Raw genomic sequence first — 57,671 nt, 5'->3', positions numbered from 1 at the left:
CGAGCACGGCGAGGGTGCGCGCCCAGTCGATCGTCTCGGAGATACTCGGCGCCTTGCGCAGATCGAGATCCCTGAGCCCGCGGACGATCTCGACGAGTTTGGCCGCGAGGACGTCGGCGAGGCCGGTGTCCTTGGATTTGATGATGTCGAGTTCGCGCGCGGCGTCGGGATAGTCGAGCGACAGGTGCAGGCAGCGTCGTTTGAGAGCGGCGGACAGATCGCGAGTGTTGTTGGAGGTCAACACAATCATCGGCTGGTGCGTGGCCACGAAGGTACCGATCTCGGGAACCGACACCTGGTATTCGGCGAGGAGTTCGAGCAGCACAGCCTCGAGCGCCTCGTCGGCGCGGTCGACCTCGTCGATCAGCAGCACGACGGGCTTCTCGGATCGCACCGCCTCCAACAGCGGGCGGGGAGCGAGGAATCGCTCGGAGAAGAAGACGCTCTCCTCGGCGCCGATACGGTCGACAGCCTCCGACAACGACGCGGCGTCGGCGACCACCTGACTGATCTTCTCCCGCAGCACCTGCGTGTAGAGCAGTTGCTTGCCGTAGTCCCACTCGTAGAGCGCTGTGGTCTCGTCCTGGCCCTCGTAACACTGCAGGCGCAACAGTTCTCGTCCCGTGACGTCCGCGAGAGTCTTGGCGAGCTGCGTCTTCCCCACTCCCGCAGGCCCTTCGAGCAGCACCGGTTTGCCCAATCTGCTCTGCAGGAAAACCGTTGTCGCCAGGCGTTGGTCGGCGAGGTAGCCGGCATCGGCGAATCGGGTCACCACGTCGTCGACATCGGTGAAGTGTGAACGGTCAGCGGGGTCGGCCCCCGCGGCGGATGTGCTGTCGTCGGTTGCGGCGAAGTGCACGGACATCGGCGTCTCCTGTGCTCGGAAGGGAGGTGGTGCGGTGACGGGCTTGCGTAGGGGGTGGAGCCGGATGACGGATTCCGCTTTGGGGCAGCGGAATCCGTCATCCGGGGCCGTGCCCGCACGGTCGAGCCGTGCGGAGTTCTTCCCGACCTACGGCAGAAGCTCGTCGAGGTCGCCGTTGACGCAGTGCTCGACGACCGGCCGGACCGTCTCGAACGTGCACTCCTTGGGGTTGCCGGGCGTGCACGCGTCACCGAGGACGTGGTTGGTCAGTGCGTCGATGGTCGCGGCGTCGGTGGTGATGTCGGGACGACCTTCGTAGAACTTCGTCGGGCCCTGGCCGAGTCGGTTCTTCGGGTACGAGTCCTGCTTGACGTCGGCGAAACGCTCGACGATGCCCACGTCACGGAGCAGGCGAATCGCGGCGCCGAGAGCGGCATCGGCAGCCTGCACCTTGGTCATGCCGTGGGTATCGACACCCATCGCCTCAGCCATGTCGGCGTAGCGCTCGTACATCGCCGGCATGTTGAACGCCCAGACGCGGGGCAGGGCGATGGCGTTGTTCAGACCGTGGTGGGTGTCGAAGAAGGCCGACACCGCGTGACTGATCGAGTGGATGATGCCGAGGCCGCCGGAATTGAACGCCTGTGCAGCGATGTACTGCGCGTACATCATTCCCTCGCGACCCTTGAGGTCAACACCGTTCCACGTGGCCTCGCGCAGGTTCTCGGCCGTCATCTTCACCGCGTAGAGGGCGTTGCCCATCGACGGCGGGAAGTTGAGCCGCGAGACGTACGGCTCGGAAGCGTGTGCGAGCACGTCGAAACCACACTGTGCGGTGAAGGCGACCGGGCAATCGTAGTAGAGGACCGGATCGTCGATGGCTAGTGTCGTGACAGCCGCGTCATCGAACGCAACGTACTTATGCGGCTTGTCGGGATCTGTCGTGGTGTCGGTGATGACGTATGCCCACGAAGTCTCCGAACCCGTTCCGGCAGTCGTGGATACGGCGATGTGCGGCGGATTCTTGGGATTCTCGCTCTTGTTGAAACCCTCGAACTCGTTGACATTTCGTCCATCATGGGCGACGGAGATACGGGCACCCTTACAGGCATCGTGCGCGGAGCCGCCACCGATCGAGATGAACGAATCGCACTGCTCGGAGTTGTAGAGCGACACCGCGTCCATGACGTTGTAGTCCTTGGGGTTGGACTCGACCTTGTCGTAGAGCACGACCTCGAGTCCGTGGTACTTGCACGACTCGACGATCTTGTGGACCGTGTCGCTGCCACGCAGGCCGGTCGTCATGATGAGCGTCTTCTTGAAGCCGAGCTTGAGCGCCTCCGGCCCGATCATCTCGTGCGCGCCGGGGCCCATCATGGCGCGCGGAAACGGATGAAATTCCTTGATGGGGAACGGCTTGAGTAGTTCGTCTACCTGCATTTCTGACCTGACCTTCTCGATGCTGCCGACACACGTGGCGTCGGGAGTGGGTGAGCGATCGAGACGTTACGCGCGTCACACCCGGCCTCAGAAGTGCTTTGCGACCGAACCGTCCGATACTGCCGCCAGTACTGACCCCCGGCCGGGTCGGCACCTGACCTTCCGGACAGGTACCCACCTCAGCGTTGACCGGCCCTCGCGCGCCGCAACGTCTCCGCGTCGAAACCCCACGGCAGTTCGAGCCGATGCGCGGCCAACAGTGTGGTGTCGGCAAGGATCGCGTCGACGGAATCGTCGGCGACGACGCGCCCGTCGTCGACGATCACCGCTCGGTCGCACAACTGTGCCGCATACGGCAGGTCGTGGGTGACGACGAGCATCGTCGTGTCGAGCGTGAGCAGGGTGTCCGCGAGTTCACGCCGTGCCACCGGGTCGAGGTTCGCCGAGGGCTCGTCGAGCACCAAGATGTCTGGGCGACAAGCCAATACGGTCGCGAGGGCGCCTCGTCGACGCTGTCCGCCCGACAGGTGGTGGGGACTGGCGTCCGCGTGCCGCGTCATCGACACCGCCTCGAGCGCCTCGGCGACCCGCCGCGCGAGTTCGGGTCCTTCGACGCCGAAGTTCGCGGGACCGAAGGCGACGTCCTCGGCGAGCGTCGGCATGAACAGTTGATCGTCGGGGTCCTGGAACACCAGACCGACGCGCCGTCGCACCTCGCGCAGCGTCGACTTCCCCACCGGTGAGCCATAGATCGACACCGAACCCGACGTCGGCAGGAGCACGCCGTTGAGCGCAAGCATCAGGGTGGTCTTTCCCGCTCCGTTGGGGCCGAGAACTGCCACCCGCTCGCCCTCGGCGACCGACAGGTCGATGCCGTCGAGCGCGAGATGTCCATCGGGATAAGCGAATCGGAGGGCGCGGATGTCGATCGCGTTCATGCCAGACTCCACGCTGTGGCCGCCACCACGACGGCTGCTACCGCGGGAAGCAACACCAGCGTCCACTGCGCAGACGTCGCGCGCGGCGACGTCGCCACGCCGGGCATGTCGGGGATCGCTCCGGTGAACCCCCTCGACATCATCGCGAGGTGTACTCGCTCGCCACGTTCGTAGGAGCGCAGAAATACCGATCCGATGCTCACGGCAACAGCCTTGGCCTGATGCAGTGCGCGCGGAGAATCACCTCGGGCGGTGCGCGCGATCTGCATGCGCTTGACCTCCGCGGACAGCAGATCCACGTACCGCAGCATCATGACGAAGATCGGCGTGATCGTGCGCGGAACCCCGAGCCTGCTCAGCGCGACGGGCAGCTCGCGAGCAGGGGTCGTCGCAGCGAAGGTCAACGACGCCGCGACACCGAGCGTGCCCTTGACGACGATTCCCCAAGCCGCGTAAAGCCCTGCCACGGAAAGGGATACGCCGACGACATCGACGCGACGCCCACCTTCGGCGAACGGCAGAAGCACGGCGAGGACGACAAACGGAACCTCGATCAGCATCCGTGGAAGGATCCACCGGATCGGAACGCGGGCGAGCTGCCACACGACGAGCACGATGGCCGCGAAGCCCAGATAGGGCCAGAACATTTCGCGCGGCGTCGCGACCACGGCGAACACGAACACCACGAGGCAGACCAGTTTGACTTCGGTCGGCGCGCGGTGCACACGCGAGGTGACGTCGCGGTAGAGCGGATGTGCGTGCCCGGCGCCCATCGTCAGTCGTTTGCCTGCGCTGGCGCGACGCTCGTTCGACGGGCGCGGGCGATCAGCCAGAACGCGCCGACCGCCACCGCGAGAGTGACGAGCACCCCGATGATCCCGGCGATGCCGTTGGTGTACTGAGCACCCTTCACCGCATATTCGGCGAGCGGCGACGTCGACATCGCGTGATCGGTGGCGTGCTGTGCGATGCAGGTCCCCTTCAGCTCCTCGACGCCGTTGACCGTGACGGTCTGACAACCCTGCAGAGTGGCCGAATCGAGACCGTCTGGCGAGCTGCTCGCAAAGTAGGACAGCAGTCCCGCGATCAGCAGCGCAACCACGGCGAACAGGATGAGGAAGTGTCGACGCCGCACTCGTGGCGGGCGCGACTCTGACGCGGCGATACTCATGCCGCCACCTCGATTCGCTCGGAGGCATCGCGTTCGCGCCGCAGCAGGTAGACGAGGTCGGGACGCGCTTTGGCGACGGCGACGACAGTCACCGCGGTGATCAGCCCCTCACCGATTCCGATCAGGATATGGGTGCCCCACATGTAGCCCGCGACAGTCGTCAGGGACGTCATCGCGGCACCGCCGATCGCGTACTCGATGACGAATCCTGTTGCAGCGGAGACGGTTCCACACAACGCCGCAATGAACGCGATCGCGCCGAGCCGCGACACCCCGTGGCGTCGGAAACGCAGGAGTCGCGACAACCCGACTGCGACGCCGTACCCGACGAACGTCGAGATCAGGGCCATGTTGGTGATGTTGGCTCCGAGCGCGGTGACGCCGCCGTCGGCGAACAGCAGACACTGCACCACGAGGACGATCGCGATGCACAGTGCACCGGTGTACGGCCCGACCAGAATGGCAGCGAGCGTGCCACCCAGCAGGTGCCCGCTGACGCCGGGCAGGATAGGGAAATTGATCATCTGGACGGCGAAGATGAACGCGGCGACGAGTCCGGCCATCGGTACGGCCTTCTCGTCCAGATCGGTCCGTGCGCGCCACGCACAGAATGCGAGTCCCGCGGCGGCGACGACACCAAACAGAATCGACGTCTGCGCATTGATGATTCCGTCGCTCATGTGCATGGCGACGACGGTGGTGGACATTGAGCGGTGTCCCTTCAACGGGTGAACACGAGTGTGCCGTCAGACCCGTTGGCGTGCAGTCCGAACGAACACGATGCGTCAGACGTTAGGTCCGGCACCGACATCTGTCCACTTATTCAGATGTTGAAGCGGGCAGACTATCCGAACGGCCAGGTGTGACACTGGCCACACGACGCTCCTCGACGACCGACCTGCCTGTTGCCTAGGAGGGCGGGTTGTGGCCAGCACCGATCCAGTGCAGAAGATCGTGGACCGTCTCGTCGTCGAGCCGATAGCTCACCGATCGTCCGACGCGTGTCGACGTGACCCAGCCCTGATGGCGCAGCACGCGCAGCGCCTGCGAGACCGCCGTCTCGGTGCGCCCGACCTCGGTGGCGATGTCGCCGACGATGATGCCCGGATGCCGGTGCAGCAGCAGCAGGATCTCCAGTCGGTGCGGGTCCGACAACAGGTCGAACCTGGTGGACCACTCCGCGATGTCGACGCCGCGAGCGTGCTCAGTGTCGGCCATGTACTTACCCGGTGACGCGTTCGATCTCGCCGCCGAGGCTCCGCAGATTCTCGACGAAGTGCGGATACCCCCGGTCGATGTGCTCGACGTCGTGCACCTCGGTCACCCCGTCTGCGACCAGGCCGGCGAGGACGAGACCTGCACCCGCGCGAATATCCGAACACCACACGGGCGCGCTGGAGAGCCTCTCGATGCCACGAATGACCGCGTGATGGCCGTCCGTACGTGCATCCGCACCGAGGCGAACCATCTCCTCGACGAAGCGGAATCGCGCCTCGAAGACGTTCTCGGTGATCACCGACATCCCCTCGGCGATCGACGCCCAGCCGATCGCCATCGGCTGCAGGTCCGTCGGGAAGCCGGGGAACGGCAGCGTCGAGACGTTGACGGCGGTTGGCCTCCGGTCATGGCTGACACGGAACCCATTCGGATGCGTCTCGACGCGGGCCCCGGTGTCGACGAGCTTGTTCAACACCAGCTGCAGGTGGTGGGGATTGACGCCGTTGACCGTGACGTCGCCGCGGGTCATCACCGCGGCGATACCCCACGTCGCGCCGACGATCCTGTCGCCGACCACCCGGTGGGTGGTGGGATGCAGCCGCTCGACGCCGGTGACCGTCAACGTCGACGTCCCCGCGCCCTCGATCCGCGCACCCATCTGTTGCAGCATCACGCACAGATCGACGATCTCGGGCTCACGGGCAGCATTGTCGATGACCGTCTCACCCTCGGCGAGCACCGCGGCCATCAGGATGTTCTCCGTGGCGCCGACCGAAGGGAATTCGAGTGCGATCGGGGCGCCGACGAGCGCGTCGGCCTCGGCGACCACACAGCCGTGTTCAATCGAGCTGTGCGCGCCCAGCGCGCGCAACCCCGCCTGATGCATGTCGAGTGGTCGGGAACCGATCGCATCGCCACCGGGGAGAGCGACGACGGCGCGTCGACACCGAGCCATCAACGGTCCCAGCACGCACACCGACGCACGGAACTGCTTCACCGCGTCGAAGTCTGCGTGGTACTTGGGTTCTGCGGGCGCTTCGATCGTGACCGTCTCACCGTCGATCTCAACGACAGCACCAAGACCGCGCAGAACGTCGGCCATGAGCGGGACGTCGGCGATCTCGGGCGAATTGGTCAACGTGGTCGTGCCCTCGGCGAGCAACGACGCAGCCATCAGCTTGAGGACACTGTTCTTGGCCCCACCGACCGACACCTCGCCATGCAGGCGTGCTCCCCCGGACACCAGAAACCGATCACTCACGTCAGATACCTTATCCGCCTCACGCCAGTGCTCGACGCACAGCACTGGACCTGCGGTTACATTTGGATTCATGGCCGTGCACTTGACTCGTATCTACACCCGCACCGGCGACGACGGCACCACCGGGCTCAGCGACTTCTCGCGCGTACCCAAGACCGATGCGCGCGTTGTCGCCTACGCCGACTGCGACGAGGCCAACACCGTTATCGGCGCGGCCCTCGCACTGGGTGGGCAGATCCCAGAAGCGATCGCCGGCGTGCTCACGACGGTCCAGAACGACCTCTTCGACGCCGGGGCCGACCTCTCGACACCGGTCGTCGAGGACCCCAAATATCCGCCGCTACGCATCGAACAGAGCTATATCGATGCCCTCGAATCGTGGTGTGACGACTTCGGCGCCGACCTACCCGCCCTGAATTCGTTCGTCCTGCCCGGTGGCACCCCGTTCGCCGCGCTTCTACACCAGGCGCGCGCAGTCACTCGTCGAGCCGAACGTTCGGCGTGGGCTGCGGTCGACGCCGACCCCGAGCACACGTCCGTCCTGCCCGCCCGGTACCTGAATCGGTTGTCGGATCTGCTGTTCATCCTGTCCCGAGTCGCCAACCGCGGATCGGGCGGAGAGGGCGACGTGACCTGGATTCCCGGCGGGGATCGTCACCGCCCCTGAGTGCCGCGCTCGGGCATTACGGCTCAGAGTTACGGGTCAGGCGCTTCGACGCCGCTGTGACCGCTGCGGAGCCCCCGCCTCCAGCCACGCCTGGAAGGCCGTGACCCCGTCGGGGGTCAGCGCGAGTTCGTACTCGCTGGGCTCGTCGTCGTCGTGGTACTCACGCACGTGCAGAATGGTCATCCCGTCGAGAATGACGCCCTCGCTGCCTGCGGCACACCGCCGACCAACGATCTCGATGCTGTGGCGAGGGAAGCGGCGTGACGGACCGGGCCGCAGCGAGCTGAGCCGGAAGTACCGCAGCGATTCGTCCCCATAGTGGACGCTGCCGTGCCGCCAGCCCTCGTCGAGCTCGGCAGGCAGATCGCGCAACAGCGCGGGGGTTCCCGCGCTGCGCAATTGTTGTAGTCGGTATGCAAGCAGGCCGCAGACAACCAGCGCCACCAAAAGCAGAATCAGCAGGACGACCACAACGGTCACGCGGCAAACCTCCCTCGCGCGGGTTGCATCACCGAGATGTCGGCGGGCTGTCGACGGGCTGTTTCGGTGATGACTCCCCCAGCATGCCAGTAGACCGTATGACGCAGCCAGCCACCCGCGACGCGCGGGTGGCTGGCAGACGACTAGCGAGTCATCGTGATGACTCGTATTCAGTAGTGAGGCAACAGTTTTCGTCCAGATCAGGACTCCACCGCACGCATCAGCTCGTTCTCGATCAGGCGATCTGCTCCGCGGCGCGCAACCGTGCATGAGCGCGGTTGTACTCCGGCGTACCGGGCTCCGCGGACTCGAGCGCGGACTTCTCGGCGTTGACGTCGACGCCGTCGGCCCATTCTGCGGCCTCGGCGAGAATCGTCACCGACTCGCCCGTCACCGAGATGAATCCGCCTTCGACGGCGGCCGCCTTGCGGGTGCCGCTCTCCTCGACGATCACCACGAACCCGCCGGGGACGAGTTGTCCGAGTAGCGGTTCGTGATTGGCCAGCACACCCATCTCGCCGACCGTGGTCTGCGCGATGACGAATGTGGCCTCACCCGAGTACAGCTCGGCGTCGGCGGATACGACCTCGACGTGGAAGGACTTCTCAGCCATGGCGTACCGCTACTTTCCGGCGAGCTTGGCGGCGGCTGCCTCCACGTCGTCGAGGCCACCGCAGCTGTTGAACGCCTGCTCCGGGTAGGCGTCGAACTCACCCTTGCAGATGCGATCGAATGCCTCGATGGTGTCGGCGAGCGGCACGACCGATCCGGGCTGGCCGGTGAACTTCTCGGCGACGAGGAAGTTCTGACCGAGGAACTTCTGGATACGACGGGCACGCTGGACGGTCACCTTGTCCTCTTCGGACAGCTCGTCCATACCGAGGATCGCGATGATGTCCTGGAGCTCCTTGTACTTCTGCAGGATGCTCTTGACCTCGTTGGCGACGCGGAAGTGCTCGTCACCGACGATCGAGGCCTCGAGGATGCGCGAGGTCGAGGTCAGCGGGTCCACAGCCGGGTAGATACCGAGCTGCGAGATCGGGCGCGAGAGCTCGGTCGTTGCATCGAGGTGCGCGAACGTCGTGGCAGGCGCGGGGTCGGTGTAGTCGTCCGCTGGCACGTAGATCGCCTGCAGCGAGGTGATCGAGCGACCCTTGGTCGAGGTGATGCGCTCCTGCAGCTCACCCATCTCGTCGGCCAGCGTCGGCTGGTATCCCACGGCAGACGGCATACGACCGAGCAGCGTCGAGACCTCGGAGCCCGCCTGGGTGAATCGGAAGATGTTGTCGATGAACAGAAGCACGTCCTGGTGCTTCACGTCGCGGAAGTACTCGGCCATGGTGAGGGCCGAGAGAGCGACGCGCATACGCGTGCCCGGCGGCTCATCCATCTGACCGAAGACGAGGGCCGTGTCCTGGAGGACACCCATCTCTTCCATTTCCATGATGAGGTCGGTTCCCTCACGGGTCCGCTCACCCACGCCCGCGAACACCGAGGTACCGGAGAACTCACGGGCGATACGGGTGATCATCTCCTGGATGAGCACGGTCTTGCCCACGCCGGCGCCGCCGAACAGGCCGATCTTGCCGCCCTTGACGTACGGGGTCAGCAGGTCGATGACCTTGATGCCGGTCTCGAGGATCTCGGTCTTGCCCTCGAGCTCGTCGAAGGCCGGCGGCTTGCGGTGGATACCCCACTGCTCGCCATCGCGACCGAGGCCCGGGCTGTCGAGGCAGTCGCCGAGGGCGTTGAACACGTGGCCCTTGACCTGGTCACCGACCGGGACACGGATCGGGTAGCCCGAGTCGGTCACGATCGCACCGCGGACGAGGCCGTCGGTGGGCTGCATCGAGATGGTGCGGACCAGGTTGTCGCCGAGGTGCTGTGCGACCTCGAGGGTCAGCGTCTTGGCGACGGCCTCGAGTGTCACCTCGGTGTGCAGGGCGTTGAACAGGCCTGGGATCGAGCCGCGGGGGAACTCGACGTCGACGACGGGGCCGATGATGCGGACAACGCGGCCCTCGGTGGTCCCCGCCGACTGCGACGAGGGTGTCTCTACAGTTGCGGTCATGATGCTTGGGTCACTTCCTTTTGATCGAAGTTTGGGTGGGATCGGCGTCAGTTGGCGAGGGCGCTCGATCCGCCGACGATCTCGCTGATTTCCTGGGTGATCTGGGCCTGGCGGAGCTGGTTGGCCTCACGCGACAACGTCTTGGACAGTTCCTCGGCGTTGTCTGTCGCTGCCTTCATCGCCGTGCGACGTGCGGCCGACTCGGATGCGGCCGAGTCCAGTAGCGCCGCGTAGACGCGCGTGGCGACATACTTCGGCAACAGTGCCTCGAGGAGGGTCTCTGCGCTCGGCTCGAAGCTGTAGTTGCGCGACTCGTCGTCGACCTCGACCTCCCCGTGATCCGGGTTGTCGTTCTCGGTCACCACCAGTGGCGCCATGCGACGGACCTCGGGCGTCTGGGTGAGCATCGTGACGAACCGGGTGTAGACGATGTGCAATTCGTCGACGCCCTCGATGGTTCCCTCGCCGTCCGGCAGATCGATGCTCTCCCCCGACCCCGCCACGAAGAGGTCGACAAGGAAGTTGCTCGCCTGCGCCGCGTCCGCGTACTCCGGCGACTGCGAGAATCCGGTCCACGACGTCGCGACATCCATACCGCGGAAGGTGAAGTAGTTCACGCCCTTGGTGCCCATCACGAAGAGGACCGGCTCCTTGCCCTCCTCACGGATGAGCGAGATGAGCTCGCGCGATGACCGCAGCACGTTCGCGTTGTAACCGCCGGCCATGCCGCGGTCGCTGGTGATCACCAGAATCGCGGCGCGTTTGGGATTCTCGCGCTCCTTGAGCAGCGGATGGTCGAGCGACCCGGCGCTGCTGGCCAGTTCGGAGAGCACCTTGGTCATCTCTTCCGAGTAGGGCTTCGCTGCCGCCACCCGGGCCTGAGCCTTGGTGATACGCGACGTCGCGATCAGCTCCTGCGCCTTGGTGATCTTCTTCGTCGATTGGACCGACCGGATGCGTGAGCGCAGCTCACGAATGCTGGCCATGAGCCCTCACCCCTTCTTCCTTGGCACGGATACGCCCGATGCGGGCACGGACGGACACGCGATCACTTCCGGATCTTGATCTGTTCTTGCTCGACGTCGTCGGCGTCCATCGCGGCTGCCTCTGCCTCGTTGACGACGCGCTTGCCGTCGTGGGTGAGGTAGCTGTTCTTGAACTTGTTGGTCTCGGCGACGAGTGCCTCTGCCTGGTCGTCGGTGAGCACCTGGCCGCCCGCGATCGAGTCGTAGACGCCGGTCGCGTTGTGATGCAGGTGGCTCAGCAGCTGGGTCTCGAAGTTCCGGACATCGTCGACCGGGACCGAGTCGTAGTGGCCCTCACCACAGAGGTAGATCGAAACGATCTCGTCCTCGACCGAGTAGGGGCTGTACTGATCCTGCTTGAGCATCTCGACCCACCGGGCACCGCGCTCGAGCTGCGCCTTCGACGCTGCGTCGAGGTCGGAGGCGAAGGCAGCGAAGGCTTCGAGTTCGCGGAACTGCGCGAGCTCGAGACGCAGCGAGCCGGACACCTTCTTGAGGCCCTTCGTCTGAGCGGCACCACCAACGCGCGAGACCGAGGTACCGACGTTGATCGCAGGACGAACGCCCTTGTTGAACAGGTCGGACTCGAGGAAGACCTGACCGTCGGTGATCGAGATGACGTTGGTCGGAATGAACGCCGACACGTCGTTGGCCTTGGTCTCGATGATCGGCAGCGCGGTCATCGAGCCGCCACCGAGCTCGTCGGAGAGCTTCGCCGCGCGCTCGAGCAGACGCGAGTGCAGGTAGAAGACGTCACCGGGGTAAGCCTCGCGGCCCGGCGGACGACGCAGCAGCAGCGAGATGGCGCGGTAGGCCTCGGCCTGCTTGGTGAGGTCGTCGAAGACCACGAGAACGTGCTTGCCCTGGTACATCCAGTGCTGGCCGAGGGCCGAACCGGTGTACGGGGCCAGCCACTTGAAGCCTGCCGAGTCGGAAGCGGGTGCGGCGACGATGGTGGTGTACTCCATTGCGCCGGCCTCTTCGAGTGCCGTCTTCACACCCGCGATGGTCGAGCCCTTCTGACCGATCGCGACGTAGATGCACCGGACCTGCTTACTCGGGTCGCCGGTTGCCCAGTTGTCCTTCTGGTTCAGGATCGCATCGACACACACAGCGGTCTTACCGGTCTTGCGGTCGCCGATGATGAGCTGACGCTGTCCGCGACCGATCGCGGTCATGGCGTCGATGGCCTTGATGCCGGTAGCCAGCGACTCCTCGACCGGCTGACGCTCGAGCACGGTGGCAGCCTGGAGTTCGAGGACACGATTGTCCTCGGCCTCGATGTCGCCGAGTCCATCGATCGGAGCGCCCAGCGGGTCGACAACGCGACCGAGGAACTTGTCGCCGACGGGCACCGAGAGCACCTCGCCGGTGCGGCTGACCTGGCCGCCTTCTTCGAGATCCTCGTAGTCACCGAGGATGACCGCGCCGATCTCGTCCTCGTCGAGGTTCAGTGCCACACCCTGGATGCCGCCGGGGAACTGCAACAGCTCGTTGGCCATTGCGCCCGGAAGGCCGCTGACGTGGGCGATGCCGTCAGCCGTGTCGGTGATCGTGCCGACCTCGTCGCGCGAGGCTTCGGCTTCGAACGACGAGACGTACTGCTCGATCGCTCCCTTAATCTCGTCTGCTGAGATCGTCAACTCCGCCATGGGTTCTCGTCTTTCTTGATGTCGGTCGGTGTGAGTGAGTCGTGGTGGTGAGGTGTCGTTCGCGACTGCGAGACGCGGCTACCTCGGCAGTGTCTCCGCTGCTTTTGCCAGGCGTGTCGCGATGTCGGCCTCGATGACCTCGTCTCCGACACCGATACGCAGTCCGCCGATGATCGACGGGTCGATCTCGGTCTGCACCGAGATCTTGCGGTGGTAGATCTCGGCGAGCACGTCACCGAGACGTTGCTTCTGAGCATCGCTCAATTCGGCTGCAGACACCACATGGGCGACTGTTTCGCCACGCATGGCCGCGGCCAATTGCGCGAGCTGGTCGACAGCGGACTCCGCGGGCTGCCCGTTGAGGAGGCTGATCGTCTGGGTGAGCAGGTGCGCGGTGTAATTGCCGATCTGGCTCCCCAGCAGCCCGGTGAGCAGGCCGTTGCGCTTCTCCGCGGGCTTGGTGAAGTCGGTCAGCAATGAGGCGAGCGTGGGATTCGCCTCGAGTAGACGGCTCACCCGGAACAGTTCGTCCTCGACCTGTTCGATCTGACCGTCACGCTCAGCCGCAGTGAGTACCACCAGCGCGTTCTGTCTGCGCAGCGCGACCAGGATGTCGTTGGGCTGCGACCAGTGCTGAGCAACGGCGGACGCAACGACCTCGACCGCGATCGGCGATGCCTTGCCGTCGAACAGACTGTGCACCAACTGCTTCTTGAGGGCCGGGAAATCCTCGTCCTCGGTGAACTTCTTCCGCAGCACCGGGTTGTGCTGGAGGAAGTCGATGATCTGCGTGAGATCCTCGCTGGCCGCGAGCAACTCCTGCGGAGACTTACCCTCGGTGTTGGAGCTGAACTCGCGCGCGACCGCACGTGCCGCGTCACGGCTGGCGGCGTGCATCGAGTGCAACCCGATCAGTTCACTCGAACTCGGCACCCCGGTCGAGGGCTGTCCGCCCCGCGACATGGCCGCGAGCTCGTCGATGACCCGATCGACGGTCTCCGACTGGTTGGCCGGGTCGGCGAGGTGATCGCGCACGATATTGCCTGCGCCATCGACCGCGGTGAGTCCGAGCTCGCTACGCAACTGGCGGACCATCGACGTGCGAATGAGTTCGCCCTGCGCCTTGCCGTGCTCGGAGATGCGCTTGACCTCGACGTCGGCCTGCTTGTGCAGGTCGTCGGCGATGCCCTTGGCATCCTCGATCGCACCCTCGTGTAGTTGTTTGGCCTCGACCTTGGCCTGCTCGATCGAGCGCTCGTATGCGACCTTGGCGTCTTCGAGGCGCGCCTTGGCCGCATCGCTCTCGGCCACCTGCTGGTCGACGACGTCCTGTGCGCTCTTCACGGTCTTCCGCAAGAACGGCACGACGAACTTCCACAACAGCGCAATGATGAGCAGAAAGCCGACAAGCTGTCCGATAAATACGTCCACTGCTACTTCACCGTCTCAGTCTCTGGCGAGGCGGTCGTCGCCCCTGAACTTTGCACGCCGGCACCCTGTGTGCCGAGAACACGGTCAGCAAGCGTCCGCGACAGTGAGTCGACGTCGCGCTTGGCCTCGGTCACGGCGTTGTCGGCCTCAACCTTGAGGTCTGCGGAGATCTTCGCGAGAGCGGCGTCGGCCTCATCCGTCGCACGCCGCTTCGCATCCGACAACTCCTCGTTCCCCTTGGCCCGCGCTTCGTCCCGGATTCGGGTCGCGTCGGCGCGGGCTTCCTTCATTCGGGCCTGATACTCCCGGTCGGCGTCCTCGTAGCTCGCCGCAGCGGCATTGTTGTCCTCAGCAGTCTTCGCGACCCGTGCCTGCCGTTCGTCGAGCACCTTGACAATCGGTTGCACGATCCACGCGCGGATCACGATCAGCACGACGACGAAGATCAGCAGACACGCGAAGAACGTGCCATTGGGGATCAAGAAGTTCTCTGCGGCGAGATTCATGGTTCAGATGTCCCTTGTTGTTCGAGGAACCCGACTAAAACCGGGAAGATCAGGACTGGCCGGAAATCGGGGTGGCGAACACGAACAGCGCCATGAACGCGAGGTTGATGAAGTACGCGGCCTCGACCAGACCGACGGTGATGAAGAACGGAGTGAACAGACGGCCCTGTGCCTCCGGCTGACGTGCGATGCCGGAGATCAAGGCGGAACCGGCGATACCGTCACCGACGCCGGCACCGATTGCGCCGCCACCCATGATGAGGCCGCCACCGATCAACGCGCCCAGACCAATCAGATTCGGATCCATTGAGAACTTTCCTTTCGGGTGATACTGGCAATCGGATTGCCAGGTCTAAGGTCCGACCGACGCGGTGCCGGCCGGGGTCGGACTAGCTAGTGGTCTTCGTCCGTCTCCATGGCCTGGCTGAAGTACAGCACGGTCAGCAGGGAGAAGATGAATGCCTGGATGAGGCCGACGAACAGGTCGAACGACTTCCAGATCGCGTTCGGCGCCCACATGATGTAGGCGGGGAACAGCGCGATCAGCGCGACCATGATGCTGCCTGCGAACATGTTGCCGAAAAGACGGAGGGAGAGCGAAACAGGCTTCGCGATCTCTTCGATGATGTTGATCGGGGCCAGGAATGCGACGTGACCCTTGACCAGACGCTTGAAGTGACCGATCGGTCCGCGGCGTCGGATTCCGGCAGCCATGTACCAGACGAAGACGAACAACGCGAGGGCGTAACAGAAGTTGACATCGCTGGCCGCGGGCGCGAACACCTCGGCGCTCTTGCCCTCGGAGTCGGCGTACTGCAATGGCAGCACCGACAGCCAGTTCGCGATGAGGATGAACGTGAAGAGGGTGACGGCAAGGGGTAGGACGAAGCCGCCGACCTTCATGCCCATCGAGTTCTCGATCTGGCTGCGCATCTGTGTGGTGACGGCCTCGAAGAACAACTGCACCGAATTGGGACGCTTGGAGGTCATCCGCGAGCGCACGAAGAACGCGAGCGCGATCACGATCACTGCCGCGATGGCGGTGGCGATGATCGTGTCGATGTTCCACGTCATGCCCAGCCATTCCACCTGCTTGTGGTGGCCGACCTCGATCTGGGCCTCGGCCAGCACGAGGGTATCGGCGCCGTAAGTCGATGCGATCATAGCTGCTTACGAAGTCCTTTCATCACCGGAATCACCGTGTTCAGCACCAGGACAACCTGGCCGAGAGCGAGTCCGAACATCACGCCCAGCCCTTCGGGCCGGAACAGGAACGCCGCCGCCAGCGCGAGCACAGTGATGGCTCCGAGGCGTGCGGCAGAGTTGACGGCGAGCAGTTTCTTGCGAGGATTCTCTTCTGCCGCAACACGTTCGACGGACATGATGACCATCTTGGTGTTGATGAAGACGGCGACCACACCGATTGCGAAGAACAGCGGGAACAACCAGCTCCCGAGGAACACCGCAATGATCGCGACGATGACGGTCAGTACGGCGGCGATGATCGCCGGTCGTCGGAGGCCGGTCGGCGCGGGCGGGTAATACACGGGAGCCGAGTCAGGGGCGGACGTCGCCATTGCCTCTCCTCACGTGAACGCCTCAATGCCAAGGGCATCAGGCTATGAGCGTCCGTCTTCGCGGCAGGTGCCGCCGAGCGTACGCTCTGCATTTGCAGTGACCTTATCAACACGGCTTGCCGTGGTCACCGGGGGGTGGCCTCGCAGAATGTGTTGGCTTCCCGAGGTGGGGGCACGTCGCGCCCGTGGCGCGTCATACGCTTCCCCCTCAAGTACTACAGCTGATAGTACACGATTTTACTGTCCGGTTACCTAACCGGTCGGCCGACCGTCCCCCACCCTGCCGAATCGGCCCCTACCTGGCCTTTCGATCATTCACTGCTGCCACTGAGGACGTGTGGTCAACGTAGGGCCCGCGCGGTCCGCAGCTCCGCGATGCGCCGCTGAAGCCGAGGTGCCATTGTCGCCAACATCGCGACCACGAGACCGGCTGCAAACGCAGGCACGACCACCGACATCGGGAAGATCGTGCTCGCAGCCACCGAGAACGCCAGGATGCCCACCCAGAGGTAGATGATCAGCGCAACGCGACGCTGTGAATGCCCCAGTTCGAGCAGGCGGTGATGCAGGTGCAGCTTGTCGGGCGTATAGAACCCGACGCCTGCCCTGGTGCGTCGCACCACCGCCATCAGCATGTCGAGCATCGGAATGAAGACAACCGCCGCAACCAGGATCAGGGGCGAGAGCAGTGTGAACACGTCGGCAGGACCGTACGCATTCACCGCGATACGGCCCGACGCACTCGTCGACGCCGCCGCGAGCATCAAGCCGATGAGCATCGCACCCGAGTCCCCCATGAAGATCCTCGCAGGCGAGAAGTTGTGCGGAAGGAACCCGAGGCAGGCGCCCGCGAGTGCGACCGAGATCAGCGCGGGTGGGTAGTAGCTGACGTCGCCCCCCTGATCGCGAAGCAGCCCGAGCGAGAACATGCAGATGGCCGACGCGGAGATGAGTCCGAGTCCCGCGGCGAGACCGTCGAGTCCGTCGATGAAGTTGACGGCGTTGATGGTGGCGACGGTGATCACGACTGTCAGGAGTCCTGACTGGAACGGGTCGAGGACGATGGTCCCGATGTTTCCGAACGGGACGGGCACCTGCAGCCAGCTCACTCCCATCACCACCATGACGCCCGCCGCGGTCAGCTGACCGACGAACTTCGTCAGTGCGTCGAGTCCCCACCGGTCGTCGATGATCCCGACGATGACGATGACCGCCCCTGCGGTCACCACCGCCCCCATGTCGTTGGTGTAGGCGAAACCCCGGTTGAGCGCAGGGAGATTGGCGGCCAGGACGATAGCCGCGACCACGCCGGCGAACATGCCGACTCCGCCGAGTCGCGGGGTGGGGATGGTGTGCACGTCTCGGACACGGGGCACAGCCACCGCACCCACTCGGATCGCGATCACACGGACCAGCGATGTCAGCAGGTATGTGATGGCCGCCGCGGTCAGCCCGACCAGCAGCAACTCGCGCAGCGGAACACCGGCACCGCCCGAGCCGGAGTCGGCAGACAGCATGTCCGCGACGACCATGCTGGTACCGGTGACGGGCTCGAGCATCAGTTGACCAGGCTGGCCGGATCGACGTCGAGCACCTCTGCCACCTCGGCCGTGGTCACTGCCCCCTCGCGCAGCACGCGGGGTGTGGATCCGGTGATGTCGACGATGGTCGACGGCTCCCCCTTGGGCGCCCTCCCACCGTCGAGGTACACCGACACCGAGTCGCCGAGCTGCTCGCGGGCATCGTCGCACGTGATGGCGGGAGGCCTGCCCGACACGTTGGCACTCGAAACCGCCATTGGCCCGACCTCGCGCAGCACCTCGATGGCCACCGGATGCAGCGGCATCCGCAACATCACGGTGCCCGACGTGTCGCCGAGATCCCAGGCGAGCGACGGAGCCTGTTCGACGACGAGACTCACGCTGCCCGGCCAGAACGCCTCGACAAGGCTGCGCGCCACGGCCGACACCGACAAGACGAGACCGTCGATGGAATGCCAGGAGCCAACCAGAACCGGGACCGGCATGTCGCGTCCCCGGTGTTTCGCGGCCAGGAGATCGGTGACGGCCTCGGCGTCGAACGCGTTGCAGCCGATGCCGTAGACGGTGTCGGTCGGTGTGACGATCAGGCGTCCCGCCTTGGCTGCCCCCACGGCCGCCTGGATTCCGGCGGAGCGGGTTGCCTCGTCAGAGCAATCGAAAACGGTACTCACCCGTTCATCCTTTCACGCGACACGTCTGGCCCGGATCAAGGTCGACGGCGCGCGGTCACGACCCGCGGCCGACCAGCGAGGTCGAGGCGCGCAACGACGTCGTCGAATCGCCCGGTCGTCTCAAGTGCCCCGACCACCTGGGACGACGTCGAATCGTCATGTTCGACGGCGATGCGCCCGTCGACTGCCAACAGTCGCGCGGCGACGTCGGCGAGCGGCGTGATCACGCTCATGCCGTCGTGACCGGCGAACACGGCTTCGGCAGGATCCGCTTCGACCTCGGGCGAGACGTCGGTGTCGGTGGGCACATAGGGCGGGTTCGCCACGATGAGGTCGAGCGAGCCGTCGGGGATGTGATCGCGCAGTTGCGCGTGGTCGGTGACATCGGCGCCGAGAACTGCCACCCGATCGCCGACACCGAGGTTCTCGACATTCCGGCGTAGCCACAACAATGCCGACGCCGACTTCTCGACCGCCACCACACGGGCCGACGGCACCGACTCGGCGATCGCGATCGCAAGGGCTCCGCTGCCGCTGCACAGATCGGCGACGAGCGGGTGTGGGATACCGCGAAGATTCTCGACGGCCCATTCGAGCATCAGCTCGGTCTCGGGCCGCGGCACGAACACCCCGGGGCCGACGGCCAGGTCGATGGGGCCGAACGCTGCGCGACCGATGATGTGCTGCAACGGAATTCGACGCGCACGCTGCGCAACGAGTTCGCGATACCGTTTCCGGTGACCCGCGTCTGGTCCGTCGGCGAAGGCCAGAGAGCCCCGACCGACGTCGAGGACGTGCGCCAACAACCACTCCGCGTCGCTTCGCGCCGAATCGATCCCGGCCTCCGCGAGCAGCGATGTCGCCGCAGATATCTCCGACGCCACAGATGACTCTTGGGCCGCAGATGACTCTTGGGCCGCAGACACCGCTGGCGTCAGCCGGTCACTTGTCACGACGATCGACCTCACTCGGCCTCGAGCCGCGCCTGACGATCCGCGGCCACGAGTGCGTCGAGCAGTGCGTCCATGTCGCCATTCAGCACGGCATCGAGATTGTTTGCCTTGTATCCGATCCGGTGATCGGTGATCCGGTTCTCCGGAAAGTTGTAGGTGCGGATGCGTTCGGATCGATCGACCGTCCGGATCTGCGCAGCCCTGCCCTCCGCGGCCGCGGCGTCGGCCTCCTCCTCGGCAGCGGATTGCAACCGCGCAGCGAGCACCTGCATGGCACGGGCTTTGTTCTGAAGCTGCGACCGCTCGTTCTGGCAGGTCACGACGATCCCGGTGGGTAGGTGGGTGAGACGAACCGCCGAGTCGGTGGTGTTGACGCCCTGCCCACCCTTGCCCGACGACCGGTAGACGTCGATCCGCAGGTCGGACTCGTCGATCTCGACCTCCTCGACCTCCTCGGGCTCCGGATAGATCAGCACGCCCGCGGCCGACGTGTGGATACGCCCCTGCGACTCGGTCACCGGGACACGTTGCACGCGGTGCACGCCGCCCTCGAACTTCAGTCGCGACCACACACCGTCGCGCGAGGGCTCGCGGCCCTTGATCGACAGCGTGGCCTCCTTGTAGCCCCCGAGATCGGACTCGGTGACACCGAGGACCTGGGCCTTCCATCCGTGCCGCTCGCAGTACTTGAGATACATGCGTGCCAGGTCGGAGGCGAACAGCGCCGACTCCTCGCCGCCTGCACCCGACTTGATCTCCAACACGACGTCGTCGGAATCGTGCGGATCGCGCGGTGCGAGCAGATCGGTCAGCGTCGCGTCCAGAGATTCGACCGCAGCCTCGAGAGCGGGAATCTCCTCGGCGAACGCCGCGTCGTCTGCGGCGAGTTCCTGTGCGGCGGCGAGGTCATCGCGCGCGGTCTGCAGCTTCGAATACGTCGCCATGATCGGCGCGAGCTCAGCAAATCGCTTGCCCACCCGTCGCGCATGCGACGGATCGTCGTGCAACGAAGGGTCGGAGAGCTGCTGCTCGAGCCCGGCTTGCTCGGCCAGAATGTCATCGATGGCTCCGCCGTTGGCGCCGCCTGAAGCGTCGCGCGTCTGCGCGCTCTTGTTCACCGCTCGTCCTCCTGATACTTCCTCGCCCGACGAATCGACGCCTGACCACACCAACCGACGCCTGGCCCAACCAAAACGACGCCTGGCCTGACAAATACAACGCCTGGCACAACGAAAACGACGCCCGACCCGGTCTGTCTGACCGGGCGGGCGTCGTCGGGATAGCTACTTGGCGTCTGCGTTCTTGGTGCGCTTGCCGTAGCGCTTCTCGAAGCGCGCGACGCGGCCGCCGGTGTCGAGGATCTTCTGCTTGCCCGTGTAGAACGGGTGGCACTGCGAGCAGACTTCGACGTTGATCCGACCGTTCTCGGCGGTGCTGCGGGTCTCGAAGGTGTTGCCACAGCCGCAAACGACCGTGGTCACGTGGTAGTCGGGGTGAATTCCCTGCTTCATTCTGGTGTCCCTTTCTATGGTCGCCGGGTCACCGCCGCGATTCGGCGGTGTGAACCGGTACCGGACTCGACCGATCAGTATGCCATCGCCCCAGGCCCAGACGGAAATCGCAACCTGCTGGTTGGCGACGACCGCGGGCGCCGGAACCGACTCGACTGCCTGTCACCCGCCTCAACACGGCCCCACCCGTATTCATTCCGGCGCAGCTCTCACTCCGCCGAAAGCGCCACACGCTGCGTAAACGTGCATACGTGACGCGTCGAAGACGTGCGTCGACGCTTCTTGTGAAGGTAAGCCTTAGTTTACTGTGCCTTACCTAAGTTATAGTCGTGCGAGCCGCTCCAACGCCGCAGCGGGTTGCATTCGCATCTAGAACCCACATCCCTACGAGAGGACCTGCGTGCACGCGATCCGGAGACCACACCTGGTGTGGGATCACAGCGACGAAAAGAGCAGCTGCGGCGTCGGCTTCATCACGCGCAAAGACGGCAGGGCAACGCATGACGTCATTGACATGGCACGTGAGGCGCTCTGTTCGGTACCCCACCGAGGTGGAATGTCGGCGCTCGGCATCGGCGACGGTGGCGGCGTGTCCATGGATCTGTCCCGACGCTTCTTTCGTTCGGTGACCGGCCGACCCGACCTCGAGCTCGGCCGATTCTGCGTCGGCAACTTCTTCCTCCCGCCGTCGCCGGCCGCAGCAGCGAGAGCCACGCGACTCATCGAGCGCACGATGCACGACCGCGGATTCACCGACCTGTGCGTGCGCGATGTTCCCGTCGACCCCTCGGTGCTGCGGCCCGCATCCGCGGCAGCGCAGCTCCCGATCCGGCAATGGGTGTTCGCCGCACCCGTTCCCTGCCCCGATCCGGCCGATCTCGACCACCTTGTCCAGCAGGCACTGCTGCACATCGAGTCGATCGCCTACACCTCAGACGAGTTCGCGGGCCTCTATCCCCTGTCGCTGTCCGCACGCACGCAGGTCCTCAAGGGCAGGCTCTCGTCGAACGAGGTCGTCGACTACTTCACCGACCTCGCCGATCCGGACCACCGCGTCCACACGCTGTATTTCCACACGCGCTTCTCCACCAACACCGACCCGCATCCCACGATGGCCCAGCCATTCCGGCTCCTCGCACACAATGGCGAGCTCAACACCGACAAGAAGAACCGCATCGCGCAGGTCACCGCGGCCGCGGCATCCGGGAAGACCATCTCGCGACCGCCGGGCCAATCCGATTCCAGCAGACTCGACCAGACCGTCGCCGCGCGTGTCGTGTCCGAGCGCGTCGACCTCGTCACCGCGATCGTGTCGATGATGCCGCCCGCCTGGGAGAACGACACGACACTCGCCCCCGAGGTTCGGGCGATGTTCGAGTACTTCTCTCTCTACGAGGAGAAGAACGATGGCCCGGCGGCCGTGGTGTTCGGCGACGGCACTGTCATCGGCGCACGCCTGGACCGACTCGGACTACGCCCCCTGCGCACCGTCGAGACCGCCGACTACCTGTGCGCGTTCTCTGAGGCGGGACAGATCTCGTTCCCACCGGAGCGCGTGATCGCCCGTGGGCGTGTCTCCGCGGGCGGGATGATCTACTACGACCATCGCGAGCACCGCAGCTACACCACCGAACAGGCGTACGCGAAGCTCGCCGCGGCACGCGACTACCCGGCACTCCTGGATGCCGCGCGGGTCGAACTGACAGCGCTTGCGCCACAACACTCTTCACGCATTCCCGAGAACGGCGATTCGCCGACCCTTCCCTGCGACGATCCGACGCTGACGGACCATCAACGCTTCCGCGCGTATCACCTCGACCAGGAAAGCCTGCGGTACTTCGTCGACCCGATGATCGACGACGGTGTCGAACGCGTCTCCGCAATGGGTTTCGGCAACGCGATCAATGCGCTCACCAATCGGGAGCCCAGCGTCGCCCGTTACTTCTCGCAGCGATTCGCGCAGGTCACCAACCCACCGCTGGACAGTATCCGTGAAGCGGACGGGATGTCGCTGCGCGTTGCGCTCGGCGCCCGACCCCAGATCAGCAAGATCGCCACGGCAACAGCGCATTCGAACCGTCAGATCATCATCCCATCACCGATTCTCGACGCTGCCGCACTCGACGTGTTGCTCGCACAGGCCGAATCCCCCGTCCGCGTCTTCGACGCCACTTTCGCATTGCCGGAGGTAGCCGAGGGTGCCAATACGGCAGGCGACGACACCGCTGCGGTCGTCGACGCCGTCGATCGGGTGTGCACCCAGGTCGTCGAGTTCGCCTCCGCCACCGGCGGAATCGCCGTCCTCAGCGACCGTGCGGTCAGGGCCGATCGTGCCGCTTTGCCGATGATCTTCCTCGTCTCTGCGGTCAACCAGCGCCTGATCGCCTCGGGCACACGGCTACGCGTGTCCCTGGTGGCGGATTCGGGCCAGATCGAGTCGTCGCATCATCTTGCCGCGATCCTCGGCTTCGGAGCCGCTGCGGCACATCCACATTCGGTTGCGCGGCGCGCCACGCGCTCCGGTGATCCACAGGATGCGGCGACGGGATTCGCTCGCTGGGCCGCGGCAGCCACGAAGTCACTCATGAAGACCATGGGCCGCGTCGGATTGTGCACCGTCGAGAGCTACATCGGTGGCGAGTTCTTCGAGCCGAACTTCCTCGACACCTCCGACCCCATACTCGCAGAATGGTTTCCGACGATGCGCTCGCCTGCCGGTGGAGCCGCGCTTGCCGACGTCGTCGACGCCATCACGGGTGCTCACCGAGCCGCGATGGCCACACCGGCCGCGTCGTCGGACAAAGACCTCCCACTGCTCGGGCTCTTCAAGGAACGCGCCGACGGCGCAGGCCACTCCTTCGGCGTCGCGGCTGTCCGCGGCTACGGCCAGATGACCTCGGAGAAGCTGCAATTCGCCACGGCGACAGTCGACTCCGTTCGCGCCGACGAGGCCGGTGCCACGGATCTTCTACGACTGCTCACGCTCGGCGACCTCGACGACGCGTTCGGCGAGACCGCGCAGTTGTACTCGTCGAGCAGCTACGACAGGCTCAGCGATACCGAAATCGACGCATTCTCCATCACCGACGCCTACCGCGCATTCGCCGACGACCTCGCGCGGACCCGGGCGGAACGCCCGAGCGCCGTGCGCGACGTCCTCGACCTTCGTCGTGCCGAGACACCCCGTGGGCTGACAGATGTGCAGCCCGCCCATGAGATCACCGCAACCTTCGCGTCCGGAGCCATGAGTCATGGCGCCCTCGTAGCCCAGGCACACGAAGCAATTGCCCACGGCACCAACATGGTCGGCGCGTTGTCGAACAGCGGCGAAGGCGGCGAGCACTTTTCGAGATACGGCACGCTGCGTGCGTCGAGGATCAAGCAGTTCGCGTCGGGAAGATTCGGAATCTGGGCGGGGTACCTCGCCGACCCCATGCTCACCGAGCTCGAGATCAAGATCGGTCAGGGCGCGAAACCAGGTGAGGGAGGACAACTTCCGGCACCCAAGGTCACCGTCGAGATCGCCGCGGCCCGCGGTGGCACTCCGGGCGTCGAACTCGTCTCTCCCCCACCGCATCACGACACGTACTCGATCGAGGATCTCGCGCAACTCATCCACGACTGCAAAGCAGCGCGGGTGCGTGTGATCGTGAAGCTCGTGTCGTCGGAGGGCATCGGAACCATCGCCGTCGGAGTCGCCAAGGCAGGCGCCGACGTGATCAACGTCGCCGGGAACACCGGCGGCACCGGCGCGGCGTCGGTCACCAGCCTGCGCTACGCCGGACGTGCAGCCGAGATCGGCCTCGCCGAAGTGCACCAGGCGCTCTGCGCGCACGGTCTCCGCGACAAAGTTGTCCTCCGCGCGTCGGGGGCTCATCAGACAGGTCGCGACGTCGTGGTCTCGGCACTACTCGGCGCCGACAGCTTCGAGTTCGGCACCGCCGCCCTGATGATGATGGGCTGCGTGATGGCCAAGAACTGCAACATCAAGTGTCCGGCTGGCCTCACGACCAATCCCGAACTGTTCGACGGGGATCCGCGCGCCATGGCGCAGTACCTGCTCAACGTCGCGCACGATGTGCGGGAGATTCTCGCCGACCTCGCACTTGGAGATCTGCGCGCGGCACGCGGTCGCACCGACCTACTCGTCGGAATCGACCACCCTGCGATCGTCGGGCGCCTCGACACGGCGCCGCTCCTCGCGCGCGTCGACGGCGAAGCCATCACCGATCCGGTCTACCTCGAGGCCGACTTCTCCGTCGACGACTCGCTGCTGACCCAGGTGCGCGAGTCGCTCTTCGACGCCGGGGCCACCAGTGTCGTCACCACCCCGACGATGCTCGGCAACCGGAACAAGAGTGTCGGTGCGCAACTGGCCGTCGACATCGAGCGCATCCTCAACCACACCGCACCCGACGACCCCGCTTCCGAACACCCCACTTCCGAACACATCGACCTGGCGCCGACCGTCTACGTCGACGAACGCGGGCGTCGTTATCTCGCACCCGATTCCGTCACCATCCCCACGTCGGGGTCTGCAGGGTTGTCCTGCGGCGCCTTCTGCAACGACGGCCTGCGCCTCGAGCACACCGGTACGTGCAACGACGGTGTGGGAAAGTCGATGTCGGGCGGCGCGGTCGTGGTGCGTTCTCCCGGTGGAGGTTCGCCCGCGGAGGGCGGCAACGTCCTGGTCGGCAACTTCGCACTGTTCGGGGCCACCGGTGGACGCCTGTTCGTCGAGGGTGAAGCCGGAGACCGCTTCGCCGTACGCAATTCGGGTGCCACCGCAGTGGTCGAGGGCATCGGCGAGTTCGGTTGTGAATACATGACCAACGGCGCCGTCCTCAACATCGGCGGATTCGGCCGAGGACTCGGCAACGGCATGAGCGGTGGCTCTCTCTATCAATACGATCCGGCCTGTGTGCTCGCCGACCGGATCAGTTCGGACTCGGTGCTCGTCGGGGCGATCACGGGGGTCGACGACCCGCTCGCCCCGATCCATCACCACGCGGTCCATCTACTCCTCGAGATGCATGCGGAGGCAACCGGTTCCGCGCTCGCCACCCGGCTCCTCGAGAACTGGGAGACCGAGCGGCACTACATCAGCTACGCGATGCCGCGCGCCCTGGTGACTCATCAGGACGCCCCGACGCTGTTGGCCACGCTCGGTCACCGCGCACTCGTCGACGAACTGTCCGGGTCCATCGCCACCGACCAAATCAGGACTCTCAAGCGACATGTCAAAAGCCAGACGCCGATACTCGACGGCCGCGTCCCCGACTACGGTCACACCGATGACGCCACGATGTACCGGCTCCTCAACGCGTTCACCGTGTTCCATCTCGCCCGCGAGATCGCCCAGACGCGTCTACGTCGTTCGAGATCGACGGTCGTCGGTGCGGATTCGCGGTCGGAACACCTCGTCGCGCGAGCCGCACGCAACCTCGTCCTGACCGAAGACTTCGACCTCATCACACGCGTGGGCACGTTCGTCCGCGACATCCTCGCCGACTACGACGAACAACAGATCGCCGCGCTCATCTCCGCCAAACGGATCGACGACTACAAGCGGGCGCTCGCCGCCCGCAACGTGCGCTCCGTCGACGCGCCGGCGACCTACGGCTGGATCATGCACCAGGACAACCACATCCGTGACGTGTTGGGTTCACTCCCCGACTTCGACGCCCTGTTCGCTTCGCGGACCGTGCCGACGGTCGTCGAGGCACTCGCGGCTGCGGAGCCGCACAGCCCCGTCGCGGCAGCGACACCACACAGCCCCGTCGCGGCAGACGACATCGCACCTCTCTCACACCCGAAGGCGGGATGACATGCAACTGCCCTATATTCCCACCGACATTCCCTTCACGGGCGACCAGAAAGCTTGGCTTGCAGGCTTCCTCGCGGGCCTGAACACGAGAATGACCATGCCGCAACCGGCCTCTGCGCTCGGCGTCGGACACACGCAGGCCGAATCGACGTCGGCCGGACAGTCCCAGCCATTGCTCATCGCCTATGGCACCCAGACCGGAAACGCGGAGATGCTCGCCGAGAAGGCGAAGGCGAAGGCCGCGGAGATCGGCCTCGATGCACGAGTCAGCGACCTTGCCGACCTCGACCTCGCCACGCTCGGCACGACGACTCGACTGCTCGTCGTCACGTCGACCTACGGTGAGGGCGACATGCCAGACGACGCCGAGGACTTCTGGCAGGCACTCGCCGCGCCCGAGGTCGGTCGACTCGACGGGCTGACATTCGGCGTTCTCGCACTCGGGGATTCGATCTACGATGGCTTCTGTCAGGCGGGCAAGAATGTCGACACGCGGCTCGCGGAACTAGGTGCGACACGGGTCGTCGAACGTGTCGACTGCGATGTCGACTATCAGCAGACGGCCGACGAGTGGCTGGCGCGGGCACTACCCCTGTTCGCGCAGGCCACATCTGAACCCGAATCGTCGACCGATGCGCAGGCGGGCGAAACCGGAGCCGCGACGACCGTCGCCGAGATCACTGACGTCGAGATCACTGGGACCGGCAGATCCGACGCAGCGAAGTCGCCGAAGCCGGCACGCCAACGCAAGTCGACGTGGGGTCGCAAGAATCCCTACCCGGCGACGGTGATCGCCAACAGCGTTCTCTCCGGCACCGGTTCGGCCAAAGAGGTTCGGCACCTGGTGATCTCGCTGGGCGACAGTGGCATCACCTACGAGCCCGGCGACGGACTGAGCGTCGTACCGCGCAACGATCCCGCGCTCGTCGACCGCATCATCGACAGGCTCGGTGTCTCACCGCAGACACCGGTCGTCGATCGCAAGGAGCAGCGTCTGCTGCGCAAGGCACTGCTGCACCGCTACGAGATCGCGACAGCGTCGAAGTATCTCGTCGACTACATCGCAGCTCGTAGCGGCGATGCCGAACTCACCCATCTCGCCTCCACCGGCGACCGCGAAGCGCTCGACGCGTGGCTGTGGGGTAAGGACGTGCTCGATCTGCTCAACGTCGACGAGTCGCTGACAATCACCCCCGACGAACTCCTCGCGGAGTTGCAGCCACTCGCCCACCGCGTCTACTCCATCTCGTCGAGCCCGCGGGCACACGCCGGCACCGTCCACCTGACGATGGCGACGGTCCGCTACCGGTCCGGCGAGCGCGACCGCGGTGGGGTGTGCTCGACGCACCTCGCAGACAGAATCGCCGACGACGAGACGATCGGCGTGTTCGTGACACCCAACAAGTCGTTCCGCCTCCCACCCGACGACGCGAAGGTCGTCATGGTCGGACCGGGTACCGGCATCGCTCCGTTTCGCGCATTCCTGCACGAGCGGGCCGAACGCGGTGCGGCGGGCAGCAACTGGCTGTTCTTCGGCGATCAACACGAGGCGTGCGATCACATCTACCGCGACGAAATAGACCAGTTCGTGGCCGACGGACTGCTCGACCGCCTCGACCTCGCGTTCTCACGCGATCAGGAACACAAGGTCTACGTGCAGGACAAGATGCGCGCTCACGGAGCCGAACTCTTCCGCTGGCTCGACGACGGCGCGTACCTGTATGTGTGCGGCGATGCGACTCGAATGGCGCGCGACGTCGACGATGCGTTGCACGAGATCATCGCCGAGCACGGCGGACACAGCGCCTCCGGGGCGCAGGATGTGGTGTCTCAGCTCAAGAAGGACAAGCGGTACATGCGTGACGTCTACTGACCTCGCCTCGATAAGCAGTTGAAAGGATGGCAACGATGCCAGCCAACCCGCCCGATCCCCGACAACCGACAACCGGCTCCGCGCGACGTTGCGCACGCGACGGCGCATGCCGCTGCAACCGGGCAGCACATGCCAGCGAGCTCGACGCATTGCTCGCCGACCCGCAGTTCTCGGGACATCTGTTGCGGGGCAACGCTTCCGCTATCGGGCCACACCTACCGCTGCTCGATCAGATCGTCGGTGTGACCGTTGCGGGACCTGTCATCCTCAACGATGTCGGCGTCCACGAGACGCCAACGGTGATGGGCGGGCCGATCCGCTGCCGCCCCGGCAGGGTGTCGTTGCGCCTGCACCCCGATCATCTCGGCGCCGCTCTCGTCAGCGAACCCGCCGCGCAGGCGCCGCCCATGCTCCGACTCTTCGACACCGACGGAAACACTGCCCACGCAACGTATCTGACGGAGGCGTCGGACAGATTGGCATTCGAGGCCATCGGACTATCTACCGACACGTTCTCGTCCGACGGCCCGCCCGACGTCGATATGGCGAACGAGGCGCCGGAGGTCGTCGTCTGTTCCGACGACTCGCTCGACGATCAGGTTGCCCAGCTCGACAGCATCCTCGTCGACGGAGGGGTCTCACGCCTTGCCTCGATGCCGGCACGAGAAGGCTTCGCACGCATCGAATCTCGCCAGGCCGTCGCTGCGCTCGAGCATGCGGCGCTACACGGTGTGGAACTGACGATGGCCGCGACGGCCCCCGGTTGTGTCCAGTTACATCACGATCAGCTCGACGGCGCACGCGAACACGAGGGACAGATGCTATTGGCGTCTGGCCGCGGACGGGCGATGATCAACTTCAATCTCGTCACCGAGTGCTGGGTGACCTGGTCGCAGGGTGTGTGGGGTCCGACCGGGTCCATCGAGATCTACGACCGCCACGCGCGATGCGGAATGGTGATCACGCAGACCGGCGCGGTACCGCCCGCGATGTTCGACGCGTGGGATCACCTGATGGCCGAACTGGCTGCCTGAACCGACCCTGCCCGACGACCCGATCGGTTGCTGATGGTGTGGCCGCGAGGTCATGTTCGACGACACGAAGCGCTCCGCACGAACACCGTTGGTAGACAACCACACCCGTCGAGGTGAGGTGGCGCGACTGAACGGTCCAGTGGTGTGCATGGTCGAGGTGTGTGAGTGACATGCCTCCACTGTGATGTAATGGCATTGTGCATTTCAACCATTACGGACGGGATGCAGTTGCGCTGGCCGTCGACTTGGCCAATAGCCCTCCGAGGGACGCGGACGAGCTCGTCGCCAGATGCGACACAGCAGGTTTCGTGTTCGACGCCGAGGACATCGGTCCCGACGACCTAGATCAGACGCTCGACTATCTCGAACACTGGCGGAATGTCGCGCGCGCCACCGACGAACAGACGCGCGCAGACCTCTTGAACGACTTGCTGTTACAGCACGCTGCCGCTCCCCGACTCACCAACCACGCGCAGACCGGGTGGCATCTACACTTCCGCGACGACGACGTCGCGGGCTGGCAGCAGATCTGTGTGCTCATCTCTGCCGCGACCGCGCTGCACCTCACCGGACGCGGCATCGACCGCATGGGTGCATGCGAACTCGCCGAATGCACACATGTCTTCGCCGATACGTCGCGCAACGGGCGGCAGCGCTACTGCTCACCGGCGTGCGCGAACCGAGCAGCTGTGCGACGCCACCGCGCCGCACATCCCAACGCAGGCCAGCGACGCTGACCCGCCAGTGGCCTTACTGTGTGTCAGTCGTCCTGCTGCGTCAGTCGTCCTGCTGCGTCAGTCGTCTTTCATGGCGCCGGGGGCGTTCGACTGCACCTGGAGCAAGAACTCGTAGTTGTTCTTGGTCTTCTTGAGCTGGCTGATCAGCAGGTCGATGGCCTGCTGCGAGTCGAGTCCGCTCAGCACGCGACGGAGCTTGTGCATGATGGCGAACTCCTCGGGAGACATCAGCAGTTCGTCCTTACGGGTGCTCGACTGGTTGACGTCGACAGCCGGGAACACACGACGATCCGCGATCTTGCGGTCGAGCTTGAGCTCGGCGTTACTGGTGCCCTTGAACTCCTCGAAGATCACCGTGTCGCCGGTCGAACCGGTCTCGACCAGCGCAGATGCGATGATCGTCAGCGATCCGCCGTTCTCGATGTTGCGAGCGGCGCCGAGGAATCGCTTCGGCGGGTAGAGCGCCGTCGAATCGACACCACCGGACAGGATGCGTCCCGAAGCGGGCGACGCGTTGTTGTACGCACGGCCGAGGCGGGTGATCGAGTCGAGCAGCACCACAACGTCTTTGCCCTGCTCGACGAGGCGCTTGGCGCGCTCGATCGCGAGCTCCGAGACCGACGTGTGGTCTGACGGCGGACGATCGAAGGTCGAGGCGATGACCTCACCCTTGACCGAACGCTGCATGTCGGTGACCTCTTCGGGTCGCTCGTCGACGAGGACCACCATGAGGTGACATTCGGGGTTGTTGATCGCGATCGCGTTGGCGATGTCCTGCAGGATCGTCGTCTTACCTGCCTTCGGAGGCGACACGATCAGTGCGCGCTGCCCCTTGCCGATCGGCATGATGAGGTCGATGACGCGGGTGTCGAGTTGCTCTTTGGCGGTCTCGAGACGCAGTCGCTGGTTCGGGTACAGCGGTGTCAGCTTGTTGAAATCCGGTCGCTTACGGGCGGATTCGACATCTGACCCGTTGACCGAGTCGAGACGCACCAACGGATTGAACTTCTGTCGCTGATTCTGCTGCTCGCCATCACGCGGCACCTTCACGGCACCGGTGATCGCGTCGCCACGACGCAAACCGTTCTTGCGAACGAGATTCATCGAGACGTACACGTCGTTGGGACCGGCGAGGTAACCCGAGGTCCGCACGAAGGCGTAGTTGTCGAGAACGTCGAGAATGCCTGCGACAGGCTGCAACACGTCGTCTTCGGAGATCTGCGGCTCGCCGCCACCCGATCCGTCACGGTCACGTCCACGGCGACGTTCACGGAAGCGACGACCGCGGCGTCCGCGACCACCTTCGCCATCGTCGTCGCGATTGTTGTTGTCGCGATTGTTGTTGGGGCCCTGGTTCTTGCCGCTGTTCTGGCCGCCCTCGCTGCTCTGGTTGCTTCCGCCCTGCTGAGCCGAGTTCGAGCCGTTCGAGTTCGAACCGCCCTGCCCACCGTTGCGGTTGCGGGTGCGGTTGCGATTGTTGCCGCCCTGGTTCGACGCGTGGTCGGACTCGCCGCGCCCGTTGTCACCGCGATCGTTGTCACCGCGCCCGTTGCCACCACGGTCGTTGTCACCGCGGTGATTGTTCGACTGGTCGCTGTCGGTCCGAGTGCTCTGCGCGCTCGACTCCACCGACGCACCGTTCGCCGAGTCGGTAGCAGCACCGTCGGCATAGCCACTGCTGGCAGGAGTACTGCCGGCAGACTTCTCCGACTGCGGGCTCGCAGTGGTCTCGGAGGTGATCGTCATCTGCTCCGGCGCAGCCTCGGCAGATGTCGCGGTCTTCGTACGGCGGGTCGCGCTGCGGACCGCCTTGGGAGCCTCACCGGCAACAGCCTCGGCCTTGGGTGCGGTTGCCTTCTGTGCGTCGGCGGCAGGTGATCCTGCGCCCTGGCGCTCCTTGATGGCGGCGATCAGATCGCCCTTGCGCATTCCGGACGTGCCCTTGATGCCCAGCTCACCTGCGAGTGAACGGAGTTCGGTCAGCACCATGCCGGAGAGGCCTGCGCGCGGCTTGGTCTTGGGTGCGCCTTGGTCGTCGGCGACGCTTGGCGCGGTGATCAGGTCCGTATCAGTCACGGATGTCCTTTCGTTCCTCCGCAGTCAGATGCTGCATGAGGTCGTGATATCGCCTACTGAGGTGTCCGACGCCGCTCGATCGGCTCGACGCGTCGTCAACCTTCAGAGGAAATGACCGCCGTCCGTGGTGGACGGGCGGACAAGATTGTGGTCCGGCTGCGGTATGTCACTCCTGAACTGCTGTGCTCTCGACAAGAATCTGCTCTCGACAAGAAGTGCCGACTCGCGGATTGCGCGATGCCCCAGATCGGTGACTGCTCATGTGCACACCCGGGAGCCGACCGGATGTTGATCAGAGATCGGTGAGAAGCACGGCGGAACGAGCCTGCGCGGCTAGACCAGTTTATGGTAACCCCCCAGGCATGGTACCGGCAACACGCCGAATCCGCATGAGGAGATTCAGCCGATCTGGACGCCGCCGGCAATCTCGAGTTGCTGCACGCGAAAGCCCTGTTCGCCTGCCAGTTCGCGGGTCGTCGAATCGACCGATCGCGTGTCGAGGACCAGCACGCTAGGGCCTGCCCCGGAGACTGTTGCCGCGTATCCCCGCGCCCGGAGGGCGGCGACGAGCCGCGCGGTCTCGGGCATGGCGGCCGCGCGATAGGGCTGATGCAACCGGTCGTCGGTTGCTGCAAACAGACAACTCGGATCGGACGTCAGGGCTACGACGGCGAGCGCTGCACGACTGACATTGAAGATCGCGTCGGTACGCGGGACGTCGTCGGGCAGCAGCCCACGGGTGAACGACGTCGACGACTCGGTCGACGGAACGAAGGCTGTCGCGCGGATCGCGGGGTGGACATCGAGCCGCCGCGCGCCATAGCGGGCATGCTCACCGGGTTCGATCCAGGTCACGACCGCGGACCCCAGCACGCTTGCCGCGGCGTTGTCGGGGTGCCCCTCGAAGGCGCTGGCCAGTTGCACCAGGTCGGCGTCGGAGATGGGGTCGCCGAGGCCTGCGGCGACGACAAGCCCCGACGCTGCGGCGAGTCCTGAGACCGCGGCCGAGGCCGACGATCCGAGGCCGCGCGAATGCGGGATCGCGTTGACCGTCTTCAGGTGCAGCCCAGCGGCCGACACCCCCGCGTGCGCGAGTCCTGCGAGGAGCGCGCGGACGACGAGATGGTTGGCATCACGCGGCACGTCGTCGGCTGCCTCACCCACGACGTCGACGTCGATGCCCGCGGGTGTCGTCGATGCGACGACCTCGTCGTAGAGGCCGAGCGCGATGCCGAGCGAGTCGAACCCCGGTCCGAGGTTCGCACTCGACGCAGGCACGCGCACCTTGGTCGAAAGACCTTCCGGCAGTTGCCTATACACCGTATCCGGGCTGACCATTCGTCGGGCCGTCCCAGCTTCAGGCGACGCCGAGTGCATCGGCAACAGCCACGGGATCGACGGGAATCGCCTCGACTTCCGGCATGCCGAGGAGCGCGGTGTCGGGGTCCTTGAGGCCGTTTCCGGTCACGGTGCACACAACCGTCTGGCCCGGAGTGATCCAACCGTCGGCGTGGGCCGCGAGCAGGCCCGCCACGCTGGCAGCGGACGCGGGCTCGACGAAGACGCCCTCTTTGCCCGCCACGAGGCGATACGCCTCGAGCAGCTTCTCGTCGGTGGCTGCGCGGAACTGGCCGCCCGACTCCTCCTTGGCCGCGACGGCCTGGTTCCAGCTTGCGGGCGACCCGATGCGGATCGCGGTGGCGATGGTCTCGGGATCTTTCACCGGCGCTCCGTTGACCAGCGGAGCAGCACCGGCTGCCTGCACACCGAGCATGCGCGGAAGATCGCTGATGCCGTCGGCGTGGTACTCGCGATAGCCCTTCCAGTACGCGGTGATGTTGCCCGCGTTGCCCACCGGGAGCACGTGCACGTCGGGCGCGCGACCGAGGACGTCGACGATCTCGAATGCCGCGGTCTTCTGCCCCTCGATACGCGCCGGATTGACCGAGTTGACCAGCTCGATCTCGGTGAACTCCGCGGTGGCCTTGCGCGCGAGTTCGAGACAGTCGTCGAAGTTGCCCTGCACCTGGATGATCTTGGCGCCGCTCATGACCGCCTGGGCGAGCTTGCCCATCGCGATCTTTCCTTCGGGAATCAAGACGGCGCAGGTGATACCGGCGCGGGTGGCGTAGGCAGCCGCCGACGCCGACGTATTGCCCGTCGACGCGCACAGGACTGCGGTCTTGCCGTTGTTGACCGCGTTGCTCACGGCCATGGTCATGCCGCGGTCCTTGAACGAGCCCGTCGGGTTGAGGCCCTCGACCTTGAGGTACACCTCACAGCCGGTCAGCTCCGACAGGTATGGCGCCGGTACCAGCGGGGTCGCACCCTCGAGGAGGGTCACGACCTTCCAGTCGTCGCCGACGGGCAGTCGTGAACGATAGGCCTCGATCAGCCCCGGCCAGCCTGCGTGCACAGGCGCGTGCGCGGGTGCGTTGGTCGCGTCAGTCATCGGTTCCTTCCAATCGCAGAACGCTGGAAACCGTGTTCACGGAGTCCATGTCCTCAAGTGCTGCAACGCATTCCGACTGAGCTCGATCGGGTGCGCGGTGTGTGACGACGATCAGCCGGGCGTCGTCGCCCGCGCCTTCCTGACGGACTGCGGCAATACTCACCGATCGCTTCGAGAATTCGTTGGCGACCTGCGAGAGTACACCGGGCTTGTCGGCGACTCGCATGGAGACGTAGTAGCGGGTGGGCACTTCGTCGATCGACGCAATCGGCAACGACGCGTAGGTCGATTCGAGTGGTCCGCGACCACCGTGCACCTTGTTTCGCGCAGCCATCACCATGTCGCCGAGCACCGCCGATGCCGTCGGCGAACCGCCGGCACCCTGTCCGTAGAACATGAGCCTTCCCGCGTTCTCGGCCTCGACCACGACCGCGTTGAACGCCCCGTTGACCGTTGCGAGTGGGTGCGACAACGGGATCAGCGCCGGGTAGACACGCGCCGACACACGCTGCGCACCATCGTCACCCCGCACACGCTCACAGATCGAGAGAAGTTTGACCGTGCAGTCGAACTTCTTCGCCGCAACCAGGTCGTCGGACGTCACGTTCGTGATGCCCTCGCGGTAGACATCGGCCGCGGTCACACGAGTGTGGAACGCGATCGACGCGAGGATCGCGGCCTTGGCTGCCGCGTCGTAACCCTCGACGTCGGCCGTCGGATCGGCCTCGGCGTAACCCAGACGTCCTGCCTCTGCGAGGGTTTCGGCGTAGTCGGCACCGGTCTCGGCCATTTCCGAGAGGATGAAGTTGGTGGTGCCGTTGACGATTCCGGCGACTCGCTCGACGGTGTCGCCCGCGAGGGACTGCATCAGCGGACGCACCACCGGAATTGCTCCGGCGACGGCCGCCTCGAAGTACAGATCCACTTTCGCGTCGGCGGCCGCAGTGGCGAGTTCGCCCGTGTACTCGGCGAGCAGCGCCTTGTTGGCAGTCACCACAGACTTGCCCGATTGCAGTGCGGTGCGGATCAATTCGCGTGCGGGGTCGATTCCGCCCATGAGTTCGACGACGATGTCGACATCGTCGCGTGCCACGAGTGCCGCGGGGTCGTCGGTGATCAGTTCCTGAGCGATCTTGCGTGGTCGAGTCAGATCACGCACCGCGACGCCGCGCAATTCGACGGGCGCACCGACCCGAGCCCTCAGGTCGGCGGCGTTGTCCTCGATGATCCGCACGACCTCGGAACCCACGTTGCCCATACCGAGGACCGCCACGCCGATCGTCTTGTCCTGCGCTGTCATGTCTTGTCCCGCCGATTGGTCTTGCCCTACCGAGTTGTCTTGTCCTGCTGATTCTTCTTGTCCTGCACCGTTGCTCATTCAGCTCACCTCTAGCCGCAGATAGTCGTCGAGTGTCTCGCGGCGAAGAATCACCCTCGCCGTACCGTCGGCCACCGCGACCACAGCCGGCCGCATCGCCATGTTGTATCGGCTCGACATCGAATAGCAGTACGCACCGGTCGCCGCGACGGCGATCAGATCGCCGGGTTCGAGGTCGCCGGGTAGCCAGCAGTCCTTGATCACGATGTCGCCACTCTCACAATGCTTTCCGACGACGCGGCTGACCACCGCGTCGTCGTCGGACACCCGTGAGACCAACCGCACGTCGTACTCGGCCTGATACAGCACCGTTCGGATGTTGTCGCTCATGCCTCCGTCGACGGACACGTAGCGACGCACCGACCCGCCGCCGAGTTCGACGTCTTTGATGGTCCCGACCCGGTAAAGCGTGATGGTGCCCGGCCCCGCGATCGCGCGACCGGGTTCGACGGCGATGGTCGGCATCGGCAGGCCAACCGCTTCCGATTCGCGGCGGACGATGGCGGCGAGTGTCTCGGCGACGTCGGCGATGGGCAGCGGACGTTCGTCGGGAAGGTACGAAATACCCAGTCCCCCACCGAGATCGACGATCGACATCTGCGATGTCTTGTCGACACCGAACTCGTCGACGACGTCGTGCAGCAATCCGAGCACGCGATGTGCCGCGAGCTCGAAACCGTCCATGTCGAAGATCTGGGAGCCGATGTGGCTGTGCAGCCCCACCAGTCGCAGGTTGTCGGTGGCGAAGACGCGTCGAACCGCTTCCATGGCGACGCCGCCCGACAGCGCGAATCCGAACTTCTGATCCTCGTGCGCCGTGGCGATGAACTCGTGGGTGTGGGCCTCGACGCCGACCGTCACGCGGATCAGTACGTCGGCAACAACGCCGCGCTCGCCCGCCAAGCGGTCGAGGCGCTCGATCTCCATCATCGAGTCCAGCACGATGTGACCGACACCGGCCTCGAGTGCCGCGTCGAGTTCGTCGAGGCTCTTGTTGTTGCCGTGCAAGGCGATTCGCTCGGCCGGGAAGCCCGCGTGAAGGGCGATCGCGAGCTCACCACCCGAACAGACGTCGAGTGACAGACCCTCCTGGTCGACCCAGCGCGCAACCTCGCTGCACAGGAACGCCTTCGACGCGTAGTGCACACGTCCGTAGGGCCCGAACGCGGTCATCATGTCGCGGCAGCGGGAGCGGAAATCATCCTCGTCGAGCACGAACAGCGGGGTGCCGAATGTCTCGGCCAGCTCGCCTACTCCGACGCCCGCGATGGTCAGCTCACCGGACTCGGCACGAACAGCATTGCGCGGGAAGACGTTTGCGGGGATCTGCGCCACCGCGGCAGGGTCATTCGGCTGCTGGGCCAACTGCGGTGCCGCTTGGGTCTCGGCGTGGCGCGGTCCCGCCGGATGCGCGTTCACATCCGCTCCGGAGCGCTGACGCCGATGAGATCGAGTCCGTTGCGCAGCACCTGACGGGTTGCCGCGCTCAGCGCAAGGCGCGCGCCGTGGATGTCACCGGGTTCCTCATCGCCCTGTGGCAGCACCCGATTATGGGCGTAGAACCGGTGGTAGGCACCCGCGAGCGACTCCAGGTAGCGCGAGATGCGGTGCGGCTCACGCAGTTGCGCCGCCGTGGCCACCACCTCGTCGAAGTCGCCGATCGTGCGGATCAGATCGCCCTCGGTGTCGGAGTCGAGCAGGTCGAGGTGTTCGAGTCGGGGCTTGAGGCCCAGTTCGTCGGCGTTGCGAGCGATCGCCGACAACCGCGCGTGTGCGTACTGCACGTAGTAGACCGGGTTGTCGTTGGACTGCTTGGCCAGCAGGTCGAGGTCAATGTCGATGTTGACGTCGATCGACGAGCGGATGAGTGCGTAGCGCGCGGCGTCGACTCCGACCGCGTCGACGAGATCGTCGAGCGTGATCACGGTGCCGGCACGCTTGCTCATCCGCACGGGCTTGCCGTCGCGGACGAGGTTGACCATCTGGCCGATGAGGACCTCGACGGTGTCGGGATCGTCACCGAGTGACGCGGCCGCAGCCTTGAGTCGCTTGATGTAGCCGTGGTGGTCGGCGCCGAGCATGTACATGCACAGGTTGAAACCGCGGTTGCGCTTGTCGCGGTAGTAGGCGATGTCGCCCGCGATGTAGGCGGCCTCGCCGTCGCTCTTGATGACGACGCGATCCTTGTCGTCGCCGAAGTTCGTTGTGCGCAGCCACCACGCGCCGTCGGATTCGTAGAGGTTTCCGTTTGCGCGCAGCTCGGCGATGCACTCCTCCACGAGGCCCGAGGTGAACATCGAGTTCTCGTGGGTGAACACGTCGAAGTCGGTTCCGAACTCGTGCAGGCTCGACTTGATGTGGTCGAACATCAGCTCGACGCCCACCGAGCGGAAGGTCTCGCGACGCTGCTCCTGCGGCTGCTCGAGTACGCCCGGTACCGCCTCGACGACCTGATTCGCGATCTCGACGATGTACTCGCCCGCGTAACCGTCCTCGGGCGTCGGCTCACCGAGTGCCGACGCTTCGAGTGACCGTGCGAACTTGTCGATCTGCGAGCCGTGGTCGTTGAAGTAGTACTCGCGGGTGACCTTCGCCCCGCGTGCGGCCAGCACCCGCCCGAGCGCGTCGCCCACGGCGGCCCACCGGGTGCCACCGAGGTGGATGGGGCCGGTCGGGTTGGCGGAGACGAACTCGAGGTTGATGGTCTTGTCGGAGAACTCGTCGCCCCTGCCGTAGTCGACGGTGTTGGTGAGGACGGTCTCGATCACGCTGTTCTGAGCGGCCGCTGCAAGCCAGATGTTGACGAATCCCGGGCCCGCGACCTCGGCTTTGTCGATTCCGTCAGCCGCGGAGAATGCGTCGGCGAGCCAGCCGGCGAGCTCACGCGGGTTGACGCCGAGCTTCTTGCCGAGTTGGAGTGCGACGTTGGTCGAGTAGTCGCCGTGATCAGCGAGGCGCGGGCGCTCGACGACCACGGAGTCGGGCACCAGAGAAGCGTCGAGTCCGTGGTCGGACACGACGGTCCGGGTCACGGCACTCAGCAATGCAGCGAGGTCGGCGGGAGTCACAGGTCACCATCCTATTGGCCTGCATTCTTCGGGCGACAACGCCCCTGGTAGGTGGCGTCGGTGTACGGGTAGCCGAAAGCCTCTAGGAGGCGTGCTCGTGAGGGAGCACGGTCGGTGTGAAGGGTTCGATCGTGGGTTCAACCCCTGAACGAACGGTCACGATCGACCACTCCGGAATCTCGACCCACTTGGTATCGCGGTACTCGAGTTCCAATGGTTCGGACACCACGATGCGCCCGTCAGCGGGGAGTTCGATATCTCCCCCGCGGTCGCCGGCGGTCAATCGCATCGTGCCTACCGAGTGATAGAGCGAATTCGACGCCCGATTGCTCGAGTAGCGCACCGCGTAGATCTCCTCGCCGTTGGCGGCGCAGATCGTGGCACTGAACGGGGCGTCGACGCCGTTGTCGGTGCGCGCCTGCTCCACACGCCCGACCAGGCGCGCCAACGCACCCTTGGGATCGGTGTCGAGTCCGTAGGTCAACGCGAGGTAGAAGCAGAGTTCGGTGTCGGCGTTGCCCTCGATGAACGGATACAGCTCGGGCGCCACGTCGAGTGTGAGGTCGCGCTTGAGCCGGAAGAAGTCGCCGATTTCGCCGTTGTACTGAAACAGCCACCGCCCGTACTGGAATGGGTGACAGTTTGCTCGATCGATCGTGCCTCCCAGCGCAGCCCGGACGTGGGCGAGGAACATCGGCGAGGAGACCTGTTCGGCCAGCCGATGCAGATTTGCGTCACTCCATGCGGGCCCTACATCGCGGTATTGACCCGGGAAGCTGCGATCACCCCACCATCCGACACCGAATCCGTCGCCGTTGGTCGGCCACGCGTGGTTACGGAACATCGACGTCATCGGCGCACCGGGAAGGTACAACTGCCGCGCCTCGAAGCTCTGATCGACCAGTGAGTGTGAGGGCCTGGTGAGAAGGTCTTCGATGCGAATGGGAGAACCAGCGTAGGCAAGCCAGCGGCACATGGTTTCGACGCTAACAGGGTGCGCCGTTGCGCGCGGGAATCACGGCGACGAGCTCGTAGAGTTCATGGCATGATCTCGGCGATTCGACTCTTCAACGACGACGGCGGCCGATCCCACGTCGAGTACGGCACGATCTCTCTCGACGCCGGCACGTTGCGGTCGTCCGATACGGCGACGACTACGGCGGCTTTTCAGGAGACAGCGCAGGGCGGATCGTTCGCCTGGCACACCGCCCCGCGTCGGCAGTACGTGATCACACTTGCTGGAGTCCTCGATTTCATCACCCGCGACGGCGAGCGCTTTCGGCTCGAGCCCGGCGTCGTACTTGTTGCCGAGGACACCGACGGCAGCGGTCACCAGTGGGAGCTGATCGGCGACGATCCGTGGCGGCGCCTGTACGTCGGCCTCGCCGACGACGCGGCGTCGGGCTTCGTGGCGGGGGCTGAAGGCTAGGCCTGTCCGGGGAGCGATGCCCACGACGGGAGGCCGGGAGAATATAACTGTGCCCCCGGCAGGATTCGAACCTGCGGCCTTCTGCTCCGGAGGCAGACGCTCTATCCCCTGAGCTACGGGGGCTCATCGGGCGCAGCAAGCCTAACCCACGGCGACAACAGATCCCAACCCGGTCGGTACGCGTGTCAGAACCGTGGCGGACCGTCGGTGCTGGGATGGCCGGCTGACGTGCGGGGCCGAGCGCTCCAGATGTGTGTCGTATCGAAGGATGTGGGTGCTGCAGCGCCCACATCCTTCGATACGACACACATTTACGGGGCGGTCAGCGTCCGGACGGTGACGGTGGAGCCGGATTCGCCGCGCAGCACGTGCAACTGCGACGGAATACGGGCACGCAGTTCGTCGACGTGGCTGACCAAGCCAACAACTCTGCCGCCCGAACGCAATTCGTCGAGCACGCCCATCACCAGGTCGAGGGACTCCGGGTCGAGGGTGCCGAACCCCTCGTCGATGAACATCGTGTCGAGCACACGGCCGCCCGCTTCGCTCGACACGACGTCGGCAAGTCCGAGTGCCAGCGCCAGGGACGCGAAGAACGTCTCGCCACCCGAGAGGGTTGTCGCCGCACGCGTGACACCCGTGTACTCGTCGCGCACCTCGATACCGAGACCGCCACGACGCCCCCGCGGCCCTCCGGCATCGGAGTGTGCGAATTCGTAACGGCCAGAGGACATGTGCCGAAGTCGATCCGACGCCGCGACCAAGACTTCTTCGAGGCGTGCCGCGAGGACGTACGAGCGCAGTGTCATTCGCTTCGCGTTCTGCCCTCGTCCACTCACCAATTCGGCGAGATCGTGGATCTCCTTCTGCCGCAGACGAATCGGCTCGAAATCGGTCAGCGCCTCCCAGTAGAGGGTGACGTGATCGGCCAGCCCGGTCGCTCGCCGCGTGGAGACGGCCGCAGCGCCGGACGCGGCGTCGCAGCGGGCGCGCACCGTCTCGAGCGTGGTCTCGAGGTGAGCCAGGCCGACGGGCTCGGTTGCCAGCGCCGAACGCACGTCGTCGTCGTCGAGCGTGCCCTGCGCCTCGACTCTCAGGCCGTGCGCCTTGCGCAGCGACGACTCCCAGACCCCCATCTGCTCGTCCGTCGCCATCGCCGCTCGCACCGCGGTCTCGTCGGCGAACTGCGCTTCGTCGCACGCGGACGCGGCGCGGCTCGCCGCCTGTGTCGCCCACTCTCCGGCACGGCGCACCTCCGCACGCGCATCTCGCAAAGCCGTCGCGCAGCGACACAGTTCGGCCAGTTCGGCCCGGCGGCCGCTGACATCGCCCCGGCCTCCGGTTGCCGTCGAGACCTCCGCGTCGAGCGACTCGAGTTCGCCACGCAGGGAGTCCAGACGCACGGACGCCGCAGCCCGCCGCGCCTGAATCTGCGATCGTTCGGCCTGCCATGTGCTGGTCCGCCCGTCCAATTCGTCGACGACGCGCTGCAGCTTGTCGACCGACGCCGCGGCGTGTTCGGCTTTCGTGCGCCGCTTGACCGTATCGTCGCGATCGGAGCATACGGACTCGCGCTCCGCATCACCGATCATCTTGTCCAGATTGGCTTTTCGCTCGCGATAGGTGTCCAGCGACGAGCGCGCACGCGTCAGCTCGGCGGAGGCGCGGTGTTCGATGTCAGCAGCCGCCGCCTCGTCGGCGTCGCCCACATGATCGCCTGGATCGCTCGTCGTGGGTGCGGGGTGCTCGCGCGAGCCGCAGACGGTGCACGGCTCGCCGTCGACGAGTTGGGACGCGAGTTCGGCCGCCATCCCGGCAAGGCGACGTTCGCGAAGGTCGAGCAGTCTGGTCCGTGCGTCATTGTGCGCCGAGTGTGCGTCGGCGACAGCGCGCTCGGCACGACTGAGTACAACCTCGAGTTTGTCGCGCTCATCGATGGCCTCGAGAATCGACGTCTGCTGTGCCTGCTGATTGCGCAGCGTCTCGATCCGGGCACGCTGCTCATGGGCATCGTGCAGGGCAGCGATAGCTGCGGTCCGTTGCTCCGGCAGCGCCGCGAGCGCGTCGTCGAGTTCGACGGTGCGGGTGGCGGCAGCCGAGACCTCGGCCTCAGCTGCGCCGATCGCAGCGATCAGCGTGGGACGTTCGAGTGTCCTGCGCACCAGCGGTTCGAGCCGACCCGACTCCGCCGCCCAGGTGTCGATCGCGCGGGCCAACTCGGTGTCGTCGCACTCGCGCGCCCACGCCGCCTCCACCTCTTCGGACACCGCATGCTCGGACACGGCCGATTCCGCTGCCGCACGGAGTGCATCGGCAGCACGGGCGTTGGCGATCGCCTGCTCGTGATCGGCGAGCACGGGGACCACGGGCGCCGCGCGACGCGCGGCGGCGAGTGCCTTCTCGGCGACATCGAGTTCGGGCTCGGCGGCGTCGAGTTGTTCGATGCGTGACCGCGCGGCGAGTCCACGCTGCCTGTCGTGCATCATCTTTCTGCCGCGGTCGTATGACTGCTGCGCGGCGTCGAGTACGTCGCGCGCCTCCGCCAACGCCGTGGCGTCGCGGCGTTCTGCCTCGCGAGCGTCGTCGAGGCATTTCTGCGCCCAGGCCATGTCGGGCTCAATGGGTGCCTCGACGTCGGCCAGGGCCCCGATCTGTGCGGCGATGCGGTCGATCGACGCCGCCTTTGCGTCGAGCGCCGCTGCACTCTCTCGCGCACGCTCGCGCAGCCACTCCTCGACGTCACCGAATCGCTCGGTGTCGAAAAGTCTCTCCAACAACGCTTCTCGCTCTTCGTTGGGTGCGCGCAAAAACCGCGAGAAGTCGCCCTGCGGGAGAAGCACGACCTGGAAGAACTGCTCGGCACTCATGCCGAGGAGCTCGCTCACGGTCTCGCCGATCTCGGGCAACCGGGTGAGTGCCACCCCCGACCCGTCGACCCACTCGAGCGTCGCCTTCGCCTGGACCTTTGTTGTCCCCGTCCCCCGCTTCTTGGGGCGCTGATACTCGGGCGACCGGATGATGCGGAATCGGCGGCCGTTGATCGTCGCTTCTACCTCGACCTGCGGAACCTGTTCTGCCGGAGCGTGATCGGAATGCAGACGTTTGGCCTCGTTCCGGGCGCCGGGCACCCTGCCGAAGAGCGCGAACGCGACGGCGTCGAGCACCGTCGTCTTGCCTGCACCCGTCTGCCCGTGCAGCAGGAACAGGCCGTCGGCTCCGAGCGCGTCGAAGTCGATCGCCGTATCGTCGGCGAACGGCCCGAACGCGCTCATGCGCAACCGATGAAGTCTCATGCCGACTCTGCCACCCGGTGGCCGTCTGCCGGCGCGTCGATCTCGAAGAGCGCCAACGGCTCGCAGGATGCGACCTGCTCCGGCTCGCCGACGACAGCGCGTAGCGCGCTTTCCACAAGCGCCCGCTCACGGGTAGTCGGCTTGTCGCGTACATCGGTGACGAAGGATGTGATGATCTCCGCATCGCTGCGACCGCGCACCCGAGAGCGGTAGTCGACGCTGTTCTCGGCGTCGGGACGCTGCCACTGCACGTGCACGGCATGCGGAAACCGTTGTCGCAGAACACGCATCGCGTCGACCGGGCGGACCGCATCGGTCAGCGTCGCTTCGACGTAGTCGTCTTCGGCAATCGACAGCGACTCGTCGGTCAGCAACTCGTCGAGCGTGCCCCGCAGCGACGTGAGACCGCGCACGATCGGCAGATCGTGGCGACGGACGTCGGACACACCGTCGGCGTCGAGGTCGATGAGCCACACCGCTTTGTGGTGTGTGTTCTCGCCGAACGAGTACGGGATGGGCGACCCGCTGTAGCGGACTGTCGGCGTGAGTTCCTGCGGCGAGTGCAGGTGGCCGAGTGCGACGTAGTCGACCCCCGAGAACACCTCGGCCGCAACGGTTTCTACTCCCCCGACGCTGATCGAACGTTCGGACCCGGTGGCGAGACCACCGACGACGAACGCGTGCGCGACGACCACCGAACGCGCATCGCGTGCGGCGAGATCGGCGCGGATGCGTTCCATGGCCGCAGTGAGCACATCGGAGTGTCCGCGCGCGTCGTCGACGCCGAGTTCGGTTCGCGTGACCTCGGGTTCGAGGTACGGGATTCCGTAGATCGCCACGTCTCCGTGTTCGTCGGAGAAGACGATGGGGTCGGCGATCGACGCCACCGAGGTGCGCAGATGCAGACCACCGGCTGCGGCGAAGCCCGATCCGACACCCAGACGTGTCGGCGAATCATGATTGCCGGAGGTCACGACGATCGCGGCACCGGCGGCCGCAATCGCGGCAAGGCCGTCGTCGTAGACGCGGACGGCGTCGGCCGAGGGCACCGACCTGTCGAAGACGTCGCCCGCCACCACGACGACATCGACCGATTCCGCGGCGACGACGTCTGCGAGGTGACGCAGCGACGCGCGCTGGTCATCGAGCAGGTCGGCGCCGTGGAAGGTTCGGCCGATATGCCAGTCGGAGGTGTGCAGGATTCGCATGGGAAACACCGTACGATCTGCCACCGACAGATCCGGGGAGGCGCGTCAGCCCGCCCCGGATGCCGTCACGCTGCCCCGGCCTCTTCCACCGCACCTTCGGCGGCCGCTGCGGCCTTGGCTTCTGCCGCAGGCGGATACGAACGCTGCGTCGCCGGCCGCTTGAGGAACAGCGTTGCGACGACGCCGATCAGCAATGCCGCCGCGGGCAGATAGAGGGTCTGTCCCATTGCGAGCGCGAACGGCTCACGGACGGGGTGACCGAAGACCTCGATCGGCAACTGCTTGGCGCTGTCGTTGTTCGACGCGGTGTCCATGCCGGGCAGATTCGCGGCCAGTCTCGTCTGCATCAGTGCGCCGACAGCAGCCGCGCCGATCACCGAGCCGATCATTCGCGTGGTGTTGTAGACGCCTGCTCCCGCACCAGCCTGGTACCAGGGGAGGTCGCGGGTTGCGGTCGCCGCGAGCGGCGCCCAGATACCCGCCGACGCGATGCCCATCAGCGCCAGCGGCAGGATCAGCTGCCACACGGGGGTCGCCGACCGCGCGATGCTGCCCATCCAGAACAGCGAGATCGATGCCAGGAACAGACCCGTGGAGATGATGAGGCTGGGATGCACGCGGTCGAGAACTCGCCCGACGATCGGTGCGAGGATGCCGGTGAAGATCGCCATCGGCACCATGACCAACGCCGATTGCGTGGGCGTCATGCCGCCGACGAGCTGCAGGAAGAACATGGCCGGAATCATCTGACCGGAGATCGCGAAGCCCATCGAGGCGATACCGATGTTGGACAACGAGAAATTGCGCTGACGGAACAACGAGAGCGGAACGAGCGGTTCGGTCTTGACTCGCGACTCCCAGAAGATGAACAGCGCGAACACGACGACGCCCACGATGATGAGCGCCCAGATCCACGGCGCCCAGTCGTACTTCTCACCGTCTTGAATACCGAACACCAAGGCGGACAGACCGATTGCCGACAGTACGACTCCGACCCAGTCGAAGGAGTGGTCGTGCTTCTCGACCTCGGGCACGAGCACGGCCGCGAGGATCAGGCCGATGATGCCGACGGGGAGGTTGACGAAGAAGATCCACTCCCAGCCGAGGTTGTCGGTCAGCACGCCGCCGAGCAGCGGGCCGACCAGCGTTGCCACACCGGCGATGGTGCCCCAGACACCCATTGCCGCACCACGCTTTTCGGGCTGGAAGATACGCGTGATCATGGCCATCGTCTGCGGCGTGATGAGTGCGGCTCCGACGCCCTGCAGTCCGCGCGCTGCGATCAGTTCGCCGATCGAGCCGGAGAACCCGCACCAGACGCTCGCGGCGGTGAACACCACAAGGCCCACCTGGTAGACGGTCTTGGGTCCGTACTTGTCGCCCAGCCTGCCCGTGATCAGCAGCGGCACAGCGTAGGTCAACAGATACGCGCTGGTCACCCAGACGATGCCGTTGACGTCGGTATCGAGCGCCGCACGGATCTGCGGCTGTGCGACGGCGACGATCGTCATGTCGACGAGGATCATGAAGAAGCCGACGCACAGGGACATGAGCGAAAGCCACGGTCGGTTGGTCACCGACTTGAATGCCGGAGCGGTCATGAGTTCTGCACTTTCTGAGGTGTGGACGAATCCTGCGCTGGGGACGAGTTCTGTGCTGGGGAGGATTGAGGTGGTGACGGCGTGGTGGTGTGCTTCGTGCGCCACGTCGAGCCGGGGTCGTCGATCCACTCGATGTCGTTGTGACGCAGACGCCCGACGAGATCGACAAGCCAATCGATCTGCGTTTGCAGAGTTGCCAGGCGGCACCCGACGTCGAGGTAGAACATCTCGACCGCTCCGCGTGCATGCGCTGCCTCTGCCGCCACCTCGACCCGTTCACGATCTGCGCGCATCGCATCGATACGTCGTTCAAGCAGTTCGACAACCCGCTGTCGCGGCAACGAATGCGCTTCGGACAGAGCGAGGTAGAGCTCGGGATATTCGACGGGGTGACGTTCGAGAATCGCCTCGAGGCTCGCAGCGAGCGCGGCCCTGCCCGCTTCGGTGATCGCGTAAACGGTCCGCTGCGGTCGGTTGCCCTCCTGACGGACCTCGACGACCTCGATGAGTCCGTCGGCGGCCAGGCGGTCGACGGTGTGATAGAGCGTGCCGGGACGAATCTTGGTGAGGCGGTCTTCTTCGCGCTCGATCGTGGTCTGGAACATCTCGTACGGGTGCATCGGCCGTTCGGCAACCAGGCCGAGCACCAGGATCGCCTGCGGAGCCAACGGTCGCGTCACAGTCACGGCGTGGCCCCCTTTCTCGCTGCCAAATATTCCGGGTGGAATATACCGCGCCGAATAACGGGTGCCAACCGTCGGTGGCGATCACTACTGTGGAGTCATGAGTCCCGCCCAGTCAGGCACACAAGCCCAGTCAGGCACGCAGGCGTCCTATGTCACCAGCGGGCAGGAGTTCGTCCGCGACACGCAGTACATCGAGACCCGCATCACGCGCGATGGTCGCGACGGCTATCCGGTCGAGGCAGGTCGGTATCGACTCGTGGCGGCGCGCGCGTGCCCGTGGGCCAACCGCACCCTGATCGTTCGACGACTCCTCGGTCTCGAGGATGCGATCTCGTTGGGACTGTGCGGTCCCACCCACGACAAGGACTCGTGGACGTTCGACCTCGACCCCGGCGGCGTCGACCCCGTCCTGAAGATTCCACGTCTCAAAGACGCGTACGAGAAGCGGTTCCCCGGTTATCCGAAGGGCATCACCGTCCCGGCGATCGTCGACGTCCCCAGCGGTGAGGTCGTGACCAACGACTTCAAGCAGATCACCGTCGACTTCGAGGTCGAGTGGTCCGACTATCACCGCGAGGGGGCGCCCGACCTCTACCCCGAGCACCTACGCGACGAGATCGAATCCGTCAGCAAGGGTGTCTACACCGAGGTCAACAACGGCGTGTACCGCTGCGGATTCGCCGGCAGTCAGGAGGCGTACGACAAGGCCTACGACCGGCTCTTCACCAAACTCGACGAACTGACCGAACGCCTGGCAGCGCAGCGTTACCTGGCGGGCGACACCATCACCGAGGCAGACGTCCGGCTGTTCACGACGCTTGCGCGATTCGATCCGGTCTATCACGGGCATTTCAAGTGCAATCGGAGCAAACTGTCGGAGATGCCTGTGTTGTGGGCGTACGCGCGAGATCTCTTCCAGACTCCGGGTTTCGGCGACACCGTCGACTTCACACAGATCAAGCAGCACTACTACCTCGTCCACCGCGACATCAATCCCACCGGGATCGTGCCCGACGGCCCGGACCTGAGGAATTGGCTCACTCCTCACCATCGCGACGAGCTCGGGGGCAGCCCCTTCGGAGACGGGACGCCACCACCCCCACCGCGGCCGAATGAGGTCGTGCCAGAACAGGATTGGGTACCACTGCCATGACCGAAGCCAAACGAACCGAACAGAAGCCTCCCGCGAAGGCGGTCGAGGTGACCGGGGGCCTGCTGGACAAGGCTCAGCGCCTCCAGGCTCCGGCGGTCAAGAAGTACGTGAACGCGCTGCGTAAGGCGCATCCAGACGAGTCGCCGGAGCAGATCATCCGGAGGCTGGAGAAGCAGTTCCTGCGGACCGTCATGGGTACGGGTAGCGCGGTCGGCGCAACCGCGGCGATCCCCGGGGTCGGCACCATGACGGCGCTGACCGCGATGACGGGCGAGACCGCCCTGTTCCTCGAAGCCTCAGCGTTGTTCGCACTGGCCGTCGCCGAGGTACACGGCATCGGCGTCGAGCAGTCCGAGCGACGAAAGACGCTCGTCCTGGCGGTGGCTCTCGGTGAGGAGGGCGTCGCAGCGCTCGGCCGCCTCATCGGCACCCGAGGTGGCGCACTGCGTCGACTCGGAACCGCAGCCATCCCCGGTGGTGGCCTCGGGAAACTGAACACCACTTTGATGAACAAGATCGTCAAGAAGTATGCGATCAAGCGCGCGCCGCTCATCTTCGGGAAGCTGATGCCTGCAGGTATCGGAGCCGTTGTCGGCGGTGCCGGAAACCGCGCACTCGGACGTCGCGTCGTCCTCAACGCACGCGAGGCGTTCGGTCCGGCGCCGAAGTCGTGGCATGGCGATGTCGTCGACGGGAGCGTCGTCACCGAACCCGGCCTGCCCGCCGGGGATCGGTGACCGGCTCCCTCACGGACAGCCCGGCCCCGATCCGAGATGCCCCACCCACCGACAATCCGACTTCCGCGCAGCGCACCGGCTGGATTCGTCGACTCTCCACTGAATGCTGGCGACATCGCAGATTGGTGGTCGTCACTCTTGCGGTGACTCTGGTTGCCGTTGCCGTCGACCTCGTCGCGCCCCTGCTGGCCAAGGCTGCGATTGATCACGCGACCGGAGCGCAACGCGGCGGCGCGACGATCTCGGTGGTAGTCGCGGCGCTGCTTGTGTTGGCGGTCGTGCGTTACGCCTGTCAGTTCGGGCGCAGGCTCACCGCGGGACAACTGTCGATCAGCGTGCAGAATGCGTTGCGACTCCGCCTGATGCACACGCTGCTGCATCTCGACGGTGCCGCTCAGTCACGCATCAGCACGGGACAGGTTGTCTCGCGGTCGATTTCGGACCTGCAGATCGTGCAGGGACTGCTGGCCGTGGTCCCGTTGTCGGCGGGTGCCGCGGTTCAGGTGGTGATCGCGATCGGGATCATGGCCTATCTGTCGCCGCTGCTGACGGTCGTCGCGTTGAGCATCATTCCCGTCGTCGGAATCGTCGTCTTCACCACGCGCAGAAAGCTTTTCGCCGCTACCTGGTCGGCGCAGCAATCTGCGGCCAACGTCGCACAGCACGTCGAGGAGACCGTGACCGGCGTGCGGGTGGTCAAGGGATTCGGTCAGGAGTCGCGCGCCGTCGACGAACTCGTCGGCCTCGCGCGCGACCTCTATTCAAAACGCTTGCGCGCAGCCAAGATCAACGCGCGGTTTGCCCCGACCATGGCGGCGATACCCCAGTTGGGCATGGTCGCGGTCATCGCTCTCGGCGGGTGGCTGACGTTGCGCGGCACCATCACCGCGGGCACCTTCCTCGCGTTCGCGACCTACGTCGCCACGATGACGTCACTGGCACGCCTGCTGACCAACGTCGTGGTCAGTGGACAGTTGGCTCGCGCGGCCGTCGACCGTGTCTACGACGTCATCGACGAACCGACCGACCCCGGCGACCGACAGACCGGCACACTGCCCGACGGCGCTCTCGGACTTCGCTTCGACGACGTCGACTTCGCGTTCGGCGACAAGGCCGTCCTGCACGAGATCGACCTCGACATCGCTCCCGGCGAGTGCGTCGCGATCGTCGGACCACCCGGCTCCGGGAAGTCGACCATCGCGGAATTGACCAGCCGCTACCTCTCCCCGACCGCCGGCGAGGTGTCACTGGTCTCGACCGATGGCACCCACGACGTCGCCACGCTCTCCGCCGAGAGTCTGCATTCCGCGGTCGCCGTCGTCTTCGACGAACCGTTCCTCTACTCCGACACGATCGCCGCCAACATCGCACTCGGCGTTCCCGCCGATGCACGCACGCTGCCAGACGGCTCGCCACACCCACGCCTCGTCGACGCCGCAGCCCGCGCCGACGCGCTCGAGTTCATCACTGCCCTCCCCGACGGATTCGAGACGATCGTCGGCGAGCGTGGCCTGACCCTCTCGGGAGGCCAACGACAACGCATCGCGCTCGCCCGTGCGCTGTACGCCGACCCACGCGTACTCGTGCTCGACGACGCAACATCTGCCGTCGACGCCACGACCGAATCGCGCATCCTGCGTGACCTGCGCAGCGGCGGGGATGCCCGGCCGACGATGCTGGTCCTCGCGCATCGACGGTCGACGCTGATGCTCGCCGACCGGGTGGCCGTTCTCGACGATGGGCGGATCACCGACATCGGAACCGTCGCCGAACTCGATGCCCGCAGTCCGCGCTTCCGTGCCTTGATGACCGGCGTGGTCGTCGAGTCGTCGAGCGCGTTGGTCGCGCAGCGCGACACGACACCTCACGCCGAGCCGACGGCACCTGCGTCGGCCGACGACGCACTCATGGACCGGCTGTGGCCACCGGCCGATCCGGGATCGACACCGGCGGCAGACGTCAGCGCGGCGTCGACGATGTCGCGCATCGCCCCACCACCGGGTCGCGGACCGAGTGGTCGCGGAGGCGGTGTGGCGAGCGCGCTCGGTTCGATGCAGGCGACGCCCGCATTGCTCCGGGCCGTCGACGCCCTGCCGCCCGCCGACGAGGATCCCCGAGTCGACACCGCGTCGGTACGTCGTGAGAACCGACAGTTCAGCCTGTGGGGCATACTCTCGCCGGTCCGCCTGCTGCTGATCACCGCGATCGTCTGCATCTCGCTGGACACGCTCATCGGCCTCGCTTTTCCGTCGTTGGCCCGTGCGGTTCTCGACGCCGCGGGCCGCGCCGACGAAGCGCGCCTGTGGGAGGTCGCGGCCTTCGGTGTCGGACTGGTCGCGCTCGGCTGGATCGTCGGCGCCGTGATGACGTTGACGTCGACACGCGCAGGCGAGCGCGTCCTGTTCGGCCTCCGGGTGCGCAGCTACGCGCACCTGCAACGACTCGGCCTCGACTACTACGAGCGCGAACTGTCGGGCCGCATCATGACGCGGATGACCACCGATGTCGACGCGCTATCGACGTTCCTGCAGACAGGTTTGACCTCGGCGATCGTCGCCGTGCTGACCCTCGTCGGTGTCACGGTCGCACTGCTGCTCACCGATATCGAACTCGGACTGATCATCCTGCCCGTGTTTCCGATCATGATCGCCGCGACCATCGCGTTCCGACGGGTCGCCGCGGATGCGTACACCCGCTCGCGCGAACTGGTGAGCGTGGTCAACGCCGACTTCCAAGAGAACATCGCGGGGATCAGAACCACACAGACCTACCGCAACAGCGACATCGCCATGACCCGCTTCACCGATCGCACCGTCGAATGGGTGCGCGCACGAATGCGTTCGCAGCGGGCCATCTCGGTGTACTTCCCATTCATCACGCTGATGTCCGACGTCGCGACGGCCGTGGCGATCGCCGTTGGTGCACATCGCATCTCGACCGGAACGATGCAGGCGGGCACACTCGTCGCCTTCATCCTCTATCTCTCGTTGCTCTTCGGACCGGTGCAGCAGCTCTCTCAGGTCTTCGACGGCTATCAGCAGGCAGTCGTGGGGCTTCGACGCATCGCGGACCTCCTCCGCACACGCAGCTCGCTGGAGTCACGCGAGGATCGGATACCGGTGCCCGCCAACGGTTTCGACGGCGACATCGAACTCGACGACGTCGGGTTCCGGTACACCGGCGCTCATGCCGACGCGCTGCGCGACGTCGAACTGATCATCCCGGCAGGTTCGTCACTGGCGCTCGTCGGTCGCACGGGGGCGGGCAAGTCGACAGTCGTCAAACTGCTCGCCCGCTTCTACGACCCCACCAGCGGTGAGGTGCGCATGGATGGGACCGACATCCGCGACTTCGGACTGCTCGACTACCGACATCGGATCGGGCTCGTACCCCAGGAACCACACCTGTTCACCGGTAGCGTCGCCGAGAACATCGCCTATGGCCGACCCGACGCCGACCGGACACAGATCGCGGCCGCTGCACTCGCTGTCGGCGCCACCGATGTCATCGCCGGACTCGACGGCGGGATGCGCCATCAGGTCGGCGAACGCGGCGGCGGGTTGTCGTCGGGCCAACGTCAACTCATCGCGCTTGCGCGGGCCGAACTAGTCGACCCCGACCTCCTGCTTCTCGACGAAGCAACCGCGACCCTCGACCAGGCCACCGAAGCGCTGGTGCTCGCGGCGGGCGAGACGGTCACCCGCCGACGCACCTCGGTGATCGTCGCCCACCGACTCGCCACCGCGGCGCGCGCCGATCGGATCGCCGTCGTCGACAACGGACGCATCGTCGAGTTGGGAACACACGACGAGTTGCTGTCGTTGGGTGGAAGGTACCGCGCGTTCTGGGATGCAGGTGTCGATTCGGACGTCGACGGTATCGAGCCTGCTCAAGGCGACGATCGCGTCTGACGATCGACGTTGCTCACCAGGGTCGCGGGTCGGGACCGCAACCGGGTGTGACGTCGGCGCGGTCGGTACACGGGGCGCAACGTCGCGCGCGTACCATGAGCAGGTGGTGCGTCGTAATCTTCACAAGGGACTCCACGACGCGAGCGAGCGACCCGACACCAGAGGGAATTGAGGCGAGATACCGCTGTGAGCAGTTCGATATCAGATTTCGGACAAAACACGTGGCTGGTCGACGAAATGTACCAGCAATTCAAAGAAGACCCGAACTCGGTCGACCCGAGTTGGCACGATCTGCTGAAGGACTACAAGCCCGGCGACGATGGCTCGTCCAACGGCACGTCAGCAGCATCTGCGGGGGCATCGTCTGCGGCCAAGTCCACAACCGCAGCGACTACCAAGACCGCATCGACCAAGACCGCGCCCGCGAAGAACACGGCGTCCGGCAACGGATCGGGAACCGCACACAGCAACGGTGCGTCGAACACCGCAGCCCCTAAGAAGACCGCAGCCGCGAGCAGCAACGGCAGCGCCTCGTCGAATGGCAAGGCCGCACCCCGTCAGGTCACTCTCGACCAGGAGCCGACCCCGCGTCCGACCACCACCAACTCCCCCGCCCGCGAGTCGACAGCCACCAAGGCCGCGTCGGGTCACAGCGTTGCGAGCCGCGACGGATCGTCGCGGTCACAGAAGGCGCCTGCGTCGGCCAAGGCCGCGTCGACGACGACGGACGCAGCACCCGCCGAAGACACCGAGAAGGTTCTACGCGGCGCCTCGGCCGCCGTTGCCAAGAACATGACGGCGTCGCTGCAGATCCCGACCGCCACGTCCGTTCGTGCGATCCCGGCCAAGCTGATGATCGACAACCGCATCGTCGTCAACAATCATCTGGCCCGCACCCGCGGCGGCAAGATCAGCTTCACCCACATCCTCGGCTACGCGATCGTCCAGGCGATCAAGGCGTTCCCGAACATGAACCGCCACTTCGCCGAGATCGACGGCAAGCCGAATGTGGTCACCCCTGCGCACACCAACCTCGGTCTGGCGATCGACCTCGTCGGTAAGGATGGCAACCGCTCGCTCGTCGTCGCCGCCATCAAGAACTGCGAGACAATGGGTTTCGCCGAGTTCTACTCGGCGTACCAGGACATCGTGCGCCGTGCGCGCGACGGCAAGCTCACCGCGGAAGACTTTGCGGGCGTGACCATTTCGCTGACCAACCCGGGCACCATCGGCACCGTGCACTCCGTGCCGCGCCTGATGAAGAACCAGGGAGCCATCATCGGTGCGGGTGCGATGGAGTATCCGGCCGAGTTCCAGGGCGCGAGCGACGAGCAGATCGCCGAACTCGGTGTCGGCAAGTTGATGACGCTCACGTCCACCTACGATCACCGGATCATCCAGGGCGCCGAGTCGGGCGACTTACTTCGCAGGATCCACGAACTGCTCCTCGACGACGCGTTCTACGACGAGCTGTTCACCGCGTTCCACATCCCCTACGAGCCGATCCGTTGGCGTCGTGACATCCCCGCAGGCGTCGTCGACAAGAACGCGCGGGTACTCGAGCTGATCGCGGCCTACCGCAACCGCGGGCACCTCATGGCCGACACCGATCCGCTGATGATGGACAGCTACGCGCGCACATCGCATCCTGATCTCGACATCCTCACCTACGGCCTGACCCTCTGGGATCTCGACCGTAGTTTCAAGGTCGGCGGCTTCCACGGCCAGGACACGATGAAGTTGCGTGACGTGCTCTCGATCCTGCGCGACGCGTACTGCCGACACGTGGGAGTCGAGTACACGCACATCCTCGAACCGGAGCAGCAGCGCTGGGTTCAGGAGCGTGTCGAGATCAAACACGTCAAGCCGCCGGTCGCCGAGCAGAAGTACATCCTGTCCAAGCTCAATGCCGCCGAGGCCTTCGAGACCTTCCTCCAGACGAAATACGTTGGGCAGAAGCGCTTTTCGCTCGAGGGCGCGGAGTCGGTCATCCCGATGATGGACGCCGTGATCGACCAGAGCGCCGAGTATTCGCTCGACGAGGTCGTCATCGGCATGCCGCACCGCGGCCGCCTCAACGTGCTCGCGAACATCGTCGGCAAGCCCTACTCGAAGATCTTCACCGAGTTCGAGGGCAACCTGAATCCGTCGCAGGCGCACGGGTCCGGTGACGTGAAGTACCACCTCGGCGCCGAGGGCAAGTACTACCAGATGTTCGGCGAGAACGAGATCAACGTCTCGCTCACCGCCAACCCGAGCCACCTCGAGGCGGTCGACCCGGTGTTGGAGGGCCTCGTCCGCGCGAAGCAGGATCTGCTGCCCGAAGAGCGCGAGTTCTCCATCCTGCCGCTCATGCTGCACGGCGACGCCGCGTTCGCAGGCCAGGGAGTGGTCCCCGAGACGCTCAACCTCGCGATGCTTCCGGGTTACCGCACCGGCGGCACCGTGCACATCGTGGTCAACAACCAGGTCGGTTTCACCACGGCGCCCGAGCACTCGCGGTCGAGCGAGTACTGCACCGACGTCGCGAAGATGATCGGTGCCCCGATCTTCCACGTCAACGGCGACGACCCCGAGGCGTGCGTGTGGGTGGCCAAGCTGGCCGTCGACTACCGGGAGATCTTCCACAAGGACGTCGTCATCGACCTCGTCTGCTTCCGTCGTCGCGGACACAACGAGGGCGACGACCCGTCGATGACCCAGCCCGCGATGTACGACGTCATCGACACCAAGCGCGGTGTGCGTAAGTCCTACACCGAGGCTCTGATCGGTCGTGGCGACATCTCGACCAAGGAGGCCGAGGACGCCCTTCGCGACTACCAGGGTCAGCTCGAACGTGTCTTCAACGAGGTCAAGGAACTCGAGAAGTTCACGCCCGAGCCCAGCGAGTCCGTCGAAGACGACCAGCCACTGCCGCAGAAGCTGGTCACCGCCGTCGACAAGACGGTTCTCGAGCGTATCGGCGACGCCTTCTACGACACACCGGACGGCTTCACGCCGCACCCGCGCGTCAAGCCTGTGCTCAAGCGTCGTCATGAGATGAGCCGCGACGGCCACGTCGACTGGGCGTTCGCCGAGTTGCTGGCCTTCGGTTCGCTCGTGCTCGAGGGACGTACCGTCCGCCTGTCCGGCCAGGATTCGCGACGCGGCACGTTCAGCCAGCGTCATTCGGTCCTCATCGACCGGGAGAACGGCTCCGAGTACACACCGCTCAATCACCTCGCACCGCTCGACGGCGACGCCGATTCCGAAGGCCGCTTCATGGTCTACGACTCGCCGCTCTCGGAGTTCGCGGTGGTCGGTTTCGAGTACGGCTACTCGGTGGGCAACCCCGACGCACTCGTGCTGTGGGAAGCGCAGTTCGGCGACTTCGTCAACGGCGCACAGTCGGTGATCGACGAGTTCATCAGCTCGGGCGAGGCCAAGTGGGGTCAGCGTTCCGACGTCGTGCTGCTCCTGCCGCACGGCCACGAGGGCCAGGGCCCCGACCACACCTCGGGACGTATCGAGCGGTTCCTGCAGTTGTGCGCCGAGGGTTCGATGACGGTCGCGCAGCCGTCGACGCCTGCGAGCTACTTCCACCTGCTGCGTCGGCACGTGCTCGACGGGATCAGCCGTCCGCTGATCGTGTTCACGCCGAAGTCGATGCTCCGCAACAAGGCTGCCGTCAGCCCTGTCGAGGATTTCACCGACGACAAGTTCCGCTCGGTGATCGACGATCCGAAGTTCTTGAAGGACAACGGTGATCGCAGCAAGGTCAAGCGCGTCCTGCTGGTGAGCGGCAAGATCTACTACGAGATCGCCGCCCGTCGGGACAAGGAGAGCCGCGACGACATCGCCGTGGTCCGCGTCGAGCAGCTCTACCCCGTGCCGCATCGTCGTCTCCAGGAGACGCTCGAGAAGTACCCGAACGCCGACGATTTCGTGTGGGTCCAGGACGAACCCGCCAACCAGGGACCGTGGCCGTTCCTCGGACTGTGGCTGCCCGAGATGCTGCCGAACCTCCTCAAGGGTCTGCGCCGCATCTCGCGTCGCCCGATGTCTGCACCGAGCTCGGGCTCGTCGAAGGTGCACGCCGTCGAGCAGCAGGAGATCCTCGACGAGGCGTTTGCCTGAGGCGTCGAATAGCAACGAGTGAGGGCCGCACCCGTTTCGGGTGCGGCCCTCGCTCGTTTGTCGATCAACGTCGGAAACTCACATAGGTCCCAGCGGAAGACTGAGCGGTCAGCT

At 65.5% G+C, this 57,671-nt stretch carries 44 protein-coding genes and 1 tRNA gene (1 of these 45 running past the window's edge); 10 read left to right on the top strand and 35 right to left on the bottom strand.

The window, feature by feature from the left end; all coding sequences use genetic code 11:
• The 8 genes from A5785_RS02220 to murA all read right to left on the bottom strand — a co-directional run.
• Positions 1 to 865 carry the 5' portion of an AAA family ATPase gene (locus A5785_RS02220; protein WP_064864370.1) on the bottom strand. 395 nt of this gene lie to the left of the window's left edge, so 865 of the gene's 1,260 nt are visible here — the first part of the coding sequence; the start codon lies at positions 863 to 865; its stop codon lies beyond the left edge, outside the window.
• Between the two features lie 147 nt (positions 866 to 1,012).
• A complete protein-coding gene (gene mdo, locus A5785_RS02215) occupies positions 1,013 to 2,305 on the bottom strand; it encodes an NDMA-dependent methanol dehydrogenase (RefSeq protein WP_064864369.1) in 1,293 nt (430 codons plus the stop codon).
• Between the two features lie 179 nt (positions 2,306 to 2,484).
• A complete protein-coding gene (locus A5785_RS02210; protein WP_005205707.1) occupies positions 2,485 to 3,243 on the bottom strand; it encodes an energy-coupling factor ABC transporter ATP-binding protein in 759 nt (252 codons plus the stop codon).
• Positions 3,240 to 4,016 (bottom strand): cobalt ECF transporter T component CbiQ, encoded by a 777-nt coding sequence (cbiQ, locus tag A5785_RS02205; RefSeq protein WP_005205708.1) that lies wholly within the window; start codon positions 4,014 to 4,016, stop codon positions 3,240 to 3,242. Before cbiQ ends, A5785_RS02210 begins: the two co-directional genes overlap by 4 nt.
• Positions 4,017 to 4,018: 2 nt before the next feature.
• Positions 4,019 to 4,414, bottom strand: a complete 396-nt coding sequence (locus A5785_RS02200; RefSeq protein WP_005205710.1) for a PDGLE domain-containing protein — start codon at positions 4,412 to 4,414, stop codon at positions 4,019 to 4,021.
• Positions 4,411 to 5,121 (bottom strand): energy-coupling factor ABC transporter permease, encoded by a 711-nt coding sequence (locus A5785_RS02195; RefSeq protein ID WP_005205712.1) that lies wholly within the window; start codon positions 5,119 to 5,121, stop codon positions 4,411 to 4,413. The genes A5785_RS02200 and A5785_RS02195 overlap by 4 nt, the downstream gene beginning before the upstream one ends.
• Before the next feature lie 202 nt (positions 5,122 to 5,323).
• On the bottom strand, positions 5,324 to 5,632 hold the full coding sequence (locus tag A5785_RS02190; protein ID WP_005205714.1) for an ArsR/SmtB family transcription factor: 309 nt from the start codon (positions 5,630 to 5,632) through the stop codon (positions 5,324 to 5,326).
• A gap of 4 nt (positions 5,633 to 5,636) precedes the next feature.
• Positions 5,637 to 6,893, bottom strand: a complete 1,257-nt coding sequence (gene murA / locus A5785_RS02185; RefSeq protein WP_039855512.1) for a UDP-N-acetylglucosamine 1-carboxyvinyltransferase — start codon at positions 6,891 to 6,893, stop codon at positions 5,637 to 5,639.
• A 70-nt stretch (positions 6,894 to 6,963) separates the two neighbouring features.
• Between murA and A5785_RS02180 the strand changes: the two genes are divergently transcribed.
• On the top strand, positions 6,964 to 7,560 hold the full coding sequence (locus A5785_RS02180; protein ID WP_064862741.1) for a cob(I)yrinic acid a,c-diamide adenosyltransferase: 597 nt from the start codon (positions 6,964 to 6,966) through the stop codon (positions 7,558 to 7,560).
• Between the two features lie 36 nt (positions 7,561 to 7,596).
• Here the strand turns inward: A5785_RS02180 and A5785_RS02175 are convergent, their stop codons facing one another.
• From A5785_RS02175 to rpmE, 15 genes are all read right to left on the bottom strand, one after another.
• Positions 7,597 to 8,040, bottom strand: a complete 444-nt coding sequence (locus tag A5785_RS02175; protein ID WP_064862742.1) for a DUF2550 domain-containing protein — start codon at positions 8,038 to 8,040, stop codon at positions 7,597 to 7,599.
• Positions 8,041 to 8,275: 235 nt separating this feature from the next.
• Positions 8,276 to 8,653, bottom strand: a complete 378-nt coding sequence (locus A5785_RS02170) for a F0F1 ATP synthase subunit epsilon (RefSeq protein ID WP_064864367.1) — start codon at positions 8,651 to 8,653, stop codon at positions 8,276 to 8,278.
• Between the two features lie 9 nt (positions 8,654 to 8,662).
• A complete protein-coding gene (atpD, locus tag A5785_RS02165) occupies positions 8,663 to 10,111 on the bottom strand; it encodes a F0F1 ATP synthase subunit beta (RefSeq protein ID WP_064864365.1) in 1,449 nt (482 codons plus the stop codon).
• 47 nt (positions 10,112 to 10,158) lie between these two features.
• The gene (locus tag A5785_RS02160) at positions 10,159 to 11,097 is read right to left on the bottom strand and encodes a F0F1 ATP synthase subunit gamma (RefSeq protein WP_005179406.1); all 939 of its coding nucleotides are present in this window, start codon (positions 11,095 to 11,097) and stop codon (positions 10,159 to 10,161) included.
• Positions 11,098 to 11,159: 62 nt separating this feature from the next.
• Positions 11,160 to 12,788, bottom strand: coding sequence for a F0F1 ATP synthase subunit alpha (gene atpA, locus A5785_RS02155; RefSeq protein ID WP_005179408.1), 1,629 nt, complete (start codon positions 12,786 to 12,788; stop codon positions 11,160 to 11,162).
• Between the two features lie 78 nt (positions 12,789 to 12,866).
• Positions 12,867 to 14,219, bottom strand: coding sequence for a F0F1 ATP synthase subunit B/delta (locus tag A5785_RS02150; protein WP_064864363.1), 1,353 nt, complete (start codon positions 14,217 to 14,219; stop codon positions 12,867 to 12,869).
• Between the two features lie 2 nt (positions 14,220 to 14,221).
• On the bottom strand, positions 14,222 to 14,725 hold the full coding sequence (locus A5785_RS02145; protein WP_064862744.1) for a F0F1 ATP synthase subunit B: 504 nt from the start codon (positions 14,723 to 14,725) through the stop codon (positions 14,222 to 14,224).
• A 49-nt stretch (positions 14,726 to 14,774) separates the two neighbouring features.
• On the bottom strand, positions 14,775 to 15,032 hold the full coding sequence (locus A5785_RS02140) for a F0F1 ATP synthase subunit C (RefSeq protein WP_005179417.1): 258 nt from the start codon (positions 15,030 to 15,032) through the stop codon (positions 14,775 to 14,777).
• An 86-nt stretch (positions 15,033 to 15,118) separates the two neighbouring features.
• Complete coding sequence (atpB, locus tag A5785_RS02135; RefSeq protein WP_005205732.1) at positions 15,119 to 15,889, bottom strand: F0F1 ATP synthase subunit A; 771 nt, start codon at positions 15,887 to 15,889, stop codon at positions 15,119 to 15,121.
• Positions 15,886 to 16,302 carry a hypothetical protein gene (locus A5785_RS02130; RefSeq protein ID WP_005205734.1) on the bottom strand — a complete coding sequence of 139 codons (417 nt, stop codon included), beginning with the start codon at positions 16,300 to 16,302 and terminating at the stop codon, positions 15,886 to 15,888. The genes atpB and A5785_RS02130 overlap by 4 nt, the downstream gene beginning before the upstream one ends.
• A gap of 341 nt (positions 16,303 to 16,643) precedes the next feature.
• Positions 16,644 to 17,861, bottom strand: a complete 1,218-nt coding sequence (locus tag A5785_RS02125; protein WP_005205736.1) for an MraY family glycosyltransferase — start codon at positions 17,859 to 17,861, stop codon at positions 16,644 to 16,646.
• Positions 17,861 to 18,514: an L-threonylcarbamoyladenylate synthase gene (locus A5785_RS02120; RefSeq protein WP_064862745.1), complete on the bottom strand. Its 654-nt coding sequence runs from the start codon at positions 18,512 to 18,514 to the stop codon at positions 17,861 to 17,863. Before A5785_RS02120 ends, A5785_RS02125 begins: the two co-directional genes overlap by 1 nt.
• A gap of 35 nt (positions 18,515 to 18,549) precedes the next feature.
• Positions 18,550 to 19,398: a peptide chain release factor N(5)-glutamine methyltransferase gene (gene prmC / locus A5785_RS02115; protein ID WP_005205740.1), complete on the bottom strand. Its 849-nt coding sequence runs from the start codon at positions 19,396 to 19,398 to the stop codon at positions 18,550 to 18,552.
• Between the two features lie 80 nt (positions 19,399 to 19,478).
• A complete protein-coding gene (gene prfA, locus A5785_RS02110) occupies positions 19,479 to 20,585 on the bottom strand; it encodes a peptide chain release factor 1 (RefSeq protein WP_064864361.1) in 1,107 nt (368 codons plus the stop codon).
• Between the two features lie 165 nt (positions 20,586 to 20,750).
• The gene (rpmE, locus tag A5785_RS02105) at positions 20,751 to 20,978 is read right to left on the bottom strand and encodes a 50S ribosomal protein L31 (RefSeq protein WP_005179448.1); all 228 of its coding nucleotides are present in this window, start codon (positions 20,976 to 20,978) and stop codon (positions 20,751 to 20,753) included.
• Positions 20,979 to 21,387: 409 nt separating this feature from the next.
• On the opposite strand from rpmE, the gene A5785_RS02100 reads away from it, so the two are divergent.
• The 4 genes from A5785_RS02100 to A5785_RS02085 all read left to right on the top strand — a co-directional run bounded on the left by A5785_RS02100 (position 21,388) and on the right by A5785_RS02085 (position 30,449).
• Positions 21,388 to 26,805, top strand: coding sequence for a glutamate synthase-related protein (locus A5785_RS02100; RefSeq protein ID WP_442902832.1), 5,418 nt, complete (start codon positions 21,388 to 21,390; stop codon positions 26,803 to 26,805).
• Between the two features lies 1 nt (position 26,806).
• Positions 26,807 to 28,678 (top strand): sulfite reductase subunit alpha, encoded by a 1,872-nt coding sequence (locus A5785_RS02095; protein ID WP_005205752.1) that lies wholly within the window; start codon positions 26,807 to 26,809, stop codon positions 28,676 to 28,678.
• A 35-nt stretch (positions 28,679 to 28,713) separates the two neighbouring features.
• On the top strand, positions 28,714 to 29,712 hold the full coding sequence (locus A5785_RS02090; protein WP_331710798.1) for a heme transporter: 999 nt from the start codon (positions 28,714 to 28,716) through the stop codon (positions 29,710 to 29,712).
• Between the two features lie 197 nt (positions 29,713 to 29,909).
• Positions 29,910 to 30,449: a CGNR zinc finger domain-containing protein gene (locus A5785_RS02085; RefSeq protein ID WP_039855515.1), complete on the top strand. Its 540-nt coding sequence runs from the start codon at positions 29,910 to 29,912 to the stop codon at positions 30,447 to 30,449.
• A 57-nt stretch (positions 30,450 to 30,506) separates the two neighbouring features.
• On the opposite strand, the gene rho is transcribed toward A5785_RS02085, so the two are convergent.
• From rho to A5785_RS02050, 7 genes are all read right to left on the bottom strand, one after another.
• Positions 30,507 to 32,525, bottom strand: coding sequence for a transcription termination factor Rho (gene rho, locus A5785_RS02080; protein ID WP_005205755.1), 2,019 nt, complete (start codon positions 32,523 to 32,525; stop codon positions 30,507 to 30,509).
• A gap of 399 nt (positions 32,526 to 32,924) precedes the next feature.
• Positions 32,925 to 33,863 carry a homoserine kinase gene (gene thrB, locus A5785_RS02075; RefSeq protein ID WP_174273049.1) on the bottom strand — a complete coding sequence of 313 codons (939 nt, stop codon included), beginning with the start codon at positions 33,861 to 33,863 and terminating at the stop codon, positions 32,925 to 32,927.
• Positions 33,864 to 33,882: 19 nt separating this feature from the next.
• Positions 33,883 to 34,977 carry a threonine synthase gene (thrC, locus tag A5785_RS02070; RefSeq protein ID WP_005205757.1) on the bottom strand — a complete coding sequence of 365 codons (1,095 nt, stop codon included), beginning with the start codon at positions 34,975 to 34,977 and terminating at the stop codon, positions 33,883 to 33,885.
• The gene (locus tag A5785_RS02065) at positions 34,970 to 36,277 is read right to left on the bottom strand and encodes a homoserine dehydrogenase (protein ID WP_039855539.1); all 1,308 of its coding nucleotides are present in this window, start codon (positions 36,275 to 36,277) and stop codon (positions 34,970 to 34,972) included. Before A5785_RS02065 ends, thrC begins: the two co-directional genes overlap by 8 nt.
• 78 nt (positions 36,278 to 36,355) lie before the next feature.
• The gene (lysA, locus tag A5785_RS02060) at positions 36,356 to 37,774 is read right to left on the bottom strand and encodes a diaminopimelate decarboxylase (RefSeq protein WP_005205759.1); all 1,419 of its coding nucleotides are present in this window, start codon (positions 37,772 to 37,774) and stop codon (positions 36,356 to 36,358) included.
• Complete coding sequence (gene argS / locus A5785_RS02055; RefSeq protein ID WP_005205760.1) at positions 37,771 to 39,423, bottom strand: arginine--tRNA ligase; 1,653 nt, start codon at positions 39,421 to 39,423, stop codon at positions 37,771 to 37,773. The genes lysA and argS overlap by 4 nt, the downstream gene beginning before the upstream one ends.
• Positions 39,424 to 39,505: 82 nt before the next feature.
• On the bottom strand, positions 39,506 to 40,399 hold the full coding sequence (locus A5785_RS02050; protein ID WP_064864358.1) for a class II glutamine amidotransferase: 894 nt from the start codon (positions 40,397 to 40,399) through the stop codon (positions 39,506 to 39,508).
• A gap of 69 nt (positions 40,400 to 40,468) precedes the next feature.
• Here A5785_RS02050 and A5785_RS02045 point away from each other — a divergent pair, with 69 nt between their 5' ends.
• Entirely contained in the window at positions 40,469 to 40,852 is a 384-nt protein-coding gene (locus tag A5785_RS02045) for a hypothetical protein (RefSeq protein WP_005205762.1), read from the top strand.
• 50 nt (positions 40,853 to 40,902) lie between these two features.
• Here the strand turns inward: A5785_RS02045 and A5785_RS02040 are convergent.
• From A5785_RS02040 to A5785_RS02020, 5 genes are all read right to left on the bottom strand, one after another.
• Positions 40,903 to 40,975, bottom strand: a tRNA-Arg gene (locus A5785_RS02040).
• A gap of 188 nt (positions 40,976 to 41,163) precedes the next feature.
• Positions 41,164 to 44,145, bottom strand: coding sequence for an AAA family ATPase (locus A5785_RS02035; RefSeq protein WP_005205763.1), 2,982 nt, complete (start codon positions 44,143 to 44,145; stop codon positions 41,164 to 41,166).
• Positions 44,142 to 45,353 (bottom strand): exonuclease SbcCD subunit D, encoded by a 1,212-nt coding sequence (locus A5785_RS02030; protein WP_064864356.1) that lies wholly within the window; start codon positions 45,351 to 45,353, stop codon positions 44,142 to 44,144. The genes A5785_RS02035 and A5785_RS02030 overlap by 4 nt, the downstream gene beginning before the upstream one ends.
• Before the next feature lie 65 nt (positions 45,354 to 45,418).
• Positions 45,419 to 46,954 carry an MFS transporter gene (locus tag A5785_RS02025; RefSeq protein WP_005205765.1) on the bottom strand — a complete coding sequence of 512 codons (1,536 nt, stop codon included), beginning with the start codon at positions 46,952 to 46,954 and terminating at the stop codon, positions 45,419 to 45,421.
• The gene (locus tag A5785_RS02020; RefSeq protein WP_005205766.1) at positions 46,951 to 47,640 is read right to left on the bottom strand and encodes a PadR family transcriptional regulator; all 690 of its coding nucleotides are present in this window, start codon (positions 47,638 to 47,640) and stop codon (positions 46,951 to 46,953) included. Before A5785_RS02020 ends, A5785_RS02025 begins: the two co-directional genes overlap by 4 nt.
• A 97-nt stretch (positions 47,641 to 47,737) precedes the next feature.
• Between A5785_RS02020 and A5785_RS02015 the strand changes: the two genes are divergently transcribed.
• From A5785_RS02015 to A5785_RS02000, 4 genes are all read left to right on the top strand, one after another.
• A complete protein-coding gene (locus A5785_RS02015; protein WP_005205767.1) occupies positions 47,738 to 48,793 on the top strand; it encodes a glutathione S-transferase family protein in 1,056 nt (351 codons plus the stop codon).
• Positions 48,790 to 49,530: a hypothetical protein gene (locus tag A5785_RS02010; RefSeq protein ID WP_005205768.1), complete on the top strand. Its 741-nt coding sequence runs from the start codon at positions 48,790 to 48,792 to the stop codon at positions 49,528 to 49,530. The genes A5785_RS02015 and A5785_RS02010 overlap by 4 nt, the downstream gene beginning before the upstream one ends.
• Positions 49,527 to 53,441, top strand: coding sequence for an ABC transporter ATP-binding protein (locus tag A5785_RS02005; RefSeq protein ID WP_039855518.1), 3,915 nt, complete (start codon positions 49,527 to 49,529; stop codon positions 53,439 to 53,441). Before A5785_RS02010 ends, A5785_RS02005 begins: the two co-directional genes overlap by 4 nt.
• Before the next feature lie 237 nt (positions 53,442 to 53,678).
• Positions 53,679 to 57,557, top strand: coding sequence for a multifunctional oxoglutarate decarboxylase/oxoglutarate dehydrogenase thiamine pyrophosphate-binding subunit/dihydrolipoyllysine-residue succinyltransferase subunit (locus tag A5785_RS02000; protein WP_064864354.1), 3,879 nt, complete (start codon positions 53,679 to 53,681; stop codon positions 57,555 to 57,557).
• The last annotated feature ends 114 nt before the right edge of the window (positions 57,558 to 57,671 follow it).

Origin of the sequence: Gordonia sp. 852002-50395_SCH5434458 (assembly GCF_001665905.1) — a bacterium.
In the GTDB taxonomy this organism is placed as follows: Bacteria; Actinomycetota; Actinomycetes; order Mycobacteriales; family Mycobacteriaceae; genus Gordonia; species Gordonia jacobaea.
Note: the sequence above shows the minus strand (reverse complement) of the source record. Positions and strands in the feature narration are given on the sequence as shown.

What these genes read in the sequence shown, in the direction of transcription:
- mdo (WP_064864369.1), bottom strand. Translation starts at nt 2,305, where the DNA reads ATGCAGGTAGACGAACTACTCAAGCCGTTCCCCATCAAGGAATTTCAT.
- A5785_RS02210 (WP_005205707.1), bottom strand. Translation starts at nt 3,243, where the DNA reads ATGAACGCGATCGACATCCGCGCCCTCCGATTCGCTTATCCCGATGGA.
- cbiQ (WP_005205708.1), bottom strand. Translation starts at nt 4,016, where the DNA reads ATGGGCGCCGGGCACGCACATCCGCTCTACCGCGACGTCACCTCGCGT.
- A5785_RS02200 (WP_005205710.1), bottom strand. Translation starts at nt 4,414, where the DNA reads ATGAGTATCGCCGCGTCAGAGTCGCGCCCGCCACGAGTGCGGCGTCGA.
- A5785_RS02195 (WP_005205712.1), bottom strand. Translation starts at nt 5,121, where the DNA reads ATGTCCACCACCGTCGTCGCCATGCACATGAGCGACGGAATCATCAAT.
- A5785_RS02190 (WP_005205714.1), bottom strand. Translation starts at nt 5,632, where the DNA reads ATGGCCGACACTGAGCACGCTCGCGGCGTCGACATCGCGGAGTGGTCC.
- A5785_RS02180 (WP_064862741.1), top strand. Translation starts at nt 6,964, where the DNA reads ATGGCCGTGCACTTGACTCGTATCTACACCCGCACCGGCGACGACGGC.
- A5785_RS02170 (WP_064864367.1), bottom strand. Translation starts at nt 8,653, where the DNA reads ATGGCTGAGAAGTCCTTCCACGTCGAGGTCGTATCCGCCGACGCCGAG.
- atpD (WP_064864365.1), bottom strand. Translation starts at nt 10,111, where the DNA reads ATGACCGCAACTGTAGAGACACCCTCGTCGCAGTCGGCGGGGACCACC.
- A5785_RS02160 (WP_005179406.1), bottom strand. Translation starts at nt 11,097, where the DNA reads ATGGCCAGCATTCGTGAGCTGCGCTCACGCATCCGGTCGGTCCAATCG.
- atpA (WP_005179408.1), bottom strand. Translation starts at nt 12,788, where the DNA reads ATGGCGGAGTTGACGATCTCAGCAGACGAGATTAAGGGAGCGATCGAG.
- A5785_RS02145 (WP_064862744.1), bottom strand. Translation starts at nt 14,725, where the DNA reads ATGAATCTCGCCGCAGAGAACTTCTTGATCCCCAATGGCACGTTCTTC.
- A5785_RS02140 (WP_005179417.1), bottom strand. Translation starts at nt 15,032, where the DNA reads ATGGATCCGAATCTGATTGGTCTGGGCGCGTTGATCGGTGGCGGCCTC.
- atpB (WP_005205732.1), bottom strand. Translation starts at nt 15,889, where the DNA reads ATGATCGCATCGACTTACGGCGCCGATACCCTCGTGCTGGCCGAGGCC.
- A5785_RS02130 (WP_005205734.1), bottom strand. Translation starts at nt 16,302, where the DNA reads ATGGCGACGTCCGCCCCTGACTCGGCTCCCGTGTATTACCCGCCCGCG.
- A5785_RS02125 (WP_005205736.1), bottom strand. Translation starts at nt 17,861, where the DNA reads ATGCTCGAGCCCGTCACCGGTACCAGCATGGTCGTCGCGGACATGCTG.
- rpmE (WP_005179448.1), bottom strand. Translation starts at nt 20,978, where the DNA reads ATGAAGCAGGGAATTCACCCCGACTACCACGTGACCACGGTCGTTTGC.
- A5785_RS02095 (WP_005205752.1), top strand. Translation starts at nt 26,807, where the DNA reads ATGCAACTGCCCTATATTCCCACCGACATTCCCTTCACGGGCGACCAG.
- A5785_RS02090 (WP_331710798.1), top strand. Translation starts at nt 28,714, where the DNA reads ATGCCAGCCAACCCGCCCGATCCCCGACAACCGACAACCGGCTCCGCG.
- thrB (WP_174273049.1), bottom strand. Translation starts at nt 33,863, where the DNA reads ATGGTCAGCCCGGATACGGTGTATAGGCAACTGCCGGAAGGTCTTTCG.
- thrC (WP_005205757.1), bottom strand. Translation starts at nt 34,977, where the DNA reads ATGACTGACGCGACCAACGCACCCGCGCACGCGCCTGTGCACGCAGGC.
- A5785_RS02065 (WP_039855539.1), bottom strand. Translation starts at nt 36,277, where the DNA reads ATGACAGCGCAGGACAAGACGATCGGCGTGGCGGTCCTCGGTATGGGC.
- A5785_RS02050 (WP_064864358.1), bottom strand. Translation starts at nt 40,399, where the DNA reads ATGTGCCGCTGGCTTGCCTACGCTGGTTCTCCCATTCGCATCGAAGAC.
- A5785_RS02045 (WP_005205762.1), top strand. Translation starts at nt 40,469, where the DNA reads ATGATCTCGGCGATTCGACTCTTCAACGACGACGGCGGCCGATCCCAC.
- A5785_RS02035 (WP_005205763.1), bottom strand. Translation starts at nt 44,145, where the DNA reads ATGAGACTTCATCGGTTGCGCATGAGCGCGTTCGGGCCGTTCGCCGAC.
- A5785_RS02030 (WP_064864356.1), bottom strand. Translation starts at nt 45,353, where the DNA reads ATGCGAATCCTGCACACCTCCGACTGGCATATCGGCCGAACCTTCCAC.
- A5785_RS02025 (WP_005205765.1), bottom strand. Translation starts at nt 46,954, where the DNA reads ATGACCGCTCCGGCATTCAAGTCGGTGACCAACCGACCGTGGCTTTCG.
- A5785_RS02015 (WP_005205767.1), top strand. Translation starts at nt 47,738, where the DNA reads ATGAGTCCCGCCCAGTCAGGCACACAAGCCCAGTCAGGCACGCAGGCG.
- A5785_RS02010 (WP_005205768.1), top strand. Translation starts at nt 48,790, where the DNA reads ATGACCGAAGCCAAACGAACCGAACAGAAGCCTCCCGCGAAGGCGGTC.
- A5785_RS02000 (WP_064864354.1), top strand. Translation starts at nt 53,679, where the DNA reads ATGTACCAGCAATTCAAAGAAGACCCGAACTCGGTCGACCCGAGTTGG.